The sequence below is a fragment of the Pyxidicoccus xibeiensis genome (assembly GCF_024198175.1).
Lineage (GTDB): Bacteria > Myxococcota > Myxococcia > Myxococcales > Myxococcaceae > Myxococcus > Myxococcus xibeiensis.
Map to the genome: position 1 here is coordinate 230,687 of NZ_JAJVKV010000011.1, position 57,671 is coordinate 288,357.

A 57,671-nucleotide genomic window follows, 5' to 3' on the forward strand; every position below is an offset into this window, starting at 1 on the left:
GCATGTAGCACGCGCCCTTGTACAGGTAGGTGTCCTCGTCGCATTTCTTCTGGTCCGTCGGGGGAACCTTCCGCCAACAACCGCCGTTGATGGGAATTTGCATACTGCCGGGACAACGGCCGCTGGAGTCTGCACGCCGCTGCCCTGGAATGGGATTCGGCGGTATCTCCAGTGCGATGGACGACCACGCGAAGGGGGCTCGCTCAGGAGCTACCGGGGCTGTCAACACAGAGTCGCCCACCGCGACAGTGCCACCATCCCTCGACTCCTCCTGTGCCAACGCGTGGAGCTCTGTGGGCTCCTCTTTCGTAGGCCTGCTCTGCATCCACGCGACTCCCAACGCGAACGCCGCTCCCAGGCTGGCCGCCGCGAGCCTGGGGCGCCAATGCTCCCCCTGGGGCCGAAGAGTTGGCTGCACGCCTCCACGCGCAAGCTCCTGCCGGACAAAGAGCGGCACATCCGCATCGGGTCCCGCACCCCGGGCAGCCCGCTCCAGCGCCACCGCGAGCTCGCCGGCACTGCCGCGCGCCTCCGGCTCAATCGCGATCATCCGTGACACGAGGGCACTCAACTCCTCGCTGCACCGGCTGTTGCGCGCACGCGGAGACAGGGGCGGAATGCCCTCCAGGTACCAGCGGCGTGAAGCCTCGTCCGTCGCGTCCACCGATACGGGGTACTCCTCAGTCACCAGGTGATACGCGGTGACACCCAGCGCGAAGACATCATCCGCGGGCCCGGGTGCATACGGCACCGACATGTCTCCCTGGCGGCGAAGCACGTGCCTCCAAGCCTCCGGGGAGCGGTAGTTCGGCGTGCCAGGAGGAAACGGCGGCGGGGTCAGCGTGGCGGCGCCCAGGAAATGCCCGGAGCCGAAGTCGGTGAGGAAGACGCGGCCGTCCGAGTGCCGCACCAGCACGTTGTCGCCCTTCACGTCACGGTGCACCCCTCCGGCGACATGGGTGGCCTCCAGTGCCCGCGCCAGGACCGCGAGCAGCTTCAGTGCCTGACGAGAAGTGGGCGGGTTGCTATGCGCCCAGGCATACAGCGACATGCCCTCCACCCACTCCATGGCGAGGTAGGGGTAGCGCGTGCCCTTCGCATCCTTCCAGTGCCCTGAGCCCCACAGCCGGGGGACGGCCGGATGATGGATGCGGGAGAGCAGCTCCTCCTCACGGGGGAAGCGGGTGTCACGAGGGTAGAGGGCCAGCTTGAGGGCCACAGGGCTCGGTGCGTCGTGCTCGATATCCACCGCGAGGTAGACGGCCCCGTAGGTGCCAATGCCGCGCCGGTCTACAACGCGCCACGGGCCCACCTGGGTACCCGGGGGAAGACGTGCTGGATTCATGGGGCCAGGTTCCATGACGTGCCTTGCGGAAGGACGCAGCGATACAACCGCGTCCGGCGAGACTACTCGCGGAGTAGGCCGAAGTCAGCGCTATCCCACGGGTTCACGCCTCATCCAGGCCGTGCGTGGATGGGTCATGCATGAGCCGGCGAAAGCCTCGCCCCCCAGGCGGAAGGAACGTTCCTTCCAGGCTCCAGGTGAATCGAGCCCCCCGACAACCGCCATGCGGTGAGCCGCACCGGACAGCGCTAGCGGAGGGTCGGAGGCTCCAGCCGGAGCGGCCCTCCCGTCATGCGCGAGAGCCAGCGCCCCAGGTGGATGAGAGCGCGCGGAGAACGGCGCCGGGTGAGCAGGCACCTGCTCATGCCAGGTGCCAGGACGAAGAGGTTGAAGTCGCGCCTGCCCTCATCGCCCATCTGCTGCTCGACGGAGAAGCTCGCCGGGCGGTACTGCGTGCGCCGGAGGCCAAAGATGCCGCGGGAGCGGTCGATGAAGGTTCCCTTCTGGACCTCCCACTGCTCGTACCCGTACCAGGCTCGCGCCGCCCTCACCCCCGCCAGGGCCGCCAGGACGACCAGGCCCCACAGGAGGTAGCTGTCCATCAGCGCTTCCCCACTGGCCCGGAGCCTCCCCACGAGCAGGACCGCGCCCACGCCGAAGTAGAACGCGACAAGCCCTCGCCGCCGTGCCTTCCGCATGCGCAGGTAGCGGGACGTCCTGAGGAACCAGTTGCCGTCCGGGCCGGTCTCCAGCTCCCAGCCTGGCGGAGTGCGCGCCGCGACGTCCTCCGGGTTCTGGTGCATCCCGAAGAACGCCATCATCCTGTCCGCCAGCTCCTGGTGTTGCGCGTCCGTGCCGGCCTGGGCCAGCTCCACCCGCCTGCCATCGGCCATGAGTGCCACGAGCGAGCCACCCGGGACGCCGGGGTCCACGTCCGCCACCTCGGCACGGGCCAGGTGGCGCTTCGAGCGCCACAGGCCCAGCCGCCACACGCGCGTCACGCCCTCGCGGGTGATGGTGAGCGTGTCCTCACTCCACATCAGCCCCAGGGCATTGCGCCAGGCGACGAAGACCTTCGGAATCACCCACCACAGGCCCCCCGTCGTGATGAGCGTCATCCCCACCAGGTAGCCGGCGGGCTCCGGAACACCCGTCAACGCCCCGGGCGAGACCCACTCCTGGATGGCGGAGCCCAGCATCCCCCCGAAGCAGACCAGCAACCCGGCACCGGTACAGAGCCAGAGCCCGAGGACGGCCACGATGAAGAAGCGCCACTTCCCCGTGGGCCGAAGCCGGGCCGTCCCCTCGTCTGAGTTCAGCTTCAGCCACATCCGGACATGCTCCCGAGCCTTCTTCCATCCCGATGTTACTCCCCGTGTAGGACGCGGACCACGCCCCCCGCCCCGCTGCTATCCTCCCTCGGCATGAAGCGCCCCTCCGAGCCCGACGCGCCCATCATGCCGTCGCTGCTCGTCTTCGCCATCGCGGTGCTCGTCTTCGGCTCTCCGCTGCGCCGGCTGTGGCTGGCGGAGGGTGCGCCCGGCTACCTGCCCTTCGCGGTGTGGCTGGGCGTCATCGCCCTGGGCGGCTGGGCGGCGCACCGGAGTGGTGGTGGCCATGACACTTGAGCTGGGCTCGCTCGTCGCGGCGTCCGTCGCGTACCTGCTCCTGCTCTTCCTCGTCGCCTACGCCGCGGAGCGGGGCCTCATCCCCGCGCGCATCACCCAGCACCCGCTGGTGTACTCGCTGGCACTGGGCGTGTACGCCACGTCCTGGTCCTACTTCGGCAGCGTGGGGTATGCGGCCCGGCACGGCTTCCGCTACCTGGGCATCTACCTGGGCGTCACGCTGGCCTGCCTGCTCGTCCCCGTGCTGTGGCGCCCGATGCTGCGGCTCACGCGCGAGCTGCAGCTCACCTCGCTGGCGGACGTGCTGGCCTTCCGCTACCCGGGCCAGTCCACCGGCACGGCGGTGACGCTGTTCGTGCTGGCCGGCAGCCTGCCCTACCTGGCGCTGCAGGTGCGCGCCGTCGTCGAGTCCGCGAAGGTGCTCAGCCCCAACGCCTCGCCCACGGCGATTGGCCTGGGCTTCTGCCTCGTGCTCATCGGCTTCTCCGTGCTCTTCGGCGCGCGGCACCTCACCCCGAGGGAGCGGCACGAGGGGCTGATGCTGGCCATCGCCTTCGAGTCGGCGGTGAAGGTGGTGGCGCTGGTGGCGGTAGGTGTGTGGGCGGTGTTCTCCGTGTTCGGCGGCGTGGACGGGCTGCTTGCCTGGCTGGACGCGCACCCGGAGGCGGTGGAGGGGCTGAAGCGCCCCGCGCGCGACGCGTCCTGGGCGCCGCTGCTGGTGCTGTCGTGCGCGGCGGCCTTCCTCACGCCCCGCAGCTACCACGTGGCCTTCACCGAGGCGCCGGAGCGGGACGCGCTCTCCACGGCCACGTGGGCCTTCCCGCTGGTGCTGCTGGTGATGAACCTGGTGGTGCCGGTGGTGCTGTGGAGCGGCGACGCGCTGGGGCTGCCCTGGCCCGCGGACTTCCACGTGCTGGCGGTGCCTGCGTCGCGTGGGGCCACGGGGCTGGCGCTGGTGGCCTTCCTCGGCGGCATCTCCGCGGCGAGCGCCATGGTCATCGTCACCACGCTGGCGGTGGCGCCCATGTGCCTGACGCACCTGGTGCTGCCGTTGGGGTACGCGCGCGGCCAGCCACACCTGTACGGCTGGCTGCTGTGGGCGCGCCGGCTGCTCATCGCCATCATCATCCTGGCGGGCTACGGCTTCTACCGGCTGCTGGACACGCGCGGCACGGGGCTGGTGGACCTGGGGCTGGTGTCCTTCGTGGGCGTGGCGCAGTTCGCTCCCGGAGTGCTGGGGCTCCTCTTCTGGAAGCGAGGCACGCGGCCGGGCTTGCTGGCGGGACTGGGCGTGGGGGCCGCGGCGTGGGCGGTGACGCTGGTGGTGCCGCTGTGGGCCTCGCCCGGCGTGGTGGCCTGGACGCACCGCATGGCGGAGCTGCTGGGCTTCCCGTCGGGAGAGCCGTGGGGCTTCTCCACCTTCGCGTCGCTGTCGCTGAACACGCTGGCCTTCGTGGGTGTGTCCCTGGCCACGCGGCAGTCGCCCGAGGAGGCGGAGGCCGCGCGGGCCTGCACGCGTGAAGCGCCCGCGCTGACCTCGGGAGGCGTGGTGGCGGGCTCGCCGGAGGAGTTCCGCCAGCGGCTGGCACCCCTGCTGGGCGAGGAGGCCGCGGCGGCGGAGGTGGACCGCGCCCTGGCGATGCTGAGTCTGCCCTCGGACGAGCGGCGGCCCGCGGAGCTGCGCCGGCTGCGCGACGCGGTGGAGCGCAACCTGTCGGGCCTCATCGGCCCGGTGCTGGCGCGGCTCGCGGTGGAGGAGGCGCTGCGCCTGGAGCCCGGGGCGCGCATGGCGCTGGCCGAGCAGCTGCGCTTCGTGGAGGAGCGGCTGCGGGACGCGAGGGTGATGCAGGGGGCGCCCGTCCTCGCGCTGGAGGCCGTGCGCCGCTACCTGCGCCACGTCCTGGAGGACCTGCCCCTGGGCGTCTGCGCGGTGGGGCCGGACGGCGAGGTGGTCATCTGGAACGCGGCGCTGGAGCGGCTGTCGGGCGTGGAGCCGGGCGCGGTGCGAGGCCATGCGCTGGCCGCGCTGCCGGAGCCGTGGGGCACGCTGCTGTCGGGCTTCGCCTCGGGGGCGGAGGGAGACACGGAGGCGCGCATCACGGTGGCGGGAGGCGAGCGCATCCTCCGGCTGCACCGCTCGCGGCTGGAAGGCGGGAGCACGTCGGAGGGCATGGCGCTGCTGGTGGAGGACCTGACGGAGCGCAAGGCGGTGGACGCGCGGCTGGCGCACCAGGACCGGCTGGCGTCGCTGGGCCGGGTGGCGGCGGGCGTGGCGCACGAGATTGGCAACCCGCTGACGGCGATTGCCAGCCTGGCGCAGAACCTCAAGTACGAGCTGGAGGACGCGGACGCGGTGCGAGAGCGCGTGGGCCTCATCCTCCAGCAGTGCCGGCGCATCGACGCGATTGTCCGGACACTGGTGGGCTTCAGCCATGCGGGCACGGTGGGCGGGGAGGCCCGGCCCTTCACCCGGGTGGCGGTGGGCCCGCTGCTGGCGGAGGCGGTGCAGCTGGCGAGGCTGGCGCGCGGCTCCCGGAAGGACCGCGGCCTGCGCTTCGAGCACCGCTGCCGGGAAGGGCTGGAGGTGCGCGGCGATGCGCAGCGGCTGGAGCAGGTGCTGGTCAATCTCCTGACGAATGCCATCGACGCCTCGCCCGAGGGCGGGCTGGTGGAACTGGAAGCGGAAGCCGACGACGCGGGGGTGCACGTGCGGGTATCGGACCGGGGCCATGGGATTCCGCCGGAGCTGGCGCAGCGCATCTTCGAGCCCTTCTTCACGACGAAGCAGCCTGGGGAGGGCACGGGCCTGGGGCTCGCGCTGGTGGCGGGAATCGTGCGGGAGCACGGAGGCGTGATGCGGGTGGACAGCCGGCCGGGGGGAGGCACTAGCGTCACGGTGAGCCTGCCGGAGGCGCGCCAGGAGCCGCTGAGCGCGCGTCCCGCTCGGGGGGCCCTGGCATGAGTCGCATCCTGGTCATCGAGGACGAGCCCATCATCCGCACGGAGCTGCGCCGGCTGCTGGTGCGCGCGGGGCACGACGTGTCGGAGGCGGGCTCGGTGCAGGAGGCGTCGGTCGACTACGCGCTGGACTCGTTCGACCTGGTGCTGTCGGACCTGCGGCTGCCGGGCGCTCCGGGCACGGACGTCATCGCGATGTGTCCCGGTGTGCCGGTGCTCATCATGACGAGCTACGCCACGGTGAAGTCGGCGGTGGACGCGATGAAGCTGGGCGCGGTGGACTACATCGCCAAGCCGTTCGACCACGACGAGCTGCTGATGCAGGTGGAGCGGGTGCTGCGCGAGGGGAAGCTGACGCGGCAGAACGCGGCGCTGAAGCGCGAGGTGGAGCAGGCGTACTCGGTGGGAGGAATGGTGGGCACCTGCGCGGCCATGCGCGAGGTGTTCGAGCGCATCCGCAAGGTGGCCCCCTCCCCTGCCACGGTGCTGGTGCTGGGCGAGTCCGGCACGGGCAAGGAGCTGGTGGCGCGGGCCATCCACGCCCAGAGTCCCCGGACGGACGGGCCACTGGTGGCGGTGAACTGCGCGGCGATTCCAGAGGGGCTGCTGGAGAGCGAGCTGTTCGGCCACGAGAAGGGCGCCTTCACCGGGGCGCAGGCGGCGCATGCGGGGCTGGTGGAGGCGGCCCACGGCGGCACGCTCTTCCTCGACGAGATTGGCGAGCTGCCGGCGGCCGCGCAGGCACGCCTCCTGCGCATGCTGCAGGACGGAGAGGTGCGGCGGGTGGGCTCGACGCGGCCGCGCAAGGTGGACGTGCGGATTGTCGCGGCGACCCACCGGGACCTGCCCCGCCGGGTGCAGGAGGGGGCGTTCCGGCAGGACCTCTACTTCCGGCTGCGGGTGGTGGAGATTCGACTTCCGCCGCTGCGGGAGCGCGGAGAGGACCTGCCCGCGCTGGCGAAGTACCTGCTGGAGCGGGCGTGCCGGAAGCTGGGCCGGACACCGGCGACGTTCTCCCCGGAGGCGCTGCTGGCGCTGACCTCGCACCCCTGGCCCGGCAACGTGCGCGAGCTGGAGAACGCGATTGAGCGCGCGGTCATCCTCGCGGACGGGCCGGTGGTGACACCGGACCTGCTGGCGCTGGAGCTGCCGGGGGGCGCGGAGGCCACGGTTGCCGAGGTGCCCGAGGCCAGCGACAGCACTGCCGAGGAGGCGGACGGCTCACCCGACTCGATGGAGGAGTACTTCCGCCGCTTCGTCCTGGAGCACCAGGAGCACATGGGCGAGACGGAGCTGGCGAAGCGGCTGGGTATCAGCCGCAAGGCGCTGTGGGAGAAGCGCCAGAAGCTCGGCATCCCCCGCACGCGCGCGTGACGCGCGCGTCAGGTCACCGGGCGCCTGTCCGCGGCAGCTTCAGCTCGTCCGCGAAGGCGTTGCGCAGCGCGGAGTCGAAGCCCTTGCCGTACACGTAGACCTCGACGTGCTCGCAGAAGAACGTCGCGCGGGGCTCACCGAACTTCCGCTTGAAGCCCACCATGTCGAGGTTCTCCGTGATGACGAACGTGTAGTCCGAGCGCTCGCCGCGCCGGGCGAGGTACCAGTCGAGGTTGTTGATCCACGGGTACGTGTCGCCGTCTCCCACCACCTGGTTCACCCACAGCCCCGTGCGGGAGAACAGCGAGGCGAGCCTGGCGTTCCAGTAGTCCGCCACGCCCCAGCCCAGCCCATGGCGCTCGCGGTTCGCATCCAGGCACGCGGCAATGCGCGCCTGGTAGCCGGAGACGAAAGGCCCCTCGGTGCGCCACGGGTTGCGAGCGAATGTCACGCCCCAGGCCAGCGCCACCACGCCCAGCGCTCCAGCGCCGAGCGCCCGCTGCCACGTCTCGCGCGGCACCAGTCCTGCCGCGAAGGCCAGGCCGAGGAAGGGGAACAGGAGGGACAGCGGAAGGTAGCGGATGCACGTCGGGTCCTTGAAGAGCCCCGTCACCACCACCGCGCCCGCGTTCGTCCCCAGCGCGAGCACCCCGAAGAGGCACACCGCGTACACGCCCCACCGCTCGGACGCGGGCGCGGTCCACTGCCTGCACCGCACCACCAGCACCGCCACGGCGGCCAGCATCACGGCGACCCACAGGGCCGTCAGCCCCGGAGCTTCCCGTGCCCGCTCCCCCACCGCGAGCCCGAGCTGCCGGAGGCCCTCCACCGACTCCTCCAGGCGCAGCCGCGAGTATCCCGAGGAGCGCCTGCCGGTCAGCCACCGCGCCGCGCGGAAGCCCAGCGCCGTGGACACGCCCAGGATGCCGAGGGTGAGTCCCAGCCGCCGCCAGGACACCGGGCGCCACGCCACCGCGAGCAGCACGAGGCACAGCCCTACGGGCACGGTGAAGGCGACCACGAAGAGCCGGTCCGACGCGCTGGCCAGCAGGCACAGCGCGCCCAGCAGCCACGGCGCCAGCCGCGAAGTCCCACGGAAGGTCCGCAGCGCGAGCGCCAGCCCCGCCACCGCCATCAACGCCACGCTGAAGTGGATGGTGTTGGCCAGGGAGAGCTGCATCACCTCGAAGGTGCCCGCGCCGTAGGCCACCAGCAGCGCGGCCACCACGCAGACGGCCACCACCTGTCCCAGCGCCGCCGCGCCCGGGGGCGCCACCGTGCGCACGAGGAGCTGCGTGGCGAGCACCAGCAGCACGACCTGCACCACGGCGTACAGGAGGACGGCGTACACGAAGGACCCGGACAGGGCCTCGAGCGCGAAGTACAGCGGCATGTCCGGGAAGAAGTACGGCGCGGGCGTCAGCCGCCACCCGCCCCAGCGTCCGCCCAGCTCGAACAGGTCCCGGGACAGCGCCGGCAGGTAGAGGGCGTCCGAGTTGAAGAAGACCACCGGGTCCAGCGTCCCGTCGCTGAAGCGGAAGAACAGGTTCACCAGCGCCAGGCCCAGCAGTGCCCAGGCCCCCGCATGCAGCCACCGGAACGCGGGGGCACTCAGCGCCCCGGAGGGCGGGAGGTGCGAAGGAACGGGGGGCGGGGACATGGCGGGCCTGTGTCTATCCCCACCCGGGGCCCGCTCCAACGGGGTTCTGCCCGGATGGAGGGCGGGCGGCCATGGCGGGGCACGAGACACGTCACGGAGGCGCAATACTCCTCTGGCCAACGGGCGCCCGGTGCGCTTTGTCCAGGACGTGAGCGTGACGTCCCCCGCCCCAGCCCCCTCTCCCATTGCCGGCCCAGGCATGAAGCTCTGCCTCGTCCTGCTCGGGGTGTCGGCGGGGGTGCGGCTCGCGCTGGCCCTGGGCACGGACGTCTACTTCGACACCGCGTACTACTGGCAGTGGGCCCGGCATCCGGCGTGGGGGTACTTCGACCACCCGCCCATGGTGGCGTGGCTCATCGCGGCGCTCGGCATCCACGGCACGGCGCTGCTGTGTGGCGCGGGCACGGTGGCCGCGGTGTGGGGCCTGGCGCGCGACGTCCACGGCAGCCGCGAGGCGGCCTGGCGCGCGGCGGCGCTGTGGAGCGTGGCGCCCGTCGGCGTGGTGGCGGGAGCCTGGGCCACGCCGGACTCGCCGCTGCTCCTCTTCTGGACGCTGGCGCTGTGGGCGCTGTGGCGCGAGCGCTGGCTCTGGGCGGGCCTGGCCTGCGGGCTGGCGCTGCTGTCGAAGTACCCGGCGGTGCTGCTGGGCCTGGCCTTCCTGGCCGCGGCGGCGAGGGCCCGGAGGCTGCCGGCGGGCGCCTGGGGCACGGCCGCGCTGGCCGCGCTGTGCTTCGTCCCGGTGGTGCTGTGGAACGCCCGGCACGAGTGGGTGGGCTTCGCCTTCCAGCTCAAGCACGGCCTGGGCGGGCGGGGCGGGTGGGCCACCTTTGGTGAGTACCTCGGCGGGCAGCTGGCGCTGGGAGGCCCGGTGCTGTTCCCCCTGGCGCTGGTGTACGCGGTGCGCGGCCCGCGAGAGCAGTTCCTCGTCCGGATGGCGGCGGTGGTGCCGCTGCTCTTCTTCGGCTACGCGGCGGCGCGCACGCGGGGCGAGGCCAACTGGCCCGCGGCGGCGTACCTGGCCGCGTGCGTGGGCGTGGCGGGCATGCGCCCGGTCTGGCAGCGCCTGGTGGCGGGCACGGGCCTCGCGGTGGTGCTGGCGGTGGGCACACACCTCTTCATCCCGGTGCTGCGCTTCGAGCGCGACACCGCGCTGTGGCGCACGCACGGCTGGAGCGTGCTGCGCGAGCTGGCCAACCCGGAGCGGCTGTTCCCCGGCGCCGACGCGCGCAACGTGGCCGCCATCTACGCGCCCAACTACCAGCTCGCCTCGCAGGTGGCGCGCTACACGGGCGCGGTGACGGACACCGGCGCCCCCGCACGCTACAGCCAGTACGACTTGTGGCCAGACCCGGCCATCGCTCCGGGGCAGGACGTGCTGTGGGTCGGCGAGGGAGGTCCGAACCCGCCGGACGACCTGGTCTCCCGCTTCACCTCGGTGGAGGGCCCCGTGGAGCTCGGCGGCGACTTCCGCGAGCGCAGGCTGCACACGTACCTGGTGTGGTGGCTCCGCGGTCTGAAGCCCGTGCCGCCTCCCCAACAGTGAGCCCCCGCACAACCTGTTACGACGCACTGCACGAATCGTTACCGCGGTAACGCCCACGTCACCTTCCGTAACATCCTGACGCACCGGGCCAACCTGTAAGGTCTTGAATCTCCGCACAGCGTGCGTTGGCAGAGGGGTTGCTCATGTCGGCGGGCATGCGCCCTGCCCCCCTTCGCCCGCTGTCGCTCCTGGCCGCCCTGGTGGCCCTGTGGACCGCCGGCCCCGCGGCCGCCGCCAGGATTCCCCTCGGTGAGGAGGCCAGCCTCAACGTGGGCATCCTCCTGCAGCCGCAGCTCCAGCTCATCGAGGACGGTGCGCCGGTTGGCGCCGTGGGCACCGACCTCTACCTGCGCCGCATCCGGCTCATCGTCGGCGGCACCATCACGAAGAAGCTGTCGTTCTTCGCCGAAATCGACCAGCCCAACTTCGGCAAGGACGGCAACTTCAACGTCACCCTCTTCGTCCAGGACGCGTACCTGTCCTACGAGTTCGCCGACAAGATCTGGGTGGAGGCCGGCCTGCTCCTCGCGCCGCTCTCGCACCACTCGCTGCAGGGCGCCACGTCACTCAACACCGTCGACTACCACTCCAGCCTCATCCGCTATCCGGCCACCGTCGGGAAGATCTGGCGCGACACCGGCGCGCAGGTGCGTGGCTTCGCCGGTCCGCTCCACTTCCGTGCCGCCATCTTCAACGGCGCCGAGGGCACCACCCGGGAGAACGCCCCCGCCATCAACCCGGACGACCTGCCCCGCGGCCTCGCCCACGTCCGCTGGAACTTCCTCGGCCGCGAGGAGGACTTCTTCTTCAAGGGCATCTACTTCGCCGACAAGCCCCTGCTGTCGGTGGGCGCGGGCGTGGACTACCAGCCCTCCGCGGTGGGCAGCGCCACCGGCGTCCACGACGCACTGGCGCTCGCGCTGGACGTCTTCTTCGACCTGCCGCTGCCGGATGACCAGGAGGTGGTCTTCCAGACCAACGTCTTCCACTACCGCCAGGGCTTCGACGTCCCGCAGAGCGGCACCGGCTTCTTCACCGAGCTGGGCTGGCGCTTCGGCCAGCTGCAGCCGGTGCTCTCCGCCGAGTACTTCCACTCGCGCGTCGCCAACCAGGACCTGCTCGCCCTGCGGCCCGGGTTCAACCTCTGGTTCCAGAAACACACCCTGAACCTCAAGACGGAGGTGGCGCTCGCCCGCGTGGGAGACATCTCCGAGGCGGAGACGGCCATCACCGGCACCGCCCAGCTCCAGCTCTTCTACTGACCGCCCACACGAGGATGACCACCCCCATGGCCCCGACGAAGGACGCGTTCATCCAGCCGAAGGAGAAGTTCAGCCGCACCTCGCACGTGAAGAGCCTGGAGGACTACCAGCGCCTCTACAAACAGAGCCTGGAGCAGCCGGAGGCCTTCTGGGGCGAGATGGCCCAGCAGCTCACCTGGTTCCACAAGCCGGACACCGTGCTGGACGTGGACACCGAGCAGGTGGACTTCGCCTGGTTCAGCGGCGGCAAGCTCAACGCGGCCTTCAACTGCGTGGACCGCCATGCGCGGGTGCGTCCCAACAAGCCCGCCATCATCTGGGCGCAGAACGAGCCCGGCGAGTACCAGGTCATCACCTTCCGCGACCTCCAGCACCACGTGGGCCGCGTGGCCAACGTGCTGAAGGCCCACGGCGTGCGCAAGGGCGACCGCGTCTGCATCTACCTGCCCATGGTGCCGGAGCTGGCGTACACCATGCTCGCGTGCGCCCGTATCGGCGCGGTGCACTCGGTGGTCTTCGCCGGCTTCTCCGCCGAGGCGCTGCGCGAGCGCATCCTCGACTCGGGTGCCAGGGTGCTCGTCACCGCCAACGAGGGCCCGCGCGGCCCGAAGATGGTGCCCACCAAGGCCATCGCCGACGAGGCGGCCGAGGGACTCTCGCTGGTGGAGTCCGTCCTCGTCGTGCGCCGCACCTCCAAGGAGGTGCCCATGCTCGCCGGCCGCGACTACTGGCTGGACGCGGAGATGGCGAAGCACCGCGGCACCTGCCCCGCCGAGTGGATGGACGCCGAGGACCCGCTCTTCATCCTCTACACGTCCGGCTCCACCGGGAAGCCCAAGGGCGTGCTGCACACCACCGGCGGCTACCTCACCTATGCCGCCACCACGTTCCGCTACGTCTTCGACATCCAGCCGGACGACGTGCACTTCTGCGCGGCGGACCTCGGCTGGGTGACGGGCCACAGCTACATCCTCTACGGGCCGCTCATCAACGGCACCACCACGGTGATGTTCGAGTCCACGCCCACCTACCCGGACGCGTCCCGGCTCTGGCGCGTGGTGGATGACCTCAAGGCCACCATCCTCTACACGGCGCCCACCGCGCTGCGCGCCCTCATCAAGGAGGGTGACGCCTGGGTGAGGAAGGGCTCGCGCCAGTCGCTGCGCCTCTTGGGCTCGGTGGGCGAGCCCATCAACCCGGAGGTGTGGCGCTGGTACCACGACGTGGTGGGCGAGGGCCGCTGCCCGGTGGTGGACACGTGGTGGCAGACGGAGACCGGCGGCATCCTGATTTCGCCGCTGCCCGGAGCCACGCCGTGCAAGCCCGGCTCGGCCACCCTGCCCTTCTTCGGCGTGGAGCCGGTGCTGGTGGACGACGAGGGCCGCGTCATCGAGGGCAACGGCGTCAGCGGCAACCTGTGCCTGGCGCGCTCGTGGCCCGGACAGGCGCGCACGCTGTACGGCCACCACCAGCGCTTCGTGGAGACGTACTACTCGCGCTTCCCCAACCTGTACTTCACGGGTGACGGCTGCCGGCGCGACGAGGACGGCTACTACTGGATTACCGGCCGCGTGGACGACGTGCTCAACGTCTCCGGCCACCGCCTGGGCACCGCCGAGGTGGAGAGCGCGCTGGTGGCGCACGAGTCCGTGGCCGAGGCCGCCGTGGTGGGCTTCCCGCATGACTTGAAGGGCACGGGCGTGTGCGCCTTCGTCACCGTGAAGCCGGACTGGCAGGAGGCCTCGTCGGAGCAGATGGTGGGCGCGCTCAAGGAGCAGGTGCGCCACGTCATCGGCCCCATCGCCACGCCGGACCGTGTGGTGCTGGTCAGTGGCCTGCCCAAGACGCGCTCCGGGAAGATTCTCCGGCGCATGCTGCGCAAGATTGCCTCCGGTGAGACGGAGAACCTGGGTGACGCCACCACCCTGGCGGACCCCGCCGTGCTCGACGAATTGCTCGCGAAGGGCAGCCCCCCGCAGGTCAAGCGATGACAGGAGGAACTTCGATGTCAGCGAAATCCCAAGAGGAAGCGCTCGAGGCGCTCGCGGCGGCACGCTGGCGCGTGGCCGCGGCACTCACCGTGGCCACGCTGGTGGCGTACCTGGGCTTCATCCTGCTGGTCGCCTTCAACAAGCCGCTGATGGGCCGGCAGATCGTCCCGGGCCTGTCCGTGGGCATCCTGCTGGGGGCGCTCGTCATCGTCACCGCCTGGGTGCTGACGGGCATCTACCGGCTCTGGGCGAACGGGCCGTACGACCGCGCCCTCCACAAGTACCGCGGCGGAAAGTGAGGACGGCATGAATCCGACCACGACGGGCACGCAGCTGGGCCAGCCCAACGCCACGGCCATCCTCTTCTTCCTCATCTTCGTCGCCATCACCCTGGGGATTACGTACTGGGCGGCGCGCAAGACGAAGACGACCTCGGAGTTCTTCGCCGCGGGCGGCGGGGTGAGTGCCTGGCAGAACGGCTTCGCGCTGGCCGGCGACTACATGAGCGCCGCCAGCTTCCTGGGCATTGCCGGCCTGGTGGCCATGTCCGGCTTCGACGGCCTCATCTACTCGGTGGGCTGGCTGGTGGGCTGGCCGGTGGTGACGTTCCTCATCGCCGAGCCGCTGCGCAACCTGGGCAAGTACACCTTCGCGGACGTGGTGGCCTACCGACTGCGGCAGACGCCGGTGCGCCTGTCCGCGGCGCTGGGCACGCTCACGGTGGTGAGCTTCTACCTGATTGCGCAGATGGTGGGCGCCGGCAACCTCATCCACCTGCTCTTCGGCCTGTCCTACGAGATGGCGGTCATCATCGTGGGCGCGGTGATGATTCTCTACGTGCTCTTCGGCGGGATGATTGCCACCACGTGGGTGCAGATCGTGAAGGCCGTCCTGCTGCTGGCCGGCGCGTCGGCGCTGGCGGGGGCGGTGCTCTTCAAGTTCGGCTTCAACCCGCTCACGCTGTTCAGCGAGGCCGCGAAGGTCTACGGCCCGGAGACGCTGGCTCCTGGCAAGCTGGTGGCCAGCCCGCTGGAGGCCATCTCGCTGGGGGTGGCGCTGATGTTCGGCACGGCGGGGCTGCCGCACATCCTGATGCGGTTCTACACGGTGCCGGACGCGAAGGCGGCGCGCAGCAGCGTGTTCTACGCCACGGGGCTCATCGGCTACTTCTACCTGGTGACGTTCATCCTCGGGTTCGGCGCGTCGGTGCTGGTGGGCCGGCAGGCGATTACCAGCGTGGACAAGGGCGGCAACATGGCGGCGCCCATGCTGGCCGAAGTCTTGGGCGGCACGGGCTTCCTGGGCTTCATCTCCGCGGTGGCCTTCGCCACCATCCTCGCGGTGGTGGCGGGCCTGACGCTGTCCGGCGCGGCGGCGCTGTCGCATGACTTGTGGTCCACGGTGGTGCGCAAGGGCAAGGCGCCCGAGCACGAGCAGCTCAAGGTGGCGCGGCTGGCCAGCCTGCTGCTGGGCGTGCTGGCGGTGATTCTGGGCGTGGCCTTCAAGGGGCAGAACGTGGCCTTCATGGTGGGCCTGGCCTTCGCCATCGCCGCGAGCGCCAACTTCCCGGCGCTGCTGCTGTCCATGTCCTGGAAGCGCTTCACCACGAATGGCGCGGTGGCCAGCATGCTGACGGGGGCCTTCAGCGCGGTGGTGCTCATCTTCCTGTCACCCACGGTGCAGGTGGACCTGTTCAAGAACGCCACCGCGTTCTTCCCGCTGAAGAACCCGGGCATCATCACCATTCCCCTGTCGTTCGCGGTGGGCGTGCTGGTGTCGCTGATGTTCCCGGAGCAGGAGTCCAGCGACCGCTTCGCCGAGGTGAAGCACCGGATGCACGTAGGCGCCGTCCTGCCCACCCTGCCGGCGCCGGAGGTCCCCGCATCGACGGCCGTGGGCACGCCCGCACAGGTGCCTGGCCCGAGCAGGGCCTGACGTCGAAGGAATTGTCCTCCTCCCATTCCCCCCCGGAGGAGGAGGGCACGGATGGGGCCCGGGTCTCCAAGGGGTCCGGGCCCCTCCCCGCTTCACCATAGGCATGCGGTGCCACCGCCGGGGATAGGGCTACGATTCCAGCTGCCGCGACACAGTCCCCCCTCTCTGACGAGACGGCAGCCCCATGCACGACCTGGAGTCCCGCAGTACACCCAGCCGAGCCGTCATCAGCGCGTTTCTCGTCGTCCTCATCGTGCTCGGTGGCTGCGGCACGGGAGGCCCGCTGCCGCTGGACGACCCGTACTCCTGGCACCTGCGCAAGGGGCTGCTGTTCAACTCGCACTTCCTCCATGGTCTCCCCGCGGAGAATGCGCAGCGAGGCGAGCTGGGTCCCATCAGGTCCTCGCGCCTCGATGTGGACGGGTTCCAGGGCCTGCTGGTGCGCGCGGGAGTACCGCCCTCACGACTCCCGGGTAACGGGCGGAAGCTGACGCCAGAGCTGGCAGCGCACCTGCTGACCTCGCTGCTGGAGACGGACGTGCCTCTGCGCGACTGGGGGCCTCGGCGCATGGCTGCCCACCTGCTGGTCCAAGTGGTCCAGGAACGCAGGACGGTGACGCGAGACACGCTGCACGAGCGCATGCGCCGGTACGTCGGGGCACTCGTTCTGCGACCGGATGGCCATCTGGTGCGCGCCACCACGGGCGAGGCGATTCAATTCGCGGGTGAGGTCGAGCTCTCTGAGGGCGCCCTGCGCGCGGAAGGCTTCGAGGTAGGGCCCTTCTATGGCACGCGGGGAGACCGCTACCTGTACCGGCTGGAGGACGACCTGGGACACCACCCGGATGCGCGTGTGGCCGGCAGCTTCATGCCGGACACCGGCACGGTAGGGCCGGCAGTGGAAGGACTCGGCCGGGCGGTACTGGACGTGGTGGACGGTGTGGTGACGCTGGTGATGCAGCCGGGAGAGAGCCTCGCCGGACTGGCGAAGCTTCCGGCGGCGGTGCGCACACTGATTGAGCACAGCCCTGAGTATTGGGAGCGTTACCGGGCACTCCCCCATGGAGAGCAGGTGCGGCAGGCCTCGAGGCTGCTCACCAACGTGCTGCTCACGTGTGGCACGGCGGGCGCGGGCAGCGTGCGGCTGGCCTCGGTGGGAAGCCGGCTGGGGCAACTCGGAGTGCCCGTGCTCTCGCTCGCCGCGGATGGTGCCCTGGCGCTGCGCACGGTGGTGGTGCCAGCGGGACAGGTCGTCGCTGTCGCGGGGCAGGGAGCCAGTGCTCTCTACGTGCTCCACATGGCCAATCAGGGTGCCGGCGGGGCAAGCGGGAGCAGCCATGCCAAGCCTCCCTGGCCACCCCCGCCGAGGGGCCCTGGCCAATGGGTCAGGAAGAACGAAGGCATGAAGCCTCCCGCTCGTAGGTATCAGGAACAAATCACGGGTGCCCCTGAAGGCTGGGTCTACCGTGTCCGGACCGGTGATGGCCCCATGGACTACGTGGACTTCGACGGCTTCGATGGGGGCTCTCTGCTCGAAGTGAAGGGCCCGAACCTGGCGAAGTTCATCGACGGCGACCTGGAGGCATTATGGTTTTTTGAGGGCTCAGACAACATGCTCGTACAGGCGGGCAGACAAATCGAAGCCGCTGGCGGCATTCCTGTGCGTTGGGTTGTGGCTGAGAAGAGGTTCGCGGACTATCTCAGGAAGTTCTTCGAGGCCAACGGCCGCGGAGGAATCGAAGTAGTCCACGTTCCAGCGCGGCCCTGAAGGGAGAGTCCGTGACCGAGAATTACTACGCTGGCGTCTACTGGCCAAGCCGCAAGGAGTCGCCAGAAGCCTGTGCTCGGCGTGCGGCCTCTCTGTTCCAGGGCATCTCCACACTGGACCCGACCTGGGCAAATTGGTTTGGAACTGGCAAGAGCCGGAAGCAGGCACTTGAGAAACGCCTTCCTCCTATTGCATCGACCTTCGAGCAACTCTTCTCACTGAGGAAACATCAACTGGTCAGTGGATTCAGCTTCGTGGCTTGGAATGGAGAAGCCGATGGAAGCACCACTGGCGTCACCTGCACTTGTGGAGTTGCGTCCCCGTACTTGAGCAACGTGTGCACGGTCAACCCGCCTCGGCGAGGGCCCATCGCGGAGCGGCTCATCGATGCGACGGTGATGTCCCGGACCCTTCAAGCGATGGCACTCGCCTGGGAGCCGGAATGGGGGGTCGCCACGTCCGACCTGCACCGTGATGAAGTCCTCAAGACCGCGACGCCTGGAACCTTCGTGGGCTGGGTCATGTACTTCTCTCACAGCTGGGGCACCGTGCCGCCCCTCCCCGCCCCCGTCCGAATCGAACCCGTGGCGGACAAGGGCACCCTCATCATCCTCACCCCCGAGCGATTCACGGCCAGCAACCCCGAGCACGTCGCACTCGCCGCCCAGGTGCAGGAACTGCTTGACCGGGCAGGCCTGCTACGTCCTCTCCAGGCGTGAGCGCCCACACTTTCCAACGGGCCCAGGGCGCCTAGACTGGCGCGGTGCTGAGTCCTTCCGAGCAGAGCCCGGCCGACGGCGGCTTCCGCCACCGGCTGCACACCATCATCTTCGAAGCGGACACCCCGGCAGGGAAGGCGTTCGACGTCGCCCTCCTGTGGGCCATCGTCTTCAGCATCATCGCGGTGATGCTGGAGAGCGTGGCAGCGATGCGCGAGCAGTACGGCTCCGTGCTCCGTGCCGTGGAGTGGTTCTTCACGGCGCTGTTCACCGTGGAGTACGTGCTGCGCATCATCGCCGTCCGGCGGCCGTTCCTGTACATGCGCAGCTTCTTCGGGCTGGTGGACCTGCTGGCCATCCTCCCGACGCTCCTGAGCATCTTGATTCCCGGCGCCCAGTCGCTGCTGGTGGTGCGGGTGCTGCGGCTGCTGCGCATCTTCCGCGTGCTCAAGCTGGCGCACCTGCTGGGACAGGCGGAAATCCTCATCACCGCGCTGCGCGCCAGCCGGCCGAAAATCACGGTGTTCCTGGGCACGGTGCTGACCATCGTCGTCATCACCGGCGCGCTGATGTACGTGATCGAGGGCGGGAACAACGGCTTCGACAGCATCCCCCGGGCCATGTACTGGGCCATCGTCACGGTGACGACGGTGGGCTTCGGCGACATCACGCCCAAGACGATGCTGGGGCAGTTCGTCGCCTCGGTGCTGATGGTGATGGGCTACGGCATCATCGCGGTGCCCACGGGCATCGTCTCCGTGGAGCTCGCCGCCGCCACCCGCCACGCCGTCGACACGCGCGCCTGCCTCGGCTGCGGCGTCCAGGGACATGACCTCGACGCGTCGCACTGCAAGTACTGCGGGCACTCGCTGTAGCGCAGGCCTGCGTGCCGGGAGAGGAGCGCCTCCAGCGGCCCGTCGTCTCCTTCCCGGGCCGCCACCCGCAGACCGTCTTCGAGGCCCTGCCCCCGAGCCATGGCGTGCCCGGCCGACGGGCCTGCGCCGGAACCAGTCACCCCTTCGCGGCCCGGCTGCATCCTTTTTCCTTCGTCCGGACTCTGGCTCATTGGAGCTGAATGAGCCGGCCCCACGGCCAGCCTCCTCTCTCTCAGCGCATGACTCACAGGTGACGTCACGATGAACGCGGTCCTCCTTCCCCTCCTGGGTGGCGTCCTCATTGGGCTGAGCGCCTCCCTCCTGCTCCTCTTCAACGGCCGCATCGCCGGTATCAGCGGCATCGTCGGTGGCCTCTTCACTCCGTCGCGCCAGGAGGTGGGCTGGCGCGTGGCCTTCCTCGCGGGCCTCCTCCTCGGCGGTGCGTTGCTTGCCGTCTTCATGCCTGGCGCGCTGGGAGCGCCAGTCGCCGCGGGCGTGGGAGTTCCCCTCCTGTCGGGCCTGCTCATAGGCCTGGGGGCGCGCCTGGGCAGCGGCTGCACCAGCGGGCATGGCATCTGCGGCATCGCACGCGGCGCCACCCGGTCAATCGTAGCGACGGCCACCTTCATCGCAACGGGGGTGCTCACCGTCTTCGTCGTCCGTCACCTGCTGGGCGGTGTGTCATGAAGGCCGTCCTCATGGCGGGACTGGCAGGGCTGCTCTTCGCGGTGGGCCTGGGCCTCGGGGGAATGACGGACCCGGCGAAGGTCGTCGGCTTCCTCGATGTCGCGGGGAGCTGGGACCCGACCCTCGTCTTCGTCATGGCCGGCGCGCTCGGCACGCACGCCCTGCTGCGTCGGCTCATCCTGCGGCGGCAGCGTCCCGTCCTCGCCCCGGCCTTTCCCGCCCAGGGACAGGCGCGGGTGGACCGGCGGCTCGTGGGCGGCGCGGCGCTGTTCGGCATCGGCTGGGGTCTCTCGGGCTACTGCCCCGGACCGGCCCTCACCTCACTGCCCGGGGGCGGCGCGACGGTGCTCCTCTTCGTCGCGGGCATGCTGGCCGGCATGGGTGTCTTCCGCTGGTGGGAGTCCGCTCGCGCGTCGGCGCACGCCCCTCACGTCAGCAGCCCCTGAACACTCCATCGGAGCGGCCTCCCTCACCCCAAGCCGTCGATGGCGCGGTGCTCCATGGCGGTCCTGCGTCTCAGACTCCAGGGCAGGTAAGTGACGTGGAAATCACAGCAACGACTTTCCCCCTCGCGCATTGAGGTGGGTGGGCCGTCGCGTCGCAGGGCGCTGGCTAGGATGGGGGGCATCCGATGCCACGCACTGCCAACAGGCCGCTGGAGGTGGACGAGGAGAAGCTCGTCCTCCAGTTCCCTGGCCTGAATCGCAAGGCGGTGGGTGCCTTCTACACGCCGGCCCCCCTGGTGGAGCGCACGCTGTCGCTGGCCCTGGCGCACCTGGGCGAGGGCCCGCTCACGGTGGTGGACCCGGCGTGCGGCGCCGGAGCCTTCCTCACGGCGGCGGCACGGCTGCGGCCCGACGCACGGCTGTGCGGCCTGGAGCTGGACCCGGAGGTGGCACGCGTCTGCCAGGCCCGGGTGCCCGGCGCGGACGTGCGCGTCGGGGATTCGCTGCGTGGCGGGCTGGCCCCGCTGCTGGCCGCGACGCCGCCGGAGCACCGGGAGCTGTGGGTGGGCAACCCGCCCTACAACGGCACGTCGCCGGTGCTGAAGGACCCAGACACCTACGCGCGGCTGCGCGCCCTGCTGCCGCTGGCCCTGATGCCAGGCACCAGCCTGCGCGACGACTTCGCCTTCTTCCTCCTGGTGGCCGCGCACCGGCTGGTGTCGCGTCCGGGAGTGCTGGCCTTCATCACCCCGGCGAGCCTGCTGGACGCCTTCATGTACGCGCCGCTGCGCCAGCTCATGCTGGGCACGCTGGCGCTGCGGGAGGTGGTGGACCTGGGCCCCGGCGTCTTCGCCGGCACGCAGGTGCGCACCTGCATCACCGTGTGGAGCTCGCTGCCCGGACCTCGAGAGCAGCCGCGCTTCGAGCGGCAAGGTGTCTGGCAGGGCTTCACGCCCGAGGCCCCCGAGTGGCGCCTGTCCCCCACGGCCCCGGAGGCCACCGAGCTGGATGCACGCTGGCGCGCGGAGGGCGAGCCGCTCACCACGCTCGTCCCGGTGAGCCTGCCCGGGGTGAAGACGCGCTTCGACGAGCTGCTGGTGGACGCCGACCCGGAGCGTCTGCTGGCCCGCGTGCGCGCCTTCGCCGCCACGCGCGAGGAGGAGCTTCCGGCCTTCGCGCTGGCGTACGGCCTGCCGGAGTCACTGCTGCCCAAGCTGCGCGAGCTGAAGGCGGGGCCTCCGCTGGAGGTGGAGGCGAGCCACGTGCGCCCCTTCTTCCGCTACGGAGGCGCGCGTCACCGGGGCCACGTGCCCCCCGAGGCCCGTGCGTACTGCTACCTGGACCGGCGCCTCATTCCGCGCGGCGACCACCGGCTGCGCGGGCCGTATGACCCGCACGTGGGCGCGGTGAAGCTCCTCTTCAACGTGCGCGAGCTGCCGCTGTCGGCCGCGCTGCTGGAGGAGGAGGGCTGCGTCCACGACCATCGCCATGCGCGCTTCGCGCCCCTGTACGTGCCCCAGCGGCTGCGGGACGAAGGGCTGCTCGTCACGCGGTCCGGGAGGACGCTGGAGGAGCTGGGCCCGCTGGTGCCGAACCTCTCGCCCCGGGGACTGGCCTGGGCGGAGACGCTGGGCGGCCCCCTGCCTGCCTTCCGAGCGCTCGTGGACTTCCTCAACGGCCCGGAGGTGCAGCGCGTCTGGGCTCCGGCCTTCGGTGCTTCTCGCGTGGTGCCGGTGCCGCTGGGGCCTCGCGCGGAGCAGTGAACGCTCCGGGGTGGCCCGCACGGTTTCCAGGGCGACAGGCGGGAGCAACCGCTAGTGTCCACCTTTGCTCCGTAGCGACATACCCAGGAGGAAGGTCCGACCTATGAAGATTCGAGCCCTGCTGACCACCGTTGCGCTCACCGCCACCACCGCCGCGCTGGCCCAGGCCCCGCAGGCGGCGCCCCAGGCCCAGGACAAGAGCCAGGGTGGAAAGGCCGAGAGCAAGGGTCAGGGCAAGCCGGCCGACGCAGCCCAGGGGCAGGCTCCGGCCGCGACTCCGGCTCCGGCGAAGAAGGCTCCGCCCAAGGGGGAGACGGCGAAGGCGATGGTGAAGGACGCCGAGGGCAAGGACGTGGGTGAAATCACGTTCGAGCAGACGGCCCAGGGCGTGCTCGTGAAGGGCACGCTGAGCAACCTGCCGCCGGGCCAGCACGCCTTCCACGTCCACGAGACGGGCAAGTGCGCGGCCCCCGAGTTCAAGACGGCTGGCAGTCACTTCAACCCGCACAAGAAGGCCCACGGCATCATGTCCCCGAAGGGCAAGCACGCCGGTGACCTGCCCAACCTCTATGTGGGCCAGGACGGCCGCGTGCAGTTCGACACCTTCGCCCAGACGGGCCTCACCCTGAAGTCGATGTTCGACAAGGACGGCTCCGCGGTGGTGGTGCACACGAAGGAGGACGACTACCACTCCGACCCGACCGGCGACGCCGGCGGCCGCATCGCCTGCGGCGTGGTGGAGAAGGCCCAGCAGTAGTCACGGGTGCCGCGGGTGCCTCTCTCTCCGTGAAGGGAGGGGCACTTCCGCGCCAACTGACCCTGGCGCGTCCTACCCCGGGGCGCTCAGCGGGCAGCGGAGTCACACGCGTCCTCGGGCCGGAACGGCAGGGCCCACAGCTCCCGGCCACGGGAGCCGTCCTCCGCGCTGAAGAAGACATCCCAGCCGGAGCGGATGAACCCCATGGGATGGGAGGACGCCACCCCCGGAGCTATCTCCCGAAGCGGCCGCGTCCCGTCGGGCGTGCCGTCACTGACCCACGGCTCGCGGCCGCCCGCCAGCGTCACCGCGCTGAAGAAGAGGTTGTCCTCCACGACGGTCAGCTCCTCGGGCGTGGAGCCGGCGGCGCCCGGCACCAGGTCCTTGAAGAGGTGCGTACCCGCCGCGGTGCCATCGCTCACCCACAGCTCCCGGCCGTGCGCCGCGTCCTCCACGGTGAAGAAGACACGAGTCCCCAGGCGCGTCAGGTGCAGGGGCCTGGAGGCGAAGGCCGCCACGGAGACGGTTCCTTCAGGAGTGCCGTCGCTCCTCCAGAGTGTCGGGGAGCCGTCGGCGAAGCGCTCGACGGAGAAGAGGACCCGGCGCCCCACCGCCTCGACCTCATCGATGCGTGTCAGGTCCCTCGACATCAAGGGGAAGGTGCCCTCGGGGGTGCCATCCGTGCGCCGCAGGTTCTCCTCGCCCTCGTTGTTGCCCACATAGAAGAGCAGGTCCCGGGCGGGCGTCAGCGGGCGGATGGAGTCAGGGCCGGTATCCAGCCTGAAGGTGCCGTCGTCGGTGCCATCACTGCGCCAGAGGTCGACGACGTCGCGCCTCGCGGTCCTGAAGAAAAACACCTCGTCATCCAGGCGGGTGAGCAGGCTCGGACTGCGGGCTTCGAAGGCCGGGTCGGGGAGCGCTGCCACCCGGCGGGTGCCAGCGGCCGTGCCGTCGCTCGTCCACAGCCGGCGCCCGTTCACCCCATCATCCGCGCTGAAATAGAGGCGCCCGTCGAACTCGATGAGGTCCTGCGGGTCCGAGCTTCCCGGCCCCGTGACGAGGTCCGCCACCCTCCGGGTGCTGTCGCGCGTGCCCTCGCTCCTCCACAGCTCGCGCCCGCTCACCCCGTCGTCCGCGGAGAAGTAGAGCGTGTCCTCCACCATGGCCAGGCTCGCGGGGTCCGCGCTTCCGGCGCCAGGGAAGATGTCCCGCACCTGCCGGGTGCCCGAACCTCCGGTGCCGCTGCTCTTCCACAGCTCGCGCCCGGAGACGCCGTCATCGGCGGTGAAGAACAGGATGCGGTCGCCCTTCGTCAGCTCCCGTGGCTCCGACCCCACCGCGCCCGGCTGGATGTCACGGAGCAGATACGAAGTGCGCCCACAGGGCCGCCACACCTCGCTTCCCAGCGGGGCCACCGGTCCGGGCTCCTCCAGGGACGCTTCGGAAGGAGCGGAGGAGCAGCCCGAGAGCAGGGCCACTCCGAGGGGAAGAAAGTGCCAGCGCATCATCATGCGACTCCTCATGCGCCGGAGCCTTCCGGCGGGAGCCGTAATCTGGTGGGCACCCGCGCGGGGACCACCTGCGCGTGAGTCGCACCGCTGTGTGGGCGCGCAACGTTGGAACGCTGGAACGCGCTCAGTGCACGGGACGGGCGACCTTCCCGGGCGCGTCCTCCTTCACCGGCGTGAAGCGCAGGTCCTGGAAGTTGTAGCTGAAGTCGGTGAGCGGTGAGACGGGCTGCATCCGCATCTCGCCGATGGAGCCATCCGGCTTGAGTGAGAACGTCACGAAGGCGTCCGCGTTCAGGGCGCGGTCCTTCCACCGGGCCACGAAGGTGTCGTACTGCCAGTGCTCCAGCGCACCGGTGAGCGCGGGCGTGCGACTGAAGCGGAGCACCCACTTCTCCCCTTCCTTCGCGATGGCCACGTCCCCGTACCACGCGTCGCGGTACTTCCCGGCGTAGGCCTCCACCGGCAGCGACGGCCTGGACTGCGCATTCCGGCCCGCGCCCAGCCCGGCCACCACCGCCTCCGCCTTGGCCTCCCGCTCGGCGTCATCCGCCTTGAACGCGGCGACCCAGTCCGTCGGCGTCGGCGTGCCCAGGTACGCATCCAGCAGCGCCCACGTGGGCGCCTCGTACCCGCCGCGCTCCTCCTGGTTCGTCAGCACGGCGATGCCCAGCTTCAGCTCCGGGACGAGCACCACGCGGGACACGTAGCCCGGCAGTCCACCCGTGTGCCCCACCAGCTTGTAGCCGCGGTAGTCGCGCAGGCTCCAGCCCAGCCCATACGCCGCGAAGTTCGCGCGCGCCCCGGCCAGCGCCTTCGACGGCTCCTTGAGGGGCAGCACCGTCTGCGCGGACCACATCTCCCGTGACTGCTCCTCGCTGAAGAGGCGCTTCTTGCCCTCGGTGCCTGGAATGGCGCCGCGCTCCAGCTGCGCCAGCATCCACCGCGACAGCTCATTCACGCTCGAGTTGATGGCTCCGGCCGGCGCGTTGTTGTCGAAGGGCACCGGCACAATCGCCTTCAGCACGCCATCCGCCTTCGCGTGCGGCATCGCCACGTTCATGCCCGGCTTGAAGGCCGTCACCGTGGTGTTGCTCGTCCGCATCCCCAGCGGCGCGAAGATGCGCTCGCGGATGAAGGCGCTCCACGTCTTCCCGCTCGCCTTCTCGATGACCTTCCCGGCCACGAGGTAGAGGATGTTGTCGTACGCGTACCGGCTGCGGAAGCTGCTCGCCGGGGGAATGTGGCGCAGCCGCGCGACAATCTCGTCCTCGGTGAACGTGGACTGCGGGAAGTAGAGCAGGTCTCCCGCGCCCAGCCCCAGGCCGCTGCGGTGTACCAGCAGGTCCCGAATCGTCAGCTCGCGGGTGACGTACGGGTCATGCATCTGGAACGACGGCAGGTGGTCGACGACGCGGTCGTCCCACTGGAGCTTCCCCTCGTCCACGAGCATGGCCAGCGCCGCCGCGGTGAAGGCCTTGGTATTGGACGCAATCCCGAACAGCGTGTCCGGTGTCACCTGCGCCTGCGTGTCCAGCTTCCGCACGCCATAGCCCTTCGCCAGCACCACCTTGCCGTCCTTGACGACGGCGACGGCGATGCCCGGCACCTGGAAGGCCTCCATCGTCCGCTGGATGGCGGCGTCGACGCCCTCCGGAGCAGCCGTCTGGGCGAAGGCGGGAGTAGACGAAACGACGACGAGGAGAAGCGCGAGGACGTGTCGCACGAAGAGCTCCGGGAAGGGACGTGGCGTCGCCGCCTGTCTACCTCACCCGGGCTCCGGGCCCCAGGGGCCCACCGTCACACGTAGCCGAACCGGCGCCGCGCGAACCACTCCGCGCCGAGCAGCGCGATGAGCGCCACCAGGTAGTACCAGCGGTCCCACAGCGGCTGGTCCTTCGCGCGGCCCACCTCCACCACCGGCGGGTCCAGCAGCGGCACGTCGGGCAGGCCATCCTGGGGCAGCTTGTACGCCTTGCCCCCGGTGACCTTGGCAATCTGCTCCATCAGCTCCGGCCGCACCGACGCATCCGACAGCTCGGGCCCCACGGCGCGCACCGCCACCGCGTCCTCGCCCGCGCCCAGGTCGGTCTCACCCTTCTTCGCCGTGGCCAGCAGCTTGTACGGCCCCGGCGCGGGCGGCGCGAACTCCAGCCGCACGACACCATCCACCCCGGTGGTGCCCGTCTGCACCGCCACCGGCTTCTGTGACGCCACGGAGAACAGCTCCACCCGCACCTGCGCCTCCTGCGCCGGCTGGTAGTCCGCCATCCGCGCCTGCACCACCACGCCCACGGGCCGCCCCGGCTCCACCGACGGCGGGTCCGCCGTCACCTTCAGCGTCGTCAGGTCCGGGTCTCTCACCAGCCACCGCAGCGCATTGCCCCAGAAGCGGTCATACGCGCGGTTGGGCGAGCCATCCCGGTGCGCCGCGAAGGCCCAGTACCAGGACGCGTCCGTGGCCATCACCAGCGCCCGGCCCCGGCCGTAGTCCCACACCGCCACCAGCGGCGCGTTCTTCCCGTTCGACGTCAGGTGCGGATGGTCCAGCAGCACCGTGGCCCCGGGCCGCGCCTGCGTCAGGTTGGCGCCCGGAATGGGCGGCAGCTCCGCCCACGCCGCCTCGGTGCTGGACGCGCCCGTGCCAATCGCGGTCACCGGGTGGCGCAGGCCCTCGGGCGTCAGCCGCGCGGTGAAGGGCTCCGGATTCGCGGCGCCGGCGGCCTGCACCGGCAGCGCCTCCATCAGCGTGGGCATCGTCGCCCGGCCCTCGCCCAGCACGCTGTCGCCGCCAATCATCACGAAGGCGCCGCCATTGTGGATGTAGCGCTCCAGGTTCCGCTCGTACTCGGCGATGGACAGCGACGGGTCCGCGTGCCCGAAGTTCTGGAAGATGACGACGTCGAAGGTGTCCAGCTTCGTGTCGAAAATCTCGTCCATGGGGAACGGGATGAGCGACAGCTCGCGCTCGTTCACCACGCCCGGGTCGTCCGACAGCGTGCGCAGGATGTAGAAGGACACCAGGTCCACGTTGGCGTCCTGGCGCAAGAGCCCGCGCAGGTAGCGCTCGTCCCACGAGGGCCGGCCCACCACCAGCAGCACGCGCACGCGGTCTCGAATCACCTTCAGCGTGAAGGAGCGGGTGTTGTTGTCCGCCACCGCCTCGTCCGGGAAGGTGGGCACCGTCACCGTGTAGACGAAGCGCCCCGTCTGGTCCGGCGTGAAGGTGAAGGACACCGGCTTCACGTCGTCCGACGACTCCAGGCGCACCGTCTTGCTCGCCACCGTCTTGCCTTCCTGGCTGAGCACCACCGGAAGCTCGCGGCCGCTGAAGCCCCGGCCGTGAATCTCCACCTCCACCGTGAGCGAGTTGCGCACGAAGGCGAAGTCGTCGACCTTCAGGCCTTCCACCGCCAGATCTTTCAGCGCCTCCTGCCCCACGGTGAACGTGGACACGGGCACGTTCAGGTCCGCCAGGGCCGCGCGCGCCCGGCCCACCACGCCCGCCTTCAGCTCCGTGTTGTCCGCGCCGTCGCTGAGCAGCAGCATGCCGGACAGCTTTCGAGAGCCCTGCCCCGCGCCCGCCGCCGCTCGCACCGCGGCCAGCAGGTCGGTCGTGCCCGCGCGCGCCGGCTCCTTCGCCAGCGACGCGGCCGTCACCGGGGCCAGCTCCGGGTCGAACCCGTACAGCTCCACCGTGAAGCGGTCCTGCAGGGCGGCGAACTGCGGCGCGGCCTTCTCCAGGAAGGCGGCCACCTGCGCGGTGCGCGTGGGCCCGCCGGGCTCCGAGGGGAAGCTCATGGAGGCGGAGCGGTCCACCAGCACCGCCACGCGGTTCTTCATCCGGGCCACCTGCAGGTGGCGGATGCCGGGCTCCAGCAGGAAGAAGAGCGCGGCCACGCCCGCGCCCACGCGAAGGGCCCACAGCAGGACACGGCGCCCGCGCGAGGGCTCGCGGCGCACGCCCCAGGCCGCCAGCGCCACGCCCAGCACCAGACCGAGGGCGAGCAGCACCAGCGCCCAGGGTGGCAGCGGGGAGAGGCTGACGAGCTTCCAGGCGTTGAAGGTGGGGGAGTTCATCCAGGCTTTCGGCGTCAGGCCGGTGCTTCAGCGCCGCTTGTTGAGGATGAGCGGCAGGTGGACGGCGTCGTCCTTGTAATCGAGGCAGAGGGCATACATGCAGATGTTGAGGCCCAGGCGCACGGCCAGCTCGCGCTGGGGCTCGCCTCCGGGGGACACGTCGAACTCGTAGTCTCCGGCCTCGCTGCGGCTCCACGCCCCGGCCAGGTCGTTCTGCGAGTACAGCACCGCGGCGCGCTTGCCCAGCATGCAGGCCGACAGGTGTGGCTTGTTGAGCAGCCGTCCCGGCGCCGCGTCCAGCAGGAAGAAGGACTTGAACACCACGTGCCCGGAGGGCACCTCGGCCAGCGGGCTCTGCGGCAGCACCCGCGCCATCTCCCGGCGGAAGGACGCGTCGAAGCCGTCCCCGTCGCTGCCGTCGTTCGCGTCCGCCAGCATGAAGCCGCCGTACGTGAGGTAGCGGCGCAGGTTGGTGACCTCCGGCTCGGTGAGCGCGGGGAAGGCGCCGTCGCCGCCGAAGTAGAGGAAGGGGTACTCGAACAGCTCCCGGGAGCTGAGCTGGAAGCCGCGCGCGTCCGGCACCACCTCCACGGAGGTGCGGCGCTGCAGCTCCCAGGCGATGCGGCGCAGCCCGGACAGCCGCGCGTCCCAGCGGCCTCCGTGGCGGGCCACCGCGGGGATGAAGCGGCTCTTCTCACCGAAGGCGTCCGCCCGCCGGGAGAGCAGCGGGAGGAGCGCGGCGGTGCCGAGCAGGAGGTTTCGACGCGTCAATCGCCGGGCGGACATGGAGCGTCTCTATATACCGTCGACGGGTGCTCGCATTCCCCGGTATAGAGGGGCCCCATGGCAAAAGCCGGACAGACGCCCCCTGGGCCCGGGTCGGACGAAATCCGGGCCGCCTGGGCCCGGAAGGACGCTGGCGACGTGGCCGGGGCCCGGAAGGCCGCCGAGCGCATCCTGGCGGGCAACCCCTCCCCCGAGGACAGGGCGGAGGCGCATGAGCTGCTCCGGCGCACCTCCACCCCCAGCCGCCTGTACGGCTTCGCCCTGCTCGCCGCCGCCGTCTTTATCGTCCTGCTGGTGCTGGCTTTGAGCAGGTACGCGTAAGCTGGGCGGACCGCGCGCCATCCCGTGCGCGCACCCTCTTCAAGGAGTCTCGAGCCATGGAAGGCCTCATCCAGGCCCTCAGGGCGTACCAGACGTTCAACCCCTCCGGCTGGGTGGGCATCTATCGCCTGCTGCCCATGTGGGCGGGCATCGTCTGCTGTGTCGTCGGCGTCACGCTGCTGCTGGCCGGCGGCGGGCGGCTGTTCCGCGTGCTGGCGGGCCCCATCGGCGCGGTGCTGGGCCTGTGGTGCACCCGCGTCGTCGCCACGAAGCTGGGCCTGCCGGAGTTCACCCCCCACCTGCCCACCATCGTCGCGGCGGTGCTGCTGGCGCTGGGCTTCCTCTTCCCCGCGGCCATCACCTTCCTGGGCCTGGGGGTGCCGCTGGGGCTCATCGCGGGGCAGATTGCCGGGCCGCAGGACTTCCTGCTGGGCTTCGCGCCGGGCTTCATCATCGGCGGGCTGGTGGGCGCGCTGCTCCACCGGCCGGTGAGCGTCCTGGTGGCCTCGGCGGTGGGCGGGTGGGTGCTCGTCATCGGCGCGCTCGCGGCCCTGCACCAGTTCGGCGGGCTGGTGGCGGCCGTCGCCAGCCGGCCGTGGGGCGTCATCGTCGCGGCGGCCCTCTTCGCGATAGCGGGCGCGGTGTACCAGCTGGCCGTCCGGCCCTCCCCCGAGGATGCGGACAAGCTGCGCGCGGAGAAGGAGCGGCTGAAGCAGCGCCAGGCGGAGCAGCGGGCGCTCGAAAAGCGGTGGGGGGTCAAGTAACCCGCTGGGGGGCCCCTGCCCTCTGGCGCGCTTTACCTCCACCGCCCCGGCGCGTACATTCCGCCGCCTTTCCCCCCGGAATCCCCCCGTAAGGACTGATGGGCCAGGCCAGGCGCAAGGAGAAGGAGAAGCAGCAGGAAGCCCCCCCGGAGCCCGCTCCCCGGCAGGAAGCCGCCCCCGTGCCCGACGCGTGGGTAAAGCCCCAGGGGTTGTCTCGCAAGGGCTGGGCCATCCTCGCGGGACTCATCCTCCTGATGCAGTTCCCGCTCATCCACTACGCGCTCTTCCGCGGCGACGCGGCGGTGACGGCGGCGGTGCCCTACTCGCAGGACTTCTCCGACCCGGCCGTGGTGAAGCGGGACTGGTTCTCCACCGGCGGCTTCTGGCGCACCGTGAATGGGGAGCTGCTGGCCCCGGGCGTGAAGAACAACCCCCTGTGGCTCCAGGCCCCGCTGCCGGACGACGTGGCCATCGAGTTCGACGTGCGGTCCGAGCCCCCGGAGGGCGACATCCGCGTGGAGCTGTTCGGCAATGGGGTGGACCCGTCCTCCGGCTACGTGCTGGTGCAGGGCGGGTGGAACAACTCCATGTCCGTCCTCGCCCGCCAGGACGTGAATGCCCCCACGCTGGACGCGCTCCGGCGCCGCGCCGCCCGCGTCGCCGAGTCCGGCGGCGGCAAGGGCGCCGACCTCGTGGACACCGGCGTCTTCAAGCCGGACACCAAGGTCCGCGTCGAGGCGCGCGGCAACCCCGTGCAGGCCGGCCGCACCTACCACTGGCGCATCGAGCGCCGCGGCACGCTGCTGCGCTGGTCCATCGACGGCGAGCCCGTGCTGGAGCTGGACGACCCGTTCCCCCTCAAGGGCGAGGGCCTGGACCGGCTGGGCCTGTCCGGCAACGAGTCTCAAATCTTCTTCGACAACCTGCGCGTGGACACGCCCGACCGCATGCCGGCCCCCGCCCCCGTGGCGCGCGCGCCGCTGCCGCCCCCCGGCCCCTACGCGGACAACTTCGACCGCGCCACGCTGGGTGACGCGTGGAACGTCACCAACCCCTCCGCGGTGAAGCTGGAGAACGGCGCCCTCGTGGTGGAGCTCATCCACAACCGCCCGGTGTGGCTCAAGCAGCCCATCCCCACCAACGCCACCATCGAGTTCGACGCCTGGACGGAAGACCCCCAGGGCGACATCAAGGTGGAGGCCTGGGGCGACGGCAAGTCGTTCTACGCGGGCGACCTGCGCCTGCAGTACACCGCCACCGGCTACGTCTTCATCTTCGGCGGCTGGCGCAACACCCAGTCCGCCATTGCCCGCCAGCACGAGCACACCAACGACCGCGCCGTGCGCAATGGCGCCGCCGTCGTCCCCGGCAAGCGCCACCACTTCAAGCTCACCCGCCGAGGCGGTGCCCTCGCGTGGGAGCTGGATGGCCAGCCCTTCCTCACCCTCCAGGACCCCGCTCCTCTGGAAGGCCCGCGCAACCAGTTCTTCGGCTTCTCGGGCTGGAAGACCCGCGTGCACTTCGACAATCTGAAGATTGAGCCGCTCTCCCCCTAGCGGCCAAGGAAAGCCACACGTGCGCAGAGTAGGAATCTTCGGCTGGGGCGTCGTCGCCCCCAAGTCCAGGAACATCGAAGCTTTCGAGCGGAATCTCTCCTCCGCCGAGAGCTGGCTGTCTCCCTTCAACGGCTTCGGGCCGGACAACTTCCTCGTCGGCATGCCGGAGTTCGAGCTGGCCGACTACAAGCCCTGGATTGACGCGCGCTTCCCGGGCAGCCGCTTCTCGCAGCTCGAGCGGAAGATGGGCCAGCCGACGCAGTTCGCCATCGGCGCCTTCATCCAGTCGCTCGCGCAGAACCCCGGGCTGGAGCAGGAGCTGCAGGCCCTGGGTCCCCGCGCCCACGTCTACGTGGGCACCGGCCTGGGCGACCTGCCCACCGTCCAGTCCATCTCCCTGGACCTGTACCGCGCGCAGCGCCGGTGGGACCGCTTCTGGGCGGCCCCGGAGCGCAACAGCGTCATGCGCCAGTGGCTGGAGACGCGCGAGCCTCTGCCGGGCCTGCCCCCCGAGCCCTCCACGACGGAGGAGGCCACGCGCGACGAGGCCGAGGACGCCTGGTGGCACTTCTGGGCCGGCCGCTCCGTGGAGCTGCGCGAGTACCTGTCGGAGCTGCGGGAAATCGAGGCCATCGGCGTGCCGGAAGACGGCGACGTCGAGTCCGCCAAGCTGGCCGTCATCAAGGAGAAGCGCACCCGCAACGCCCGGCTGCAGAAGAAGTGGATGTCGCCGGAGCCGCCGTGGAACGCCGTCTCCTCCAACGTGCTGTGGAACATCCACAACACGCCCGCCTCGCAGATTTCGATGATGGGCCGCATCACCGGCATGACGTTCGCCCCGGTGGCCGCGTGCTCGTCCTTCGGCTACGGCCTGCGGCTGGCCATCAACGCGATTCAACTGGGCCAGGCCAAGGCCGTCGTCATGGGCATGACGGACCCGCCGCCGACGCCACTCGTCGTGGGCGGCTTCTACAACGCCCGCGTCATCTCCGCGGACGCCGCCGTCTCCAAGCCCCTCACCGCGCTGCGCGGCACGCACATCGCGGGCGGCTCGGTGGTGTGGGTGCTGGGTGACTTGGAGCACTTCACCGCGAAGGGCTTCAAGCCGCTGGGCATGGAGCCGGTGTCCGTGGGCGTCACCGCGGACGCGGACCACATCATCACCCCGTCCAAGGAAGGCCCCACGCTGGCCATCCGCGAGGCGCTGGCCGGCGCGGGCCTGTCTCCGGAGGACCTGGGCAGCTGGGATTTGCACGCCACCGCCACCCCGGGCGACTTCCTCGAGGTGCAGAACCTGCGCGACGTGCTGCCCGAGACGGTGCTGATTACCGCGCGCAAGGGCACCTTCGGCCACGGCATGTCCGCGGGCGGCGGCTGGGAGCTGACGGCCCAGTACCTGGGCTACGGCCAGGGCAAGGTGTACCCCACGCCGCTGAAGCAGGCGGAGCTCAACAAGCAGATTTCGCGCGTCCACGGCCGCTTCGTCTTCAACGAGCCGGTGGACGCGCCCGCGGGCTGCGCCGGCAAGCTGTCCATGGGCGTGGGTGGCATCAACGCCTGCGTCATCTCGCGCCCCTGGAAGAAGTAGGCCGGCGCGAAGCTCAGGGGTGGGCGCGCTTCGCGTCCTCCTCGAGCTTCGCGGCCCCCTCCGGGTCGATGCGCTGGAGCAGCTCCAGCTCCAGCTCCAGGTCCCTGGCGTAGCGCTGCTCGGTGGGCAGCTTCCCGCGCCCGCCGTTGCCCTGCAGGGACTCCTGGAGGTCCGCGCGCGTGCGCACCTTGCTGCCGTCCGTGTAGCCCACGCCGATGTCCTGGCTGATGCGGTCCCCGCGCATCACCCGCAGGACGCAGCCGCCGCTCGTGTGCCGCACGCCCTCCACGAGGAAGCGCGACGAGGAGACGGGCCCCAGGGTGCCGCCGCCCGAGTCCAGCCACTCCGTCTCCAGCACGTACTTGCCGGGGTTCTCCCGCCACGAGTAGCCCTTGTCGCGCAGGGTGGCCTGGACGTGGGGCCACACCTCCGCCAGCTCCTTGCGGTACACGTGGTTGGCCGCCAGGTCGCGCTGGTAGTTCTCGCGCAGCGTGCCCGAGCAGCCGGTGAGCGCCGCCAGCGTGGCGACGGCGAGACAGACTCCCGCGATGCGGGTGAAGCGGTACATTCGACGCCCCCTGGGTTCCGGACGAAACGAGTCCGGAAACCCAGCATACCGCGACTGCCCGGCGGAAGGCCCGGGGCCTTCGGAGCGGGCCCCCGTCAGCCCTTGGGCGTGGCGACCAGGTCGAAGTCGGGGATGTGCTCGCGCATGAACTCGCGCATCCGGTTGATGAGGGCCGCCTCGATTTGGCGGGCGCGCTCGCGGCTGACGCCGTACTTGTCGCCGATGTCCTGGAGCGTGAGGGGCTCGTCCGAGGTGAGCCGGTTCTCGAAGATGTAGCGCTCCTTGCCCTCCAGGGTGCGGGCGAACTCGGCCAGCTTCTCGCGGAAGAGGGCCTTGAGCTGCTCGGCACCCAGCCGTTCGTCGGCGGGCATGGCCCCGGAGGGCAGGTACCGGTCCGCCCGCGTCGCGCCCGAGTCGTCATCCGCGCGCAGCGGCGCGTCGATGGACATCTCGTCGTGCCCCAGGCGCTGGTCCATCTCCACCACGTCCTGCTCGGTGACGTTGAGCCGCTCCGCCAGCAGCTTCGGGCTGGCCTCGAAGCCCTGGGAGATGAGCTTCTCCTGCTCCTGGCGCAGCTTGAAGAAGAGCTTCCGCTGGGCCTCGGTGGTCCCCAGCTTCACCATCTTCCAGTTGTCCATGATGTAGCGGAGGATGTAGGCCCGAATCCACCACGCGGCGTAGCTGCTCAGCTTCACGCCCCGCTCCGGGTCGTACTTCTTCACCGCCTGCATCAGCCCGATGTTGCCCTCCTGGACCAGGTCCAGCAGGGACAGCGGGTTGCGGTGGTACTCGTGCGCCAGCTTGACCACCAGGCGCAGGTTGGAGGCCACCAGCCGGTAGGCCGCCCCCACGTCCGCCGTGTCCCTGTAGTGCCGGGCAAGCTGGAGCTCCTCCTCCCGCGTCAGCAGCGGGTGGCGCTGGACCTCCGCCATGTAGGCCTGGAGGGGGTCCCTCGACGTGAGCCCCGACTCCCCCACCCGGGCCAGGGCCTTGGGAGGGACGATGGGGCCGCTGACGTCCGCCTCGGTCTCCACCTCCGCCAGCTCGGCGGGGTCCGGCTCCAGGGCGTCCGGGTCCGTCGCCGCCTCGGCCTGGGCCTCCTCGCCCTCCGGCTCGAGCACTTCCGCCTCGGCGGTGCCAGGGGCCGCAGGCCGCTTCGCACGGGACCGGGGGGTCGTCCCTTTGGTTCTCTTCCTCCCATTCGCCATGGGCGCTCCATACTCCAAAGTGCCGCGATTGTTGCCAGAGCGTAATGCAGGGGCTATGCCCATGCCTGATGAGCGACATCCAAGAGCCCACGCCGGGAACCCCGGCGCCTGACGAAGCCCCGACGCGTCCCGCCGAGTACGTCGCGGACATCGGCTTCGACGACATGAACCTCTCCGAGCCACTCCGCCGCGCGCTGGCGGAAGTCGGCTATACCCACCCCACCCCCGTCCAGGCCCGCGCGTTCCAGCCGGCCATGGAAGGCCGGGACCTCATCGTCCGCAGCAAGACGGGCACTGGCAAGACGGCCGCCTTCGGCCTGCCCCTGCTGGAGAAGATTCCCGCTGACGAGAAGAAGGTCCGTGCCCTCATCCTCTGCCCCACCCGCGAGCTGGCCATCCAGGTGGCGGAGGAGCTGAAGTCACTCTCCAAGTACAAGGGCGTGAAGGTGGCGGCCATCTACGGCGGCGCCTCCATGAAGCAGCAGGAGGACGCGCTCGAGGAGGGCACGCCCATCATCGTGGGCACGCCCGGCCGCGTGTTCGACCACATCAACCGCGGCAACCTGAAGCTGGACGGGTGTGACCACGCGGTGCTGGACGAAGCGGACGAGATGCTCAACCAGGGCTTCTTCGAGGAGGTCACCCGCATCCTCGACCGCCTTCCGAAGAACCGGCAGGTGCTGCTCTTCAGCGCCACCGTCCCCACGGACATCCAGAACCTCATCGCCCGCTACACGACGAACGCGGAGACGCTGCTGTTGTCCGGCGACGTCTTCACGGTGGAGCACATCCACCACATCCGCTACGACGTGTCGGAAGCCCTCCCCAAGCCGCGCCACCTCATCTACGTGCTGGAGAAGGAGGAGCCCCAGAACGCCATCATCTTCTGCAACACGCGGGATGACACGGCGCTGGTGACGGCGGTGCTCAACCGCAACGGCTTCGACGCGGAGCTGCTCAACGGAGACCTGCCGCAGAAGGAGCGCGAGCGGGTGATGGGCAAGGTGAAGCGCGGCGAGGTGGCCTTCATGGTCGCCACGGACATCGCGGCGCGCGGCATCGACATCTCCGGGCTGGAGTACGTCATCAACTACTCGCTGCCCGAGGACGCGGCGGTGTACCTGCACCGGGTGGGCCGCACGGGCCGCATCGGCAACAAGGGCACCGCCATCAACCTCTTCTCCGGCCGCGAGCTGGCCACGTTCACCACGCTGGAGAAGAAGTTCGGCATCAAGTTCGAGATGCGCGAGATGCCGGCGCCCGAGGAGGCGATGCGGCTGTGGACGGAGCGCCACGTGCGCGAAATCCACGAGGCGGCCAGCGGGTCCATCTTCGAGGGCTTCCTGCCCCTGGCCTCGCAGCTCAAGTCGCGCCCGGACGCGGACGACCTCATCGCCTTCCTGCTGAAGTACTTCTTCAGCCACCTGCGCATGGAGAAGGCGGCGGCGGCCTTCGCGGCCGAGGGGCGCGAGCCGCCCCAGCCGCGCACGTACGAGAGCAAGGAAGGCCGTGGCCGTGGCGGCGACCGTCGCGAGCGCGGCGGGGAGCGGCGGGGCGACCGCGAGGAGCGGCGCGAGCGGCCCGCGCGGGCGGACCGGCCGGAGCGCACCGAGCGTCCGGAGCGCACCGAGCGTCCGGAGCGCGCCGAGTCCCCGGACCGTGAGCGGCGGCCCCGGCGGGACGAGCCGCGGCGCGAGCGTGGCGAAGGCGCCCGCGGCGCGGCGGCCCTGGAGGCCGGCCCGGGCGAGGTGAAGCTCTGGGTCAACCTGGGGACGGCGGACGGCCTGGGGCCGGGCAGCATCGCCACGGCGCTGGAGGACGCGGGCGCGCCCCTGGGGAAGATGGTGCGCGCGGAGCTGCGCCCCACCTTCGCGTACGTCTTCGTGGCGGAGGATGACGCCGCCGGCTTCGAGGCCGTCAACGGCAAGCAGCACGGCACCAAGGTGCTGCGCGTGGAGCGCAGCAAGCCGCGCACCGAGCGCGAGGCCACGCCCCGCCCGCCCCCGTCCCCGGACGCGGGCCCCGGCGAGGCGAAGCTGTGGACCAACCTGGGCACCGACGACGGCATGGACGAGGCGAAGCTGCCCGCCGCGCTGGAGGCCGCGGGCGCCCCCGCCGGCAAGGTGCTGCGCGTGGTGATGCGGCCCACCTACGGCTACGCCTACGTGGCCGAGGCGGACGCGCTCGCCTTCGAGGCCCTCAACGGCAAGCCGCACGGGGAGAAGGCGCTGAAGGTGGAGCGCCACCGCCCGCGTGGCTCCCGCGAGGAGCGCCGGCCGCGCACCGAGTCGATGCCGGACCTGCCGGGCCAGACGCGCCTGTGGGTGGGCTTGGGCCGGCAGGACGGCCTGGACGAGGCCGGCGTCACCGCCGCGCTGGAGGCCGCGGGTGCCCCCGCCGGCAAGGTGGTGCGCATGGACCTGCGCCCCACGTATGCGTACGTCTTCGTCGCCGACGAGGACGTGGCGGGCTTCGAGGCCACCCACGGCAAGCTGCACGGTGACCGGGCGCTGAAGGTGGAGCGCGCGAAGAAGAAGTAGCGGGAGAGGCTCCAGCCTCTCCGCGAGGCTCGGAGCCAGCTCAGCCGCTGGCGGTGCTCGCGCCGGCCGCCTTCTTGCGCCGCTCCCGGTGGTAGTGGGCGGTGCACAGGCCCCGGGCGAGCACCGGCCGGACGCAGTCGGCCTCGACGCAGCGGGCGGACTCGGTCGGTGGCGCCGCTGCCACCGGCGCGGCGTCCTCGCAGAACAGCAGCTCCGCCACCGCCAGCAGCCGGTCCAGGTCCGCGCGCGACAGGTGGCGGGCCCGGACGAAGGCCTCCACCCGGTGCAGGCCGGCGTCCTGCGCGTCGTCCAGCCGCAGCAGCTCCCACAGGGGCAGCTCCAGCGCCGTGGCCACCTGGAGCAGCGTCTCGTAGCTGGGGCTGCGCTCGCCGCGCTCCAGCAGGGACGCGAAGGACACGGAGATGCCGCAGCGGGCGGCGAAGTCCTCCTGCGTGAGGCCCCGCCGCTCCCGCAGGGCGCGGATGCGCCGGGCCAGGCCCTGCAGGTGTCCGCTCACGTGGGAAGCCTCTGGCGGGCCGGGGGGCATAGGGCGTTTTCTATGGTAGCGCACCCCTTCTGTTAAGGTCTCGCGCGCGGTGAAGGCCCTCGTGCTTCGGGCCCGCCGCCTTCAGGAGTCTTCCGAGCCATGAGCGCCGTCGAGGGTACCAACTACTTCTTCCGCAAGGCCGCGCGGATCATGGACGTGGGCACCCCCATCGAGACGCTGCTCGCCACGCCGCTGCGCGAAGTGAAGGTCCAGGTCTCCATCGAGATGGACTCCGGGGAGATTCGCACCTTCCTCGGGTACCGGATCCAGCACGACAACAGCCGCGGCCCCATGAAGGGCGGCCTGCGCTACCACCCGCGGCTGGACCAGGACGAGTGCGCGTCGCTCGCCTCGCTGATGACGTGGAAGACGGCGGTGGTGAACGTGCCGTACGGCGGCGCCAAGGGCGGCATCGCCTGTGATCCGTCGCAGCTGTCCATCAAGGAGCTGGAGCGGCTCACCCGGAAGTTCGTGGACCAGGTGCAGGACGTCATCGGCCCCACGCGTGACATCCCCGCCCCCGACGTCAACACCAACCCCCAGGTGATGGCCTGGATAATGGACCAGTACTCGCGCTACCACGGCCACTCGCCGGCGGTGGTGACGGGCAAGCCGCTGGAGCTGTACGGCAGCAAGGGCCGCGAGGCGGCCACCGGGCGCGGGCTGCTCTACGTGTGCCGTGAAATCATGCGGGACCTGGGCCTGCCGGTGAAGGGCACGCGCTTCGCGCTCCAGGGCTTCGGCAACGTGGGCAGCCACACCGCGCAGCTGCTCTGGGAGGACGGCGGCGTGGTGGTGGCCGTCTCGGACGTGCTGGGCGGCGTGCGCAACCCGCAGGGCCTGGACATCCCCTCCCTCTTCGAGCACGTGAAGCGCACCGGCACGGTGTCGGGCTTCGGCGGCGGCGCGGCGTGCACCAATGACGACGTGCTGACGGCGGACTGCGAGGTGCTCATCCCCGCGGCGCTGGGCCACGTGCTCACCAAGGACAACGCCAACGCGGTGCGCGCCAAGCTCATCATCGAGGGCGCCAACGGCCCCACCCAGCCGGAGGCGGACGAAATCTTCGAGAAGCGCGGCATCTTCGTGGTGCCGGACGTGCTCGCCAGCGCCGGCGGCGTGACGGTGAGCTACTTCGAGTGGGTCCAGAACCTCCAGCACCTGTCGTGGGAGGAGGAGCGCGTCAACGCGGAGCTGGAGAAGACGATGAAGGAGTCCTACGAGCGCGTGGCCCAGGTGGCCCGCTCGCGCAAGGTCTCCATGCGGACGGCCGCCTACATCCTGGCCATCGGCCGGGTGGGCAAGGCCACCGTGCTGCGCGGCATCTGACGCACCCCGCCACGTCCGCCCGGTGTGGCCGGGAGGACGTGCCCAGCCGGGCGAAGGGGCGGCTGTCTCTTCCGCCCGGGGCGCGCTTCCGCTACACGCGGCCCCATGGTCACCCTCCAGGACATCCTGGCCGCGCGCGAGCGGCTGCGCGACGCCATCCGCCCCACCCCGTGCCCGCAGTCGGACTACTTCACGGAGCGCACCGAGTGCGCGGCGGTGTTCTTCAAGATGGAGAACCTGCAGCGCACCGGCGCCTTCAAGGAGCGCGGCGCGCTCAACAAGCTGCTGTCGCTCACCCCGGACGAGCGGCGCCGGGGCGTCATCGCCGCGTCGGCCGGCAACCATGCGCAGGGCGTGGCGTTCAACGCGCTGAAGCTGGGGGTGAAGGCCACCATCGTCATGCCGGAGCGCACGCCGCTCATCAAGGTGTCGCGCACGCGTGACGAGTACAAGGCGCGCGTGGTGCTCAAGGGCTCCAACTTCGACGAGTCCTACGCGGAGGCGCTGCGCATCCAGAAGGAGGAGGGCTCGGTCTTCGTCCACCCCTTCAACGACCCGCTCGTCATCGCCGGCCAGGGCACCATTGGCCTGGAGCTGCTGGAGCAGTGCCCGGACCTGGAGGTGGTGCTGGTGCCCATCGGCGGTGGCGGGCTCATCTCCGGCGTCGCCTGCGCGCTGAAGGAGAAGAAGCCCGGCATCCGCGTGGTGGGCGTGCAGACGGCCACCATCGCCAGCATGAAGGCGTCGGTGGAGGCCGGCCACCTGGTGGACCTCACGGCCGCGGGCACCACGATTGCGGACGGCATCGCGGTGAAGCGCGTGGGCGAGCTCACCTTCCCCATGGTGCGCAAGTACGTGGACGACGTGGTGGCGGTGGACGAGGAGGAGATCGCGGCGGCCATCCTCACGTTGCTGGAGCAGGAGAAGAGCGTGGTGGAGGGCGCGGGCGCGGTGGGCCTGGCCGCGCTGCTCGCCGGCGACGTGCCCCAGGCGAAGGGCAAGCGCACCGCCATCATCCTCAGCGGCGGCAACATCGACATGAACGTCATCAGCCGCATCATCGAGCGCGGCCTGGTGAGGGCCGGGCGCCTCGTGCAGCTCGAGGTCCGCCTGCCGGACCGGCCCGGCATGCTCGCGAAGCTCACGAGCCAGGTGGCCGAGCTGCGGGCCAATGTGGTGGAAATCCATCACGAGCGCGCCTTCTCCAAGGCGGGGCTGGGCGAGGCCATGGTGGAGGTGACGCTGGAGACCACCGGCCCCGCCCACATCGAGGAGCTGGAGCAGGCCCTGCGCAACCAGGGCATCCAGGTCGCCCGGAAGTAACGAGGGGGTGTCGCCCCGAGGGAGGGAGGGGGGCTTGCGTCCGCGCTCGGGGGCTCGGCCATACTGGAGGGCATGAGTTCCAGTGCCCTGCTCGCCGCCCTCCTCCTCGCCGCCGCCCCGCCCCCGTCCGCCCAGAAGGCCAGGGAGCTCGCCGCCAGCGGCTCCTGGGAGGAGCTGTACCTCGCCTTCGCTTCCGGTGACGTCTCGGGCGTGCCGGAGGCGCAGCGGCGCACCATCTCCGCCGCGCTGCTCAAGGGCTGCGAGGCCCTGCTGGGCGACGATGCGGTGATGGCGTACTCGTTGGGAGAGCGCGCCGCGGTGTACGACGAGTCCGCCGGGGCGCTGCGGTGCCTGGCGCGCTCCGCGCGCAAGACGGACCAGCGCGCGGCCGCGGAGGCCGCCCTGCGCAAGGGCCTGGAGCGCCACCCGAAGGACGGCAGCTTCGGCCTGGAGCTGGGCCGGCTGCTGCTGGAGGAGCAGGACTCCGCCGGGGCCCTGGCGGTGCTGGAGAAGGTGCCGCCCCGCTCGAAGGAGGGCGCCGAGGCGAAGCGCCTCATCCAGCAGGCCCGCGCGAAGACCAGCGAGGAGGGCGCGGCGCGGCGCGAGGCCGAGCGCCTGGAGCAGCGCATCAACGGCAAGACGGGAGCCGTCCCCGCGGGCGGCGGTGCCAGCCGCGGCGACACGCGCCCGGCCAGCCTCACCTACGAGTCCAGCACCGGCCCGGGCGGCATGCGCACGCGCGCCAACAGCCGCTTCGTCATCCGCTACTTCAACAACGAGCGCGACTTCGGGCAGCGCGCCGAATACGAGGGACAGGTCGTCTCCGCGCTCGACGAGGCCTACGACTTCACGCGCCGCATCCTCGGCGAGGTGCGCCAGGCGCCCGTGGATGTCATCCTCTACACACTCGCCGAGTTCAGTACCCACTTCGGCGCGCGCACGGCACGCGGGGTGGCGGGGCTCTACTCGGAGAACGCCATCCGCATCAACGACGCCGCCGAGCTGACGCAGATGACCAAGGCCACCCTGGTGCACGAGTACGTCCACGCCGCCGTGGACGACTTCTGCGGGGGCTCTGGCCACAACGTCCCCATCTGGCTCAACGAGGGCCTGGCCGAGTACGTCGAGTGGCGCTACCTGGGCGGCGATGACCCGCCCCGGCCGCTGAAGACGTCCATGACCGGCGCCGCCAAGGCCGGCAAGCTGCCGAAGCTGGAGGACCTGGCCCGGCGGCCCCTCATCTCCACCAGCAACCCGGGCATCGCCTATGGGGTGTCCGCACTCGCCGTGCGGGAGCTGGTGCGACAGGGTGGGACGGCCAAGCTCCTCACCCTCATCCGGGACGTGGGCCAGGGCACGAGCTTCGAAGCCTCCCTGAAGAGCCACTACGAGCTGAGCCTGGAGGCCCTGGACAAGGAGGTTCGGGACGCCCTCCAGTAGAGGGACCTGCCAGCCGAGCCTGGGCCAATTGGTTTACCCCTCCGGGGGAGTCCCCTACACTCGCAGCCCCCCCATTCACGCTGCGGCAGTAGCCGGGTCGTACGCTGTTCGCAGCAAGGTGACGGATGTCGGACACGCGCGCGGCGATGAGAGAGTTTCGCTTCCTGGATGAGAAGCGGAAGCTGGGAAGCCTGTCTCCAGTGGAGGAGGCTCGCTGGAGCGAGCTGCGCGGACTCCTGGGCGTTCAGGACGCTCCCGCCGTGGCCGACGCGTCCGCGTGGCAGCAGCAGGCCGCGCCGCAGGGCTACTACGCCGATGACGGCAACTGGTACCCCTACCCCGCCGACCCCGCGCAGCAGCCCCAGGGCTACTACGCCGATGACGGCAACTGGTACCCATACCCCGTCGACCCCGCGCAGCAGCCCCAGGGCTACTACGCCGATGACGGCAACTGGTACCCGTACACGGCCCAGGACTACGCGCAGCAGGGCTATGACCCGAACGCCCAGGCCTATGCGGGCTACCCGCAGCAGGGCGCGTACGATCCGAACGCGCAGGGCTACGCGGTAGACCCCGCGCAGCAGCAGGCCTATGCCGGCTACGCGCAGCAGCCCTACACGGGCTACGCGCCCCCGGCTCCCGAGCAGGATCCGCTGAACCTCAGCACGGACGACATCGACATCCCCGCGCTCAGCGAGCCCGCGCCGTGGATGCCCGCCGCCGTCACCGAGCCGGCCAGCGACTCCACGCACGAGACGCTGGAAGCGCGGTCAGAGCTGGCTGGCGACGAGGCCTCTTCGTCCGAGGACGTGCTCGAGGTGACGGAGTCGGAAGTCGCGCCCGAGGACACCACGCCGGACCCGTCCGCGTCGTTCGCGGACCTCGGCTCGGACCTGGGTGGCCAGGCCGCTGGGGCGCAGGACACCGAGGCCGCGCAGGAGGCCCCGGCCGAGCTCTCGTCCGAGCTGGACTTCTCGTCCGTTGGCGCCCCGGAGCAGACCGAGGCTCCTTCCGCCGCCCAGCCGGAGTCCTCGCTGGAGGCGTCGTTCGCCGACCTGTCGATGGAGGTCGAGTCGACGCCGGATGCGCCTGTCGAGACGGCGGCCTCCGAAGAGGTCGAGCTCGCCTCGGCCGAGCTGGAGGTGTCGTCGTCCGAGGTGGAGCTGCTCGACGCGACGGCCGAGAGCGAGCCGATGCTGGCCGAGGAGTCCTCTCCCGCGCCCATGGACGAGGCGTGGGCATCCGCTCCGCTCGCCGTGGAGTCCGCGCAGGCGGAGTCGTCGGACGCGAGCGACATCATCGACGTCGCGGAGATGGCGGAGGCGAACCCTGGCGCGCTCGACGCAAGCGAGGCTTCTTCCGCCGACACTGCTTCGGCGGGCGCGGAGCTCGATGCCTCGGACATGTTCGAGGCCGCGAGCCAGGAGGAGGCGGCCAGCGCCTGGGATGCGGGCACTCCCGCTGACGCGGAGCCTTCCACCGAGCTCGCGCTCGATGCGTCCGACATGAGCGAGGATGCGCCGGCCCAGACTCCCGAGCTCACGTTCGATGCGTCCGAGGTGAGCGAGTCGGCTTCGGCCCAGACGCCCGAGCTCGCACTCGATGCGTCCGACATGAGCGAGCCTGCGTCGGACAGCCTGACGGCGCAGACGCCTGAGCTCGCGCTCGATGCGTCCGACATGACCGAGGCGGCTCCGGGCCAGCTGGAGGCGCAGCCGCTCGAGCTCGACGCGTCCGACGTGAGCGAGGCCGCTCCGGAGTCGCTGGACGGTCCGGCGGAGATTGCGCTCGACGCGTCCGAGATGACCGAGGCGCCGTCGCCCGAGGCGGAGATCTCGCTCGATGCGTCCGACATGACCGAGGCGGCTCCGTCCGCCGAGGCGGGCGCGACGTGGGACGCCGGCACGCCGGCCTCGTCCGAGGAGATTTCGCTCGAAGCCGCGGACATGAGCGAGCAGTCCACGGCCGCCCAGGCCGCTGGCACCGAGGAGAACGTCCCCACGCTGGACCTGACGGCCACCGAGGTGACGGACTCCGCCGCTGCGGAAGGACTGGCGTCCGCGCAGGAGCCGTCCCTCGACGTCATGGACGTGGAGTCGGCTCCCGGCAGCGCCTGGGAGGCCACCGCCGAGAGCGCGGAGCCCCCCACGTTCGACGTGGCCGACCTCGGCACCGAGGTGCAGCCCGAGGCGCCCCTGGCGACGACGAACTCGCTGTTCGCCACCGCGGGGGTTCCCTCGCTCGAGCTCCGCTCGGTGCAGGTGGGCCCGGACCTTCAGGCGGACACCCTCGCGCTCGCTGGAGACCCGGTACCCGTCTCGCGTGAGTACGTGGGCACGCCCTCCGCGCAGGAGATGTTCGACCTGAGCGGCAACCCCGAGGAGGCTGTTCCTCTCGCGCCCGCTGGGGAGTTCGTGGAGTACAGCCGCTTCGCGGCCACGGACGATCGCGGTCTGGCGCTCGCGAACCACGAAGCGGCCGCCACCACGGACTGGAGCGCGGAGCCCGAAATCGAGACCGGCGCCGTGCCGCTGTCGAACGAGTTCCAGGGCAGCACCGAGTGGAGCGCGGAGCCCGCGGCCGAGTCCGACGCGATTCCGCTCGCGAGCAACGCGGAGTTCGCCGCGGAGATGGGGGCGACCGGCGCCGCCTGGAACGAGACCTCCACCCCGGAGCAGTCCGAGTGGGCCACCCCCGCCGAGGATGCGGCCTCCATCGAGCTCCAGCCCGAGTGGGTCTCGACCGAGTCTTCCGGAGTCGACGCGGGCACGGCTGCTGAATGGGCCGCCTCGCCCGAGGGCACCGGAGCTGCGTCCAGCACCGAGGCCGCTGCGCAGGCAGAGGACGCGCCCATCGAGCTGCAGCCAGAGTGGGCTTCGGCTTCCGAGTCTCCGTCCATGACGGCGGATGCGACGCCGGCCACCGCCGAGGCCGCGCAGTCCGAGTGGAGCGCCTCGGGAGAGACGGCGACCGTCGAGCTCCAGGCCGAGTGGGCCACGCCCATCGAGGAGGCTGCGCCCGTCAACGAGGCAACGCCCGAGGCGCAGCCCACGTGGGCGACGCCCGAGGCAGGCCAGTCCGGGTGGGAAGCGCCGTCGGCACAGCCAGTGGAAGCGGCCCAGCCCGAGTGGGCCACGCCGGTCGAAGAGGTCGCTCCCGAGGCCGTGCAGGCGGAGTGGAGCGCGCAGCCGGAGCAGAGCGCGGAAGCGGCCCAGGCCGAGTGGGCCACGCCCATCGAGGAGACCGCGCCCGAGACGGCACAGGCGGAGTGGACCGCACAGTCGGAGCAGGCCTCTGGAACGGCTCAGCCCGAGTGGGCCACGCCCGCGGAAGAGCTTGCCCCCGAGGCCGTGCAGGCCGAGTGGACGGCGCAGCCGGAGCAGTCGGCCGACGCGGCCCAGCCCGAGTGGGCTACGGCGGAAGAAGCCGCACCTGAGGCCGTGCAGGGGGAGTGGAGCGCGCAGCCGGAGCAGGCCGCCGAAGCGGCTCAGCCCGAGTGGGCCACGCCCGCCGAGGAGCTCACGCCCGAGGCCGCGCAGTCTGACTGGACCGCGCAGCCGGAGCAGAGCGTCGAAGGGGCCCAGCCCGAGTGGGCCACGTCCGCCGAAGGCCTCGCCGCTGCGCCCGCGCAGACGGACTGGTCCGCGCCTGAGACCGACGCGGCTCAGGCCGAATGGGAGACGCCTGTCATCGAGGCTGCTCCCGAGTCCGCGCAGTCTGAGTGGGCGACGCCCGCCGAGGCCAATCCGGAGGCTGCGCAGGCCGAGTGGGCCACTCCCGCCGAAGAGCTCGCGCCGGAAGCCGTCCAGGGCGAGTGGGCCACCGCCGAAGCCGCACCGGTTGCGGCTCAGCCCGAGTGGGCCACGCCTGCCGAGGAGATTGCTCCCGAGGCCGTTCAGGCCGAGTGGGCCACACCTGCTGGAGAGCTGGCTCCGGAAGCCGTCCAGGCCGAGTGGGCCGCGCCCGCTGAAGAGCTCGCGCCCGAGGCCGTCCAGGCCGAGTGGGCCACGCCCGCTGAAGAGCTCGCGCCCGAGGCCGTCCAGACCGACTGGTCCGCGCCCACGGCTGAAGCTGCGCCTGAGGCTGTCCAGACCGACTGGTCCACGCCCACGGCTGAAGCTGCGCCCGAGGCTGTCCAGACCGACTGGTCCGCATCCGCCGAGGAAGTCGCGCCCGAGGCCGTCCAGACCGAATGGGCCGCCTCCGCCGAGGAAGTCGCGCCCGAGGCCGTCCAGACCGAATGGTCCGCCACCGCCGAGGAAGTTGCGCCCGAGGCTGTCCAGACCGAATGGTCCGCACCCACGGCCGAAGCTGCGCCCGAGGCCGTCGAGACGGACTGGTCCACGCCCACCGCAGAAGCGGCGCCGGCCGTCCAGGCTGAATGGGCCACCCCCGCCGAGGAAGTCGCGCCCGAGGCCGTCCAGGCCGAGTGGGCGACTCCCGTGGAGGAGCTCTCTCCCGACGCCGTTGAGGCCGAGTGGGACGCGCCCACCGCCGAGGCCGCTCCGGCCTCCGAGTGGTCCGAAACCGCCGAGCCCGCCACCTCCTCTGACTGGAGCGCGTCGTCCACCGAGACGCCTGCGTCCGGCTGGTCCCCCAACGACACGCAGCCCACGTCCAGCTGGGAGTCCGCTCCCGTCGCCGAGGCCGCCCCGGTGGAGGAGCTCCAGCCCGAGTGGGTGACGGCCGAGGCCGAGCCCGCGCCGGAATGGAACGCGCAGCCCGCCGCCGCGCAGTGGAGTGAGGCACCGTCGGAGGAGATCTCCCTCACCGACACGGCCGCGCCCGCGCAGGCCGAGTGGAGCGACGCCCCCATCGAAGCGGAGCCGATGCTCGAGGCCACGCCCGTGGAGCCGGAGCCGGCCTGGGGCGCTGCCCCCGCCCAGGCGGAGAACGTCCCCTGGGAGCAGGAGCACGCCGCTCAAGCGCAGCCGTCGTGGCAGTCCGGTGGCACTCCCTTCGGCTCGCCGTCGCAGGACTTCTCCGAGCCGGAGCCCGAGCCCGCCGTCGAGGTCAGCCTCGAGGCCCCGCCGGCCGCGCCCCTCGAGGTGGAAGAAGTCCCCGTGGAGCTCGAGACGGAGATGGCGGAAATCGACCTCGTCGAGGAGTCCGTCGAGCCTCCGCTCGCGGCCGTCCCGCTGCCTCCGCCCCCCGCCGCGAGGGTTCCCGCCATCGCCGCCCCGCTGCCCAGGACGCCCTCGACCAGCACCCCGGTCGTCGTCCCCGCGCCCGCGCCTGTCGCGTATGCCGTGGCGGCCACCGCGGCCGGCCGGGCTCCCGTCGCCATGCCGGCCGCTCCGGTCCCCGCGCCGCCCGTCCAGGTCGCCTCCAACGTCCTCGCCTCGCGCGAGCCGCTCTTCGCCCAGCAGGCCGAGGTGGACTCGGCGCCCATCACCTCCTTCGTGGAGGGTGAGCACCGCGTCATCATCCACACCGTCGAAGGCCAGGTGAAGCGCGGCACCATCCGCGACGCGGACCTGCTCGACGAGGTCATCTCCCTGGAGCAGCAGAGCGGCTTCGCCCCCGAGCAGATTCCCGGCAAGCGGGTGAAGGCCATCTTCTTCATGCTCACCGCCGGCTCGCGCCAGCCGCAGGCGGAGGGTCAGAAGATTCGCGTCACCTTCAACGACGGCCGCCAGGTCGCGGGCTTCTCCCAGGACTTCAAGGGCGCCAACCCGGGCTTCTTCGTCATCCCCGCCGACCAGCGCACCAACACCGCCCGCATCTTCATCTACCGCTCCAGCGTGCAGGCCGTGGCGGAGGGCTGAAGTCCTCCGCGGCGCCCGGGGCCACCGTGCTCCGGGCGCGCGCCGTCTCGCGAAGTCACAGCCCGCAACGTGAAAGAGGGGCCCCCACTCGCGTGGGAGGCCCCTCCGTCATTCAGCGGTAACCGTGTCGCCTTCGGACTACTTCTTGCCCGCGGCGGCCGGGGCCGCGGCAGGCGCCGGCTGCTTCTTCACCAGGGACAGGTCCAGGTTCACGGTGACTTCCTCACCCACCGCCACGCCGCCCGTCTCCAGCGCCGTGTTGTAGGTCAGGCCGAAGTCCTTGCGGTTCAGCTTGGTGGTCGCCGTCACGCCCGTGCGGGTGTTGCCCCAGGGGTCCTTGGACTCCTTGGACGGGCCCGTGACGTCCAGGACGACGGGCTTGGTGACGCCGTGCATGGTCAGGTCGCCGGAGACCTTCAGCTTGCCCTCGCCGGCCTGCTCCACCTTCTTCGACTTGAAGGTGATGGTGGGGTGCTTCGCCGTGTCGAAGAAGTCCGGCGCGCGCAGGTGCTCATCGCGCTTGGCGTTGCCGGTGTTGACGGTGGTGGCGTCGAGGACGGCCTCCACGGTGGACTTGGTGATGTCCTTGTCGTCCACGTTGACGGTGCCGCTCTTCACGTTGAACGAGCCGTTCACGTTGGACACCATCATGTGCCGCACGGTGAAACCGGCGCTCGAATGGGAGCCGTCAATCTCGTAGTTGGCGGCAAACGCCAGGGACGGGACGGCAATCAGCAGGGCAACAGCGCTCTTCAGGGACGTCTTCATGAGGTGTGTACTCCTTGGGGAACTGCGATTTCAGCCGCGCAGCGCGAAGCTGCGCATGGACAAGGTTCCGTGATGGAAGCCCTCGAACACGGGGGTGAGACGGTCCTCGGGGAGGGCAGCACCGAGGACGAAATACAGGGGCATCAAGTGCTCGGCTCTCGGATGCGCGAGCCGCGCGTTCGGTGCATCCAACCATGCCTGAAGGCCGGAGAAGTCCCGCGCCTCCAGTCTCGCCGCCACCCAACCGTCGAACGCCTGCGCCCACGGCTCGACCGACGCCAGCTTGTCGTGGAAATTCAGCCGGCGCAGGTTGTGGACGATGCCGCCGCTGCCCATCAGCAGCACGCCCTGGCCGCGCAGCGGCCGCAGCACCTCGCCCACCCGCGCCACCTCCGCGGGGCTCGAGATGGTCGGCAGCGACACCTGCACCACCGGCAGCCTCGCCTGCGGGAAGGCATGGAGCAGCGGCACCCAGGCGCCATGGTCCAGGCCCCGCTCCGCGTCCGCCGCCGCGCGCAGCCCGGCCGCCTTCAGCCGCGTCACCACGTCCGCCGCCAGCGAGGGCTCGCCTGGCGCGTCGTACCGCAGGCGGTAGAGCGGCTCCGGAAAGCCGTAGAAGTCATGGATGAGGGGAGGCCGGGCGCTCGCGGTGACGCGCACCTCACCGGGCGTCTCCCAGTGCGCCGACACCACCACCAGCGCCCGTACCGAGGCCGCGCTGTCTCCCAGGGCCTTCAGCGACTGCGGGTACGCGTCCGCGTCCAGCGCCACCATGGGCGAGCCGTGCGACACGAACACCGCGGGCGCCACCGACGTGCTGGCGGACGGGCCCCCGCCGAGCACGCCCGCCACCCCGGCGGCCGCCGCGCCCTGCAGGACTTCCCTTCTGTCGAGACCGTCACCCATCGCGATGGGCTTGTACTGCAACCCCAGGACCAAGGCACGTAACACGCCAACCTGTTGGAATGACTCCGAGCTTCTGACGGGACGTGCACCCGGCCTCTCATAACGATAGAGAGACACATCACTCTGGAAGGGGGCTGTACAGCGTGGCTGGCCGTTTCGAGCTGGGCTTGACTGAGCTGCTGTCATTCGAGCCGGGGGGCGGGCCCATGCACTTCGCGGGGCAGCGGGTGCTGCTGATGGACCCGGTAGCGCTGGGGCTGCTGCGCAAGGAGCTCGTGGGCCTGCTGGGGATGACGGCGGCGCGCGGCATCTTCACCCGGCTGGGGTACGCGCATGGCTGGCGCACGGCGGAGGCCATGAAGACGGCGGTGCCGTGGACGGACGAGTCCGTCTGGCGGAGGGCCGGTGGGCGGCTGCACACGCTCCAGGGCCAGGTGCGCGTGGAGCGTGTGGAGCGCCATCCCGAGGAGGGCCCGGAGCCCTTCGCGGAGGCGCAGTGGCGCGACTCCTACGAGGCCGAGCAGCACCTGCTGCACCTGGGCCAGTCGGACCAGCCGGTGTGCTGGAGCCTCACCGGCTTCGCGTCCGGGTACATGAGCTACGTCAACGGCAAGCCCATCTACGGCACGGAGCTGCGCTGCGTGGGCAAGGGCGACGCGGCCTGCCACTTCGTGGGCCGTCCCGCCGAGGAGTGGAGCACCGAGTGCACCGAGGTGCTGCGCCTCTACGAGACGCAGTGCATGGAGGGCGTGCTGGCGCAGGTGACGGACGCGCTCAAGCAGGCCGAGCGCAAGCTGCGGGCGAAGCGCCAGTCCCTCGCACGCGCGGGCGTGACGGAGGACCCGGCGGGCATGGTGGCGCGCTCCGAGGCCATGCAGCGGGTCATCAACCTGGCGCGCCGCGCGGCGAAGGTGGACTCCACGGTGCTCGTCACCGGCGAGAGCGGCGTGGGCAAGGAGCGCATCGCCCGCCTCATCCACGACGAGTCCGGCCGCGCGCACAAGGCCTTCGTCGCCGTCAACTGCGCCGCCGTCACCGAGAGCCTGCTGGAGAGCGAGCTGTTCGGCCACGCCCGCGGCGCCTTCACCGGCGCCACCCACGACAGGGCGGGCCTCTTCGAGGCGGCGCACGGCGGCACCCTCTTCCTGGACGAGGTGGGCGAGGTGCCCGCGTCCATGCAGGCCAAGCTGCTGCGCGCGCTCCAGGAGCGGGAGGTGCGGCGCGTGGGAGAGAACACCAACCGCAAGGTGGACGTGCGCGTGGTGGCCGCCACCAACCGGGAGCTCGCCGAGGAGGTGCGCCTGGGCCGCTTCCGCCAGGACCTCTACTACCGCCTGCGCGTCATCGAGCTGAAGATTCCCCCGCTGCGCGAGCGGCGCGAGGACATCCTCCCCCTGGCGCGCGTGCTGCTCGCCGAGGCCTCCGAGCGGCTGGGCCGGAAGGTGTCGGGCCTGTCCCCCGAGGCCGCCGACCAGCTCCTGCGCTACCCGTGGCCCGGCAACGTGCGCGAGCTGGGCAACGCGGTGGAGCGCGCGGTGGCGCTGTGCGAGGGCCAGCGGGTGGAGCGGGACGACCTGCCCGAGGAGGTCCGCGCCGCGCCGCCCAGCCTCGTGCCCAACGGCAACCCGCGCCGGCTGGAGGACATGGAGAAGGAGTACATCCTCGCGGTGCTGGCGCGAAACGGCGGCAACCGGGCCCGCACCGCCGAGCAGCTCGACATCGGCGTGGCCACGCTCTACCGCAAGCTCAAGCAGTACGGGCACCCCGAAGCGGCCCACTGAGTCGAGGGCCGCGCCGGGGCACAGGGTGTGTCAGTTGAGGAACTGGTCCCGGTCCGGCCGGGCCTGGTTCTTGGGCACCACGTGCAGGTGCTTGGAGCGGTCCTTGAGCTGCCGCTGCAGGCGCCAGTGCTGGAGGTGCAGCCACAGCCGGCGCGGGCTGGCGCCGCGCACGTAGGCGAACACCAGGCCCAGCGCGAGCAGGTCCGGCACCTGCGTCTGCCACCCGCCGACGATGGCCATCAGCACCACGAAGCCCGCGCCCACTCCGGCCAGCGCGTTGCCCGACAGGGGGATGCCCCAGAAGTTCGTCTCACCCCGGCCGATGCTCAGCCCGTACGCCACCCACAGCACCGTGGTCATCACGTTGCCGCCGACGTACGCCTGAATCGTCGCCCCGGGCACCAGCAGCGCCAGCAGCGAGGTGATGAAACCGGACAGCACGGTGATGCCCACCGCCACCAGCAGCAGGCGCTTGCCACCCCAGATTGACTCCAGGTAGCCGCCGATGGACCAGGTGATGATGGCGCCGAAGATGATGCCGAACGGGCTCGCCTCGATGAAGGCGTAGGTGAACGGCTGCCACAGCAGCAGGCGCGTGAAGACGAGGTCCGGCAGCAGCAGCAGCAGCGAGCCCTGCGCTCCCTTCGTGAGGTGGTACAGCACGGAGCCGGCCACCAGCGCCACCGCCAGCTTGGACGCCATCGTCTCCAGGCCGGGCAGCCCGCCGCCACCACCCCTGCCGCCGAAGCTGCGCATCGGTCGCATTCAGTACTCCTCCCAGTCGCCGCTCATAGAAAGAGCCGTCCAAAGGTGGTGGAACCCCGCCCGCTTCGCAACCCCAAACGACAAGAGCGCCCATCCCCGTCACCAGGGAGAGCGCCCTCGCACACCGACTCTTCTCACCGCTTCGCCGCTGCTCAGGCCTTCGGCTTGTAGAAGAGCGTGATGGTCAGACAGTGGAACTCCTTGTCGGAGGACTGCGTCACCACTCTGTCCACCACTTCGACGTTGGGGTTTTCCTTGAGCCACTTGGTGATGTTCTCGCCCATGTTCTCGCGATCACGCGCGAGAGTGGTGGAGAACACCTTGACTCCCGTGAAGCTGATAACGCCCATTCCGACCCTCGTCTAAACCAGAGATTCCAGACGTTTACCCCGAGACGATTCCACCTTCAAGAAACGGGGCCGACATTCCGGCCCCACCAGCCCTGCCCCGGGTGGGCCCCCGGGCACACGGGGCGTGGAGTTCATCGTCGGACAGAAGCCCGACTTCCGCGAAGGTGGGAGGCGGGGCGCCCTGCTTCAGCGCCCTGCGTCAGCGGCCGGCGGCCTTGCGCGACAGGCAGGCGACCTCGTCCTTGCAGGCAGGGCCGATGCCCTCGGGGTGGGCGGTGAGCGGCGTCTTGTCACTCTCCTCCACGCCACACACCACGCACTTGCGCTTGCGGTTGCGGCGCTCCGCGCGGCGCTGCTCGGCGATGGCCTTGGCCCGCTCACGGGCCGTCTTCGCGTCCACCTCGTTGCTCATCTCGCGTCCCGTGTCCTGTGCGGCCATCAGAGTGCCTCGACCAGCACCGCGATGCCCTGGCCGCCGCCGATGCAGGCAGACCCGATACCATAGCGAGCGCCGCGACGCTTCAGCTCGTACACCAGCGTGGTGGTGATGCGAGCCCCCGAGGCCCCCAGCGGGTGGCCCACGGCGATGGCGCCGCCGTTGACGTTGGTCCTGTCACGCGGCAGGCCCAGCTCCTTCTCCACCGCGAGGTACTGCGGCGCGAAGGCCTCGTTGACCTCGAACAGGTCCACGTCCGACAGCTGGCACTGCGCGCGCTCCAGCAGCCGGCGGATGGCCGGCGCCGGGCCGATGCCCATGACTTTCGGGTCACACCCGGACACGCCCCAGTTCACCAGCCGGGCCATGGGCTTCAGGCCGTGCTTCTCCACGAAGCTGCGCGTGGCCATCACCATGGAGCCCGCGCCGTCGCAGATGCCGCTGGCCGCGCCCGCGTGCACCACGCCGTCCTTCTTGAAGACCTTGGGCAGCTTTCGCAGCCCCTCCACCGTGGTGTCCGGACGGTTGTGCTCGTCGCGCGAGACGACGGTGTCGCCCTTCTTCCCCTTGAGGGTGACGGGGACGATTTCGTCGTTGAGCCGGCCCGCCTCCTGCGCGGCGGCGAAGCGCTTCTGCGTGAGGACCGCGTACTCGTCCACCTGGTCCTGGGTGAGCGAGTAGTCCACCGCGAGCTGCTCGGCGGTGAGCGCCATGGCCTGGCCGGTGTAGCTGTCGGTGAGGGCCGTCCAGAGCATGTCCTCCAGCCCTCCCTTGCCCAGCGGGAGGCCCCAGCGGGCGCCGCGGATGACGTGGGGCGCCTGGCTCATGGACTCCGTGCCGCCGGCCAGCACGCAGGCCGCCTGGTCGGTGAGCATCATCTCGGCCGCGGTGACGAACGCCTGGAAGCCGGAGCCGCACAGCCGGTTGACGCCCAGCGCGGGCACGGGCACGGGCACCCCGGTGCGCAAGCCCACGTGACGCGGCAGGTAGATGGCGTCCGAGCTGGTCTGCACGACGTTGCCGTACACCACGTGCTGGACCTGCTCCGGGGACACCTTCGCCTGGGCGAGGGCCGCCCGGGCCGACTCCACGGCGAGGTCGGTGGCGCTGAGGTCCTTCAGGGCTCCCCCGTAGGTACCGAACGGGGTGCGCTTGCCGGACAGGAAGTAGATCTCCTCGGTCTTGGACACGCTCTTCATGGTGGTCGTCTACCTACTCTCATGGGGCGCGCGGTGCACGCGCGCCGTGACGTCGTGAGGTGTGGGGCGGGGTCGTCAGGAGAGCCGCCGTCCCAGGAAGGCGCTGGCGACGATGGCAAGGGCCATGACGGTCCACAACAAGCCTTGCAGGTTCTGCCGCCGAATCTCCTTGCGGCCGAGCCCCTGGTACCAGGAACGCCCGGCTTCCACGCGTCCTTCCCACGTGAAGCCCGTCGGGGCGGGGGTGAGCCCCTCCATCCGCCGCAGGTGGGCGCGCAGCAGGCGCTCGGGCGAAGCGTCCTCCAGTGAACCCGAGCGGTAGACGCCCGGCACCTCCAGGGCGGGGCGGCGGTAGCCGGCGGTGATGACGAAGCCCTCGGGCGCCAGCGGCGTGAGGAAGTAGAGACGGGGCGTGCCGTCCTGGCCCCGGTGGAGCGTGGCGAAGACGCGCTCGCCGGGGTGGCCCCAGTCATAGGAGCGCGTGGCGCGCTGGAGGCGGGGCTTCTCCTCGTGGCTGCCCAGCGGCACGAAGCCGAGCGCCTGCAGCTGCGTGGCCAGCGGGCCGAGCTCCAGCGGGAGGTCCATCTGGTCCGCGGGGGCCTCGGGCTCCACGCGCACGCTGCCGGGGAAGAGGTAGAGGATGGCGCGCCAGAGGTTGAGCGCCAGCAGGACGCAGGCGAGCACCAGGCCGGCGACGGCGATGCCCAGCTCGACGAGGATGTTCATGCGCAAGGAGGGACCTCGAGGACGTGGCGGCCGAGGCGCCGGAGGGCGGGGACCGGGCACCCTACCGGAAAGCGGAGGCCCGGTGCGCCCGCTTCAGCGCCGGGACGCCGTCGAGGGCAGGTCGCGCCAGCGCTCGAGGTCCACCTGGGACACGGGGTCCTCGCCCCGCAGGAACTGCTCCAGGTGCTCCAGCGAGTCCACGCCGAAGAACACCTCCCCGTCCGCGAGGATGGTGGGGACGCCGAAGGCCCCGGCGGCGAGCGCCTCCTCGGTGTTGCGGCGCACGCGCTCCTTCACCTCGGGCGTCCCGGCGGCGGCCAGCAGCGCCGGGGCGTCGAGCCCGGCGGCCTGGAGGGCGGCGCCCACGGCCTCGGGCGTCTCCGCGCCCTTCCCTCCCCCCCAGACGGAAGCATAGAGGGCGGACACCAGCCGGCCCCGGGCCTCCAGGTCCTCCACGGCCGCCGTCACCCGGAGCGCGAGCAGCGGGTTGAACGGGTGCGAGGGCGGCGGCACGAGCGGCACGCCGAACCCATGGGCGATGCGGTACGTGTGCTTGAAGACGTAGACGCGCTTGGGCGGAATCTCCGCCGGCCCCACGCTGCCGAGCGCGTTGAGCAGGCCCGCCAGCAGCACGGGCACGGGCTCCACGACGCGGCCATGGCGCGCGGCGAGGGCGGGCATGCGCGTCCAGGCGAGGTAGGCGTAGGGCGACAGGTAGTCCAGGCAGAAGCGGAGGGGAGCTCGGGCCATGCGGGAACTCTAGCCCCGTCCGGCATCTGCCTCACGGCATCCGGTGCGCTCAGGCGCTCTGCCGGACACCCGCGCGCCGCTGGAGCGCCCCGCGAAGGGAGCTGGCCATCGCCAGCAGGTTGGTGGCCCGCGCCTCGGTGAAGAGCGCCTCCGCCGCCTCCAGCTCCGCCACGGCGGCCTCCGTCCCGTTCGCACGCTCCGCGAGCGACAGCCGCACCAACCCCATCTGCAGCACGTTGCCCGTCAGCTCGCCCAGCGCCAGCGCGCGCCGCAGGTGCGCGCCGCCCTCGTCCCCGGGCAGCAGCGCCGCCACCGCGCGGCGGGCGAGGATTTCGTCCCACGGGTTGGCGAGCATCGGATCCAACGCCCGTGTCAGCGCCGCCTCCGCGGCCTCCGCCGCCGCCAGCGTGTTCCCCTGCTCCCGCTCGAAGCGGGACTGGTACACGCGCAGCAGCGTCTCCATGCGCAGGCCGTTCTCCCGCGCCGCGACCAGCGCCTTGGGCAGGGACTGGCGCGCCGCCGCCGCGTCCTCGAAGAGCACGTCCCGGCACGCCTGGTACACCTGCACGTGGGCCTGCAGCCACCGGTCTCCGGGCAGCACCCCCACCAGCGTCTCCCCGCGCGTCACCACCGCCGCCACGTGCTCGTGCTCGCCGCGCTCCAGGTAGTAGGGCGGCGTGAAGAGGGCCAGGTTGCGCTCCATCAGCCGGGGGTTGCCCAGCCGCCGCACCAGGTCCGTCTTCTCCGTGAAGGCCGGGACGAAGGCCGCGCCGTCCCCGGTGAAGGCCGCGCGCGACACCACCGAGAACAGATGGAAGGCGCGCACGTCGGTGAACCCGTGCGCCTCCGCCACCGCGTACCCGTCGCGCGTGGCCTGCGCGTCCAGTGGCTCGCCGCGCAGCGCCAGGTTCATGTTCATCATGTAGCCGCCCATCCCCAGCGCCCACGCCAGGCGCCGCGGCAGCCGGCCCATCACCTCGCGCAGCCCGCGCAGCCGCTCCAGCTGCTCGAACTGCGACTCCAGCACGCCCGCGAAGCGGCCCGTGTACGCGCACAGCACCGCCGGGGCCAGCAGCGTCGCGGCGCGGTACGGCGACACCTCGGGCTGCTCGGTTTCCACGCGCGCCAGCAGCGCCGTCAGGTCCGCCGTGCGGCCGACGATGGCCAGCGCCATGCCCTGGAGGATCTGCAGCTCCGCCTTCTTCCAGAAGACATCCTGGGGCGAGGCATACGCGTCCGCCTCCCGCTCCCGGAACAGCTCCCGCAGCCGCGCGGGACGCTCGGCCTCCGGCGCCGCGCACGCGGCCTCCAGGGCCGCCGCCGCCTGCCGCCGCCCCTCCTCCAGGTCCACCGTGGCCGCCCAGTGCGCGAAGAGCTTCTCCACGAACTTCAGCGAAATCGGCGGGTCGCTCGAGTAGCCCACCTCCACCATCGTCACCCAGATGCGCAAGAGCAGCCTGTCACGCCCGGGGAAGTCCGGCGCGGCCTCCAGCAGCGCCGCCGCCTCCTTCAGGAGCAGCGTCGCCTCCAGCAGCGCCTGCGCTTCGATGGCCGCCCGGCCCGCGTCCAGCAGCGGACCGATGGCCAGCTCCGGCTCCGACGAGCGCAGGTAGTGCCAGCCCACCGTGCGCGACAGGTCCGAGCGCTGCGAGTGCAGCGTCTGGAGCGCCAGCGCCACCTGGCCATGCGCCACCCGCCGCACGTCCTCGGGCGTGGTGTCGTAGACGGCCTGGTGCACGGTGTCGTGCGTGAAGATGTAGCGGCCCTCCACCTCCTGGAGGAACTGCCGCTCGACGATGCCGTCCAGCACCGCGAACAGCTCCACCTCGGGCAGCTCCGCGAGCGCGCGCACCATCGGCAGCTCCAGGCTGCGGCCCGCGGGCGCCAGCTTGCGCAAGAGCGCCACCTGCTCCGGCGGCGCGGTGCCCAGGCGCGCCAGCACCGCGTCCTGGA

The 57,671-nt window shown here is 71.1% G+C and carries 44 protein-coding genes (2 of these 44 running past the window's edge); 25 read left to right on the top strand and 19 right to left on the bottom strand.

Translation table 11 applies throughout. The annotated features are described in order from the left end of the window. On the bottom strand, positions 1-1,345 hold the 5' portion of the coding sequence (locus tag LXT23_RS36470) for a serine/threonine protein kinase (RefSeq protein ID WP_253985035.1). The gene continues 62 nt to the left of window position 1, outside the view; the window shows 1,345 of its 1,407 coding nt (coding positions 1-1,345); it begins with the start codon at positions 1,343-1,345; its stop codon lies beyond the left edge, outside the window. 248 nt (positions 1,346-1,593) lie between these two features. Further along, on the bottom strand, positions 1,594-2,676 hold the full coding sequence (locus LXT23_RS36475; protein WP_253985036.1) for a hypothetical protein: 1,083 nt from the start codon (positions 2,674-2,676) through the stop codon (positions 1,594-1,596). Positions 2,677-2,769: 93 nt separating this feature from the next. Between LXT23_RS36475 and LXT23_RS36480 the strand changes: the two genes are divergently transcribed. From LXT23_RS36480 to LXT23_RS36490, 3 genes are read left to right on the top strand one after another with little or no spacing between them, the layout of a single operon-like run. Next, on the top strand, positions 2,770-2,973 hold the full coding sequence (locus LXT23_RS36480; protein WP_253985037.1) for a hypothetical protein: 204 nt from the start codon (positions 2,770-2,772) through the stop codon (positions 2,971-2,973). Beyond that, on the top strand, positions 2,963-5,935 hold the full coding sequence (locus tag LXT23_RS36485) for an ATP-binding protein (protein WP_253985038.1): 2,973 nt from the start codon (positions 2,963-2,965) through the stop codon (positions 5,933-5,935). Before LXT23_RS36480 ends, LXT23_RS36485 begins: the two co-directional genes overlap by 11 nt. Then, positions 5,932-7,305 (top strand): sigma-54-dependent transcriptional regulator, encoded by a 1,374-nt coding sequence (locus tag LXT23_RS36490; RefSeq protein ID WP_253985039.1) that lies wholly within the window; start codon positions 5,932-5,934, stop codon positions 7,303-7,305. Before LXT23_RS36485 ends, LXT23_RS36490 begins: the two co-directional genes overlap by 4 nt. Before the next feature lie 13 nt (positions 7,306-7,318). Here the strand turns inward: LXT23_RS36490 and LXT23_RS36495 are convergent, their stop codons facing one another. Next, the gene (locus LXT23_RS36495) at positions 7,319-8,965 is read right to left on the bottom strand and encodes a hypothetical protein (protein WP_253985040.1); all 1,647 of its coding nucleotides are present in this window, start codon (positions 8,963-8,965) and stop codon (positions 7,319-7,321) included. Positions 8,966-9,164: 199 nt separating this feature from the next. Between LXT23_RS36495 and LXT23_RS36500 the strand changes: the two genes are divergently transcribed. From LXT23_RS36500 to LXT23_RS36555, 12 genes are all read left to right on the top strand, one after another. After that, the gene (locus tag LXT23_RS36500) at positions 9,165-10,508 is read left to right on the top strand and encodes an ArnT family glycosyltransferase (RefSeq protein ID WP_253985041.1); all 1,344 of its coding nucleotides are present in this window, start codon (positions 9,165-9,167) and stop codon (positions 10,506-10,508) included. A 155-nt stretch (positions 10,509-10,663) separates the two neighbouring features. Then, complete coding sequence (locus tag LXT23_RS36505; RefSeq protein WP_253985042.1) at positions 10,664-11,770, top strand: porin; 1,107 nt, start codon at positions 10,664-10,666, stop codon at positions 11,768-11,770. A 26-nt stretch (positions 11,771-11,796) separates the two neighbouring features. Beyond that, entirely contained in the window at positions 11,797-13,761 is a 1,965-nt protein-coding gene (gene acs, locus LXT23_RS36510; protein ID WP_253985043.1) for an acetate--CoA ligase, read from the top strand. A 14-nt stretch (positions 13,762-13,775) separates the two neighbouring features. Further along, complete coding sequence (locus tag LXT23_RS36515; protein WP_253985044.1) at positions 13,776-14,060, top strand: DUF485 domain-containing protein; 285 nt, start codon at positions 13,776-13,778, stop codon at positions 14,058-14,060. A 7-nt stretch (positions 14,061-14,067) separates the two neighbouring features. Next, positions 14,068-15,696: a sodium:solute symporter family transporter gene (locus LXT23_RS36520; RefSeq protein ID WP_253985045.1), complete on the top strand. Its 1,629-nt coding sequence runs from the start codon at positions 14,068-14,070 to the stop codon at positions 15,694-15,696. 184 nt (positions 15,697-15,880) lie between these two features. Further along, positions 15,881-17,464 (top strand): Tox-REase-5 domain-containing protein, encoded by a 1,584-nt coding sequence (locus tag LXT23_RS36525; RefSeq protein ID WP_253985046.1) that lies wholly within the window; start codon positions 15,881-15,883, stop codon positions 17,462-17,464. An 11-nt stretch (positions 17,465-17,475) separates the two neighbouring features. After that, on the top strand, positions 17,476-18,183 hold the full coding sequence (locus LXT23_RS50470; protein ID WP_253985047.1) for an immunity 52 family protein: 708 nt from the start codon (positions 17,476-17,478) through the stop codon (positions 18,181-18,183). Between the two features lie 44 nt (positions 18,184-18,227). Continuing rightward, on the top strand, positions 18,228-19,058 hold the full coding sequence (locus LXT23_RS36535) for an ion transporter (RefSeq protein WP_253985048.1): 831 nt from the start codon (positions 18,228-18,230) through the stop codon (positions 19,056-19,058). Positions 19,059-19,319: 261 nt separating this feature from the next. Beyond that, complete coding sequence (locus LXT23_RS36540) at positions 19,320-19,745, top strand: YeeE/YedE family protein (RefSeq protein ID WP_253985049.1); 426 nt, start codon at positions 19,320-19,322, stop codon at positions 19,743-19,745. Continuing rightward, positions 19,742-20,191: a DUF6691 family protein gene (locus LXT23_RS36545; RefSeq protein ID WP_253985050.1), complete on the top strand. Its 450-nt coding sequence runs from the start codon at positions 19,742-19,744 to the stop codon at positions 20,189-20,191. The genes LXT23_RS36540 and LXT23_RS36545 overlap by 4 nt, the downstream gene beginning before the upstream one ends. A 185-nt stretch (positions 20,192-20,376) precedes the next feature. Next, positions 20,377-21,954, top strand: a complete 1,578-nt coding sequence (locus LXT23_RS36550) for an HsdM family class I SAM-dependent methyltransferase (RefSeq protein WP_253985051.1) — start codon at positions 20,377-20,379, stop codon at positions 21,952-21,954. Between the two features lie 103 nt (positions 21,955-22,057). Then, positions 22,058-22,711: a superoxide dismutase family protein gene (locus tag LXT23_RS36555; protein ID WP_253985052.1), complete on the top strand. Its 654-nt coding sequence runs from the start codon at positions 22,058-22,060 to the stop codon at positions 22,709-22,711. Positions 22,712-22,797: 86 nt separating this feature from the next. On the opposite strand, the gene LXT23_RS36560 is transcribed toward LXT23_RS36555, so the two are convergent. From LXT23_RS36560 to LXT23_RS36575, 4 genes are all read right to left on the bottom strand, one after another. Further along, entirely contained in the window at positions 22,798-24,222 is a 1,425-nt protein-coding gene (locus tag LXT23_RS36560; protein ID WP_253985053.1) for an ELWxxDGT repeat protein, read from the bottom strand. 124 nt (positions 24,223-24,346) lie between these two features. Continuing rightward, a complete protein-coding gene (locus tag LXT23_RS50475) occupies positions 24,347-25,945 on the bottom strand; it encodes a serine hydrolase (protein WP_253985054.1) in 1,599 nt (532 codons plus the stop codon). A 74-nt stretch (positions 25,946-26,019) separates the two neighbouring features. After that, positions 26,020-28,299 carry a glutamine amidotransferase gene (locus tag LXT23_RS36570; protein ID WP_253985055.1) on the bottom strand — a complete coding sequence of 760 codons (2,280 nt, stop codon included), beginning with the start codon at positions 28,297-28,299 and terminating at the stop codon, positions 26,020-26,022. A gap of 27 nt (positions 28,300-28,326) precedes the next feature. Further along, on the bottom strand, positions 28,327-29,085 hold the full coding sequence (locus LXT23_RS36575; protein WP_253985056.1) for a DUF4159 domain-containing protein: 759 nt from the start codon (positions 29,083-29,085) through the stop codon (positions 28,327-28,329). Positions 29,086-29,142: 57 nt separating this feature from the next. On the opposite strand from LXT23_RS36575, the gene LXT23_RS36580 reads away from it, so the two are divergent. The 4 genes from LXT23_RS36580 (at position 29,143) to LXT23_RS36595 (ending at position 33,314) form a co-directional block, all read left to right on the top strand. Then, complete coding sequence (locus tag LXT23_RS36580; protein WP_253985057.1) at positions 29,143-29,406, top strand: molecular chaperone DnaJ; 264 nt, start codon at positions 29,143-29,145, stop codon at positions 29,404-29,406. A 56-nt stretch (positions 29,407-29,462) separates the two neighbouring features. Next, positions 29,463-30,170, top strand: coding sequence for a hypothetical protein (locus LXT23_RS36585; RefSeq protein WP_253985058.1), 708 nt, complete (start codon positions 29,463-29,465; stop codon positions 30,168-30,170). 98 nt (positions 30,171-30,268) lie between these two features. Further along, positions 30,269-31,726 carry a DUF6250 domain-containing protein gene (locus LXT23_RS36590; protein ID WP_253985059.1) on the top strand — a complete coding sequence of 486 codons (1,458 nt, stop codon included), beginning with the start codon at positions 30,269-30,271 and terminating at the stop codon, positions 31,724-31,726. A 19-nt stretch (positions 31,727-31,745) separates the two neighbouring features. Further along, positions 31,746-33,314, top strand: coding sequence for a beta-ketoacyl synthase N-terminal-like domain-containing protein (locus LXT23_RS36595; protein WP_253985060.1), 1,569 nt, complete (start codon positions 31,746-31,748; stop codon positions 33,312-33,314). Positions 33,315-33,327: 13 nt separating this feature from the next. Here the strand turns inward: LXT23_RS36595 and LXT23_RS36600 are convergent, their stop codons facing one another. Together LXT23_RS36600 and LXT23_RS36605 are read right to left on the bottom strand one after the other, a co-directional pair. Further along, positions 33,328-33,882: a hypothetical protein gene (locus LXT23_RS36600; RefSeq protein ID WP_253985061.1), complete on the bottom strand. Its 555-nt coding sequence runs from the start codon at positions 33,880-33,882 to the stop codon at positions 33,328-33,330. Positions 33,883-33,977: 95 nt separating this feature from the next. Then, positions 33,978-35,090 (bottom strand): RNA polymerase factor sigma-32, encoded by a 1,113-nt coding sequence (locus LXT23_RS36605; RefSeq protein ID WP_253985062.1) that lies wholly within the window; start codon positions 35,088-35,090, stop codon positions 33,978-33,980. 68 nt (positions 35,091-35,158) lie between these two features. Between LXT23_RS36605 and LXT23_RS36610 the strand changes: the two genes are divergently transcribed. Beyond that, positions 35,159-37,630: a DEAD/DEAH box helicase gene (locus LXT23_RS36610; RefSeq protein ID WP_253985063.1), complete on the top strand. Its 2,472-nt coding sequence runs from the start codon at positions 35,159-35,161 to the stop codon at positions 37,628-37,630. A 40-nt stretch (positions 37,631-37,670) separates the two neighbouring features. Here the strand turns inward: LXT23_RS36610 and LXT23_RS36615 are convergent, their stop codons facing one another. Continuing rightward, entirely contained in the window at positions 37,671-38,177 is a 507-nt protein-coding gene (locus LXT23_RS36615; RefSeq protein WP_253985064.1) for a helix-turn-helix domain-containing protein, read from the bottom strand. A gap of 99 nt (positions 38,178-38,276) precedes the next feature. Here LXT23_RS36615 and LXT23_RS36620 point away from each other — a divergent pair, with 99 nt between their 5' ends. The 4 genes from LXT23_RS36620 (at position 38,277) to LXT23_RS36635 (ending at position 48,037) form a co-directional block, all read left to right on the top strand. Then, complete coding sequence (locus tag LXT23_RS36620) at positions 38,277-39,506, top strand: Glu/Leu/Phe/Val family dehydrogenase (protein WP_253985065.1); 1,230 nt, start codon at positions 38,277-38,279, stop codon at positions 39,504-39,506. Positions 39,507-39,611: 105 nt separating this feature from the next. Beyond that, positions 39,612-40,829 carry a threonine ammonia-lyase gene (locus tag LXT23_RS36625; RefSeq protein ID WP_253985066.1) on the top strand — a complete coding sequence of 406 codons (1,218 nt, stop codon included), beginning with the start codon at positions 39,612-39,614 and terminating at the stop codon, positions 40,827-40,829. Between the two features lie 72 nt (positions 40,830-40,901). After that, positions 40,902-42,269, top strand: a complete 1,368-nt coding sequence (locus tag LXT23_RS36630) for a peptidase MA family metallohydrolase (protein ID WP_253985067.1) — start codon at positions 40,902-40,904, stop codon at positions 42,267-42,269. 125 nt (positions 42,270-42,394) lie between these two features. Next, positions 42,395-48,037, top strand: coding sequence for a DUF6982 domain-containing protein (locus LXT23_RS36635; RefSeq protein WP_456106855.1), 5,643 nt, complete (start codon positions 42,395-42,397; stop codon positions 48,035-48,037). Positions 48,038-48,175: 138 nt separating this feature from the next. On the opposite strand, the gene LXT23_RS36640 is transcribed toward LXT23_RS36635, so the two are convergent. Further along, the gene (locus LXT23_RS36640) at positions 48,176-48,805 is read right to left on the bottom strand and encodes a YceI family protein (protein ID WP_253985069.1); all 630 of its coding nucleotides are present in this window, start codon (positions 48,803-48,805) and stop codon (positions 48,176-48,178) included. A gap of 30 nt (positions 48,806-48,835) precedes the next feature. Further along, positions 48,836-49,711 carry a dioxygenase family protein gene (locus tag LXT23_RS36645; RefSeq protein WP_253985118.1) on the bottom strand — a complete coding sequence of 292 codons (876 nt, stop codon included), beginning with the start codon at positions 49,709-49,711 and terminating at the stop codon, positions 48,836-48,838. Between the two features lie 143 nt (positions 49,712-49,854). Between LXT23_RS36645 and LXT23_RS36650 the strand changes: the two genes are divergently transcribed. Further along, positions 49,855-51,492 (top strand): sigma 54-interacting transcriptional regulator, encoded by a 1,638-nt coding sequence (locus LXT23_RS36650; protein WP_253985070.1) that lies wholly within the window; start codon positions 49,855-49,857, stop codon positions 51,490-51,492. A gap of 30 nt (positions 51,493-51,522) precedes the next feature. Here the strand turns inward: LXT23_RS36650 and LXT23_RS36655 are convergent, their stop codons facing one another. The 7 genes from LXT23_RS36655 to LXT23_RS36685 all read right to left on the bottom strand — a co-directional run. Further along, on the bottom strand, positions 51,523-52,257 hold the full coding sequence (locus tag LXT23_RS36655; protein WP_253985071.1) for a DUF1751 domain-containing protein: 735 nt from the start codon (positions 52,255-52,257) through the stop codon (positions 51,523-51,525). Positions 52,258-52,409: 152 nt separating this feature from the next. Next, positions 52,410-52,607, bottom strand: a complete 198-nt coding sequence (locus LXT23_RS36660) for a hypothetical protein (protein ID WP_163995518.1) — start codon at positions 52,605-52,607, stop codon at positions 52,410-52,412. A 199-nt stretch (positions 52,608-52,806) separates the two neighbouring features. After that, the gene (locus LXT23_RS36665) at positions 52,807-53,019 is read right to left on the bottom strand and encodes a hypothetical protein (protein ID WP_253985119.1); all 213 of its coding nucleotides are present in this window, start codon (positions 53,017-53,019) and stop codon (positions 52,807-52,809) included. Between the two features lie 26 nt (positions 53,020-53,045). Beyond that, positions 53,046-54,242 carry an acetyl-CoA C-acetyltransferase gene (locus LXT23_RS36670; protein WP_253985072.1) on the bottom strand — a complete coding sequence of 399 codons (1,197 nt, stop codon included), beginning with the start codon at positions 54,240-54,242 and terminating at the stop codon, positions 53,046-53,048. A gap of 75 nt (positions 54,243-54,317) precedes the next feature. Continuing rightward, a complete protein-coding gene (locus LXT23_RS36675; protein WP_253985120.1) occupies positions 54,318-54,968 on the bottom strand; it encodes a hypothetical protein in 651 nt (216 codons plus the stop codon). A 93-nt stretch (positions 54,969-55,061) separates the two neighbouring features. Further along, positions 55,062-55,718, bottom strand: coding sequence for a 2-hydroxychromene-2-carboxylate isomerase (locus LXT23_RS36680; protein ID WP_253985073.1), 657 nt, complete (start codon positions 55,716-55,718; stop codon positions 55,062-55,064). A gap of 49 nt (positions 55,719-55,767) precedes the next feature. Beyond that, positions 55,768-57,671: the 3' portion of a protein kinase domain-containing protein gene (locus LXT23_RS36685; RefSeq protein ID WP_253985121.1), read on the bottom strand. It continues 1,672 nt past the right edge of the window; 1,904 of the gene's 3,576 nt are visible here — the last part of the coding sequence; the start codon falls outside the window, past its right edge; its stop codon occupies positions 55,768-55,770.

Coding starts and splice junctions, on each gene's coding strand:
- LXT23_RS36675 (WP_253985120.1), bottom strand. CDS start 54,968: ATGAACATCCTCGTCGAGCTGGGCATCGCCGTCGCCGGCCTGGTGCTC.
- LXT23_RS36590 (WP_253985059.1), top strand. CDS start 30,269: ATGGGCCAGGCCAGGCGCAAGGAGAAGGAGAAGCAGCAGGAAGCCCCC.
- LXT23_RS36610 (WP_253985063.1), top strand. CDS start 35,159: ATGAGCGACATCCAAGAGCCCACGCCGGGAACCCCGGCGCCTGACGAA.
- LXT23_RS36630 (WP_253985067.1), top strand. CDS start 40,902: ATGAGTTCCAGTGCCCTGCTCGCCGCCCTCCTCCTCGCCGCCGCCCCG.
- LXT23_RS36665 (WP_253985119.1), bottom strand. CDS start 53,019: ATGAGCAACGAGGTGGACGCGAAGACGGCCCGTGAGCGGGCCAAGGCC.
- LXT23_RS36585 (WP_253985058.1), top strand. CDS start 29,463: ATGGAAGGCCTCATCCAGGCCCTCAGGGCGTACCAGACGTTCAACCCC.
- acs (WP_253985043.1), top strand. CDS start 11,797: ATGGCCCCGACGAAGGACGCGTTCATCCAGCCGAAGGAGAAGTTCAGC.
- LXT23_RS36570 (WP_253985055.1), bottom strand. CDS start 28,299: ATGAACTCCCCCACCTTCAACGCCTGGAAGCTCGTCAGCCTCTCCCCG.
- LXT23_RS36495 (WP_253985040.1), bottom strand. CDS start 8,965: ATGTCCCCGCCCCCCGTTCCTTCGCACCTCCCGCCCTCCGGGGCGCTG.
- LXT23_RS36545 (WP_253985050.1), top strand. CDS start 19,742: ATGAAGGCCGTCCTCATGGCGGGACTGGCAGGGCTGCTCTTCGCGGTG.
- LXT23_RS36520 (WP_253985045.1), top strand. CDS start 14,068: ATGAATCCGACCACGACGGGCACGCAGCTGGGCCAGCCCAACGCCACG.
- LXT23_RS36525 (WP_253985046.1), top strand. CDS start 15,881: ATGCACGACCTGGAGTCCCGCAGTACACCCAGCCGAGCCGTCATCAGC.
- LXT23_RS36500 (WP_253985041.1), top strand. CDS start 9,165: ATGAAGCTCTGCCTCGTCCTGCTCGGGGTGTCGGCGGGGGTGCGGCTC.
- LXT23_RS36540 (WP_253985049.1), top strand. CDS start 19,320: ATGAACGCGGTCCTCCTTCCCCTCCTGGGTGGCGTCCTCATTGGGCTG.
- LXT23_RS36660 (WP_163995518.1), bottom strand. CDS start 52,607: ATGGGCGTTATCAGCTTCACGGGAGTCAAGGTGTTCTCCACCACTCTC.
- LXT23_RS36515 (WP_253985044.1), top strand. CDS start 13,776: ATGTCAGCGAAATCCCAAGAGGAAGCGCTCGAGGCGCTCGCGGCGGCA.
- LXT23_RS36600 (WP_253985061.1), bottom strand. CDS start 33,882: ATGTACCGCTTCACCCGCATCGCGGGAGTCTGTCTCGCCGTCGCCACG.
- LXT23_RS36575 (WP_253985056.1), bottom strand. CDS start 29,085: ATGTCCGCCCGGCGATTGACGCGTCGAAACCTCCTGCTCGGCACCGCC.
- LXT23_RS36480 (WP_253985037.1), top strand. CDS start 2,770: ATGAAGCGCCCCTCCGAGCCCGACGCGCCCATCATGCCGTCGCTGCTC.
- LXT23_RS36645 (WP_253985118.1), bottom strand. CDS start 49,711: ATGGGTGACGGTCTCGACAGAAGGGAAGTCCTGCAGGGCGCGGCGGCC.
- LXT23_RS36580 (WP_253985057.1), top strand. CDS start 29,143: ATGGCAAAAGCCGGACAGACGCCCCCTGGGCCCGGGTCGGACGAAATC.
- LXT23_RS36555 (WP_253985052.1), top strand. CDS start 22,058: ATGAAGATTCGAGCCCTGCTGACCACCGTTGCGCTCACCGCCACCACC.
- LXT23_RS36640 (WP_253985069.1), bottom strand. CDS start 48,805: ATGAAGACGTCCCTGAAGAGCGCTGTTGCCCTGCTGATTGCCGTCCCG.
- LXT23_RS36625 (WP_253985066.1), top strand. CDS start 39,612: ATGGTCACCCTCCAGGACATCCTGGCCGCGCGCGAGCGGCTGCGCGAC.
- LXT23_RS36670 (WP_253985072.1), bottom strand. CDS start 54,242: ATGAAGAGCGTGTCCAAGACCGAGGAGATCTACTTCCTGTCCGGCAAG.
- LXT23_RS36550 (WP_253985051.1), top strand. CDS start 20,377: ATGCCACGCACTGCCAACAGGCCGCTGGAGGTGGACGAGGAGAAGCTC.
- LXT23_RS36615 (WP_253985064.1), bottom strand. CDS start 38,177: ATGCCCCCCGGCCCGCCAGAGGCTTCCCACGTGAGCGGACACCTGCAG.
- LXT23_RS36475 (WP_253985036.1), bottom strand. CDS start 2,676: ATGTGGCTGAAGCTGAACTCAGACGAGGGGACGGCCCGGCTTCGGCCC.
- LXT23_RS36560 (WP_253985053.1), bottom strand. CDS start 24,222: ATGATGATGCGCTGGCACTTTCTTCCCCTCGGAGTGGCCCTGCTCTCG.
- LXT23_RS36505 (WP_253985042.1), top strand. CDS start 10,664: ATGCGCCCTGCCCCCCTTCGCCCGCTGTCGCTCCTGGCCGCCCTGGTG.
- LXT23_RS36635 (WP_456106855.1), top strand. CDS start 42,395: ATGTCGGACACGCGCGCGGCGATGAGAGAGTTTCGCTTCCTGGATGAG.
- LXT23_RS36655 (WP_253985071.1), bottom strand. CDS start 52,257: ATGCGACCGATGCGCAGCTTCGGCGGCAGGGGTGGTGGCGGCGGGCTG.
- LXT23_RS36485 (WP_253985038.1), top strand. CDS start 2,963: ATGACACTTGAGCTGGGCTCGCTCGTCGCGGCGTCCGTCGCGTACCTG.
- LXT23_RS36620 (WP_253985065.1), top strand. CDS start 38,277: ATGAGCGCCGTCGAGGGTACCAACTACTTCTTCCGCAAGGCCGCGCGG.
- LXT23_RS36605 (WP_253985062.1), bottom strand. CDS start 35,090: ATGGCGAATGGGAGGAAGAGAACCAAAGGGACGACCCCCCGGTCCCGT.
- LXT23_RS36490 (WP_253985039.1), top strand. CDS start 5,932: ATGAGTCGCATCCTGGTCATCGAGGACGAGCCCATCATCCGCACGGAG.
- LXT23_RS36680 (WP_253985073.1), bottom strand. CDS start 55,718: ATGGCCCGAGCTCCCCTCCGCTTCTGCCTGGACTACCTGTCGCCCTAC.